The organism is Pseudarthrobacter linnaei, from assembly GCF_055412825.1.
The window spans coordinates 1-56,610 of sequence record NZ_JBVAYX010000009.1 but is presented as its reverse complement, the minus strand read 5'-3'; the positions used below and the strand labels follow the sequence as shown (position 1 = coordinate 56,610).

Here is a 56,610-nt window from a genome sequence, read left to right as displayed (position 1 = left end):
GTGACCGGGAAGCGGCTGTCCTCCTCCCGCCCTGGCCAGGGGATTGTGACCATGAAACACACCGGCCGGAACCAGCACGGCGAGGTCGTGGCCCTCGCCACCCGCAGCTGCCTGATGTGGACACGGGACGCGCACACCGCCGCGCAGCAGGCACACCCGCCAGGAAAGAACCTGCAGCAGGCAAAAACACCCCGGAAAGAACCCGTCGCAAAGGGCAGAATAGACTCATGAGCTTCCTGATGGGCCCCGCCCTGCTGTTTTGCCCCGCCGACCGCCCCGAGCGGTACCAGAAGGCCGCCGAGCGCGCCGACGCCGTGATCGTGGACCTGGAGGACGCCGTCGCTCCCGCGGACAAGCAGCGTGCCCGCGGCGCCATCCTCGCCCAGCTCGGCGCCACCGGGGACGTCCCCGAGCTGGACCCCAGCCGCACGATCATCAGGATCAACCCGGCCGGTACGGAGGAGTTCGAGAAGGACCTGCACTGCCTCAAGCACACCCCTTACCGGCACATCATGCTCGCGAAGGCCGAGAGCGCGGAGCAGCTCAGGGAGCTGAAGGGCTACAGCGTGCTCGCGCTCTGCGAGACGGCGCTGGGGGTAGTCAACGCCGCCGCCATCGCGGCCGAACCCAACGTGGTCGGGCTGATGTGGGGCGCCGAGGACCTGTTGGCCTCCCTCGGCGGCACCTCGAGCAGGACGGACGACGGCGCTTACCGCGCGGTTGCGCTGCACGCCCGCTCCACCGTCCTGCTGGCCGCCCGGGCCCTCGGCAAGGAAGCCGTCGACTCGGTCTACGTCAACATCCCTGACCTGGCGGGGCTCGCTGTCGAAGCCCGCGACGCCGTCGCCTCAGGTTTCGGGTCCAAGGCCTGTATCCACCCGAGCCAGGTGGCCGTGGTGCGCGGGGCCTACGCGCCGTCCGAGTCCGAGGTCGCGGCAGCCACCGACCTGCTGGCGGCCGCCGCCGCGTCCGGCTCGGGGGTGTTCCAGCACCAGGGCAAGATGATCGACGGGCCCATCCTCAAGCACGCCGAATCCACGCTGCGGCGGGCCGGGCGCTAGCCTCGGGAGGTACCGGCCCGAACCGCGGCGGGGCATGCTCAGCGCTCGCCATGAAAACGGGACATGCTCAGCGTTTCCACAGGTACCTGTTCTCCGGCCGCCCTGCAGCACCGTAGCGGGGCGTGAGCCGGGCGAAGCCATGGATGACCAGATACTCGAGATAGCGGCGTGCACTGACCCGCGAGAGCCCGAGCTGAAGGGCCATCCCGGCCGCCGAGACGTCCTCCCGGCTGGACTTGAGCGCCTCGATGACGGCATCCAGCGTGGGCCGGGACAGTCCCTTGGGCAGCCTTGCCGGGGGCCCCGCCGGAGACCCGCTCAGGGGATCCGCAGCCGCGGCCCGGCGCGATGGGGCCACGAGACGGTCAATGCTGTCCTGGTCCAGCTGCCCGCCCGCCCCGCCCGCGGCGAGTTCGCGGCGCAGGAGCAGGTACTCGTCCAGACGTTCGTTCAGGGCCCGGGACGTGAAGGGCTTCACCAGATAGTGCAGCACCCCGCCGGCCATGGCGCCGCGGACCGTGTCCAGCTCCCTCGACGCCGTGATCACCAGAACGTCCAGGGCCTGCTGGCGGCCGCGGAGTTGCTGGAGCACGTCCAGGCCGGACATGTCCGGAAGGTGGATGTCCAGCAGGATCAGTTCCGGCCGCAGCTCCGCCGCCAGGTCGAGGCCCTGCTGCCCGGTGTGGGCCAGGCTGACGACGTCGAAGCCGCCGCGGGCCAGCAGGAACCCGTGGTGGATCCCGGCCACGGCCACGTCATCGTCGATGATGAGGGTTCGTATGGAGCTCATTGATTTAGTAGTTCCGCCTCTTTTGTCTTCAGGACTACGGTGAAACAGGCGCCGCCCAACGCGGAGGACGACACCGTAGCCGCGCCGCCCCGGCGCCTGGCCACGCGCCGGACCAGGGCCAGCCCGAAGCCGCGGCTATTGATGCCTTCCGCCAGTTTGGTGGTGACGCCGGCCTCGAACACGGACGCGCGTTCCGACTCGGGGACGCCCGGTCCGTCGTCCTCGACCGTGATGGTGCGTTCGCCGTCGGGTGTCTCATCCAGCCGGACGGCGACGGTGCTGTCGTAGCCCGCGGCGTCCACCGCGTTGTCGATAAGGTTCCCGAGGACCGTGATGACGTCACCGGTACCGTCCGGGGTGCACACTGAATCCTGGCTCACGAGGATCTCGACGCCGCGCTCGGCGCACACGGTGGACTTGGCAATCAGCAGCGCCCGGACGTCGTGATCGGTGATTCCTGCCGCCAGCGGGCGGTGGACGAAGGCGGCGTCGCTGTGGCTGCGGCCCAGGTACTCCACGGCCTTTGCCTGCTCGCCAAGCTCCAGGAGACCGGAGATGACGTGCAGTTTGTTGGCGAATTCGTGGGCCTGGGCCCGCAGCGCCTGCGTCACGTCGAGTGCGCCGTCGCGGTCGCGGAGGATCGAGTGGAGCTCGGTGCGGTCACGCAGGATGAGGACCTTGCCCACCTCCCGGCCGTCCACCGTGGCGGCGTTGACCTTGCCGAGCAGGATCCGTTCCCCGGAGAGCACCAGTTCCTCGGTGGCCGATCCGGCGGCGAGCAACCGGCGAATCCCGGGTTCCAGGGATTCGCCGGCGGGTTTTCCGGTGATCTCCTCGCCCACGCCCAGGAGCCGGCGGGCCTCGTCGTTGACCAGCGCGACTTTCCCCTCGGCGTCGACGGCGACCAGTCCCTCGCCCAGGCCATGGAGCATCGCATCGCGGGTCTCGAGCAGGGCCGCAATGTCCTCGGGTTCCAGCTTGTAGATCCGCCGCCACACGAGCTTGGAGATGTACATCGCGCCCAGTGACCCCAGCAGCGCGGCCCCGAGGAGCCAGCCGAACAGCTGCGGCAGGTCCTCGTACAGGTCCTCAGCCAGGGTGCTTTCCAGCACGCCCACCGAGGCCGAGCCGATGACAGTGCCGGCACTGTCAAAAATGGGAACCTTGACCCGCCAGGACTCACCCAGGGTGCCCGTCTGGGTGCCGACATAAATCTCGCCGGACAACGGCACGGACGGGTCGGTGGACACGGGCCGGCCGATTTCCGCGGGGTTCGGGTGGGACTGGCGGACACCGTTGCGGTCCGTCACCACCACATAGGTGACATTCGAGGCCTGCCGGATGACTTCGGCGATGGGCTGGATGGTCTGGGCCGGTTGCGGTGACCCGAAGGCATTCACCACGGAGGGCAGCCGGGCCACGCTTTCGGCGACGCCGATCAGCCTGCCCTTGTACGCGTCCCTGAGCTGCTGCTCCTGCATCCGGATGGTCACGGCCCCCACCGCCGTCAGGACAGCCAGGACGATGCCGAGCTGCAGCGCGACCAGCTGGAAGCGCAAGGGGATCCTGTGAACCATGTCACAAGCTTCCCATCCTCGCCGCGCCCGCCACAGCCAATCCCGGACTCAGGGCCGTGACCAATATGACCACTACTACCTCTACGGCCAAATTCTGGTCCACGGCCCGGCCGGCTCCTAGTCTCTGGGAAGTGATTCCGATGACGTGCGTCACATTCCTACAGGAGAAACCATGACTACCCACTCCACTTTCACCCGGCCCACCTTCACCCGCCGGGCTGCGCTCGCTGCCGGGGCGGCCGGCGTCGTCCTCGCCATGTCGGCCTGTGCCGGGGGTGCCACCGGCGCGACAGCGGGCCAGAGCCCGGCCGCGGAGCCGATCAAAAAGCTGAGCATCATTGTTCCGGCGAACCCCGGCGGCGGCTGGGACCAGACGGGCCGGGCGATGCAGCAGGACCTGCAGTCCAACAAACTCGTCACCTCCGCGCAGGTCAGCAACATCGGCGGCGGCGGCGGCACCAACGGTCTGGCCAAGCTCGCCACCGAAAAGGACGCCAACACGCTCATGGTGATGGGCTACGTCATGGTGGGTGCGGTGGAAACCAACGCCGCCAAGACCCGGCTGGAGGACACTACCCCCATTGCGCGCCTGACCGAAGAGCCGCTGGTCCTGGTCGTCCCGGCGTCGTCCAAGTACCAGTCCGTCCAGGATCTTGTGGCTGACATCAAGGCCAACGGCAAGGGCGTGGCGATTACCGGCGGCTCAGCCGGCGGCGCGGACCACATCCTGGCCGGCCAGATCCTGAAGTCCCAGGGCGTCGAATCCGACAAGCTGAACTACATCGGCTACTCCGGCGGCGGGGAATCGATCGCCGCCCTGCTCGGGAACAAGGTCCAGGCCGGCATCTCCGGCGTGGGCGAGTACGCCGAGCAGGTCAAGGCCGGCAAGGTCCGGGCGCTCGCCGTCTCCGGCACCTCCGAGGCACCGGCCCTGCCCGGCGTCAAGCCGCTGAAGGACCAGGGCATCGACGTCGTCCTGACCAACTGGCGCGGCGTTGTGGCCCCGGGCTCCATCGACGAGGCGCAGAAGGCGAAGCTGACCGAGGTCGTCACCAAGCTGCACGCCACGGAAGCCTGGAAGGCCACCCTAGCCAAGAACAACTGGGATGACGCCTTCCTCGCCGGCGACGAGTTCAAGACCTTCCTGACCGAGGACATCACCAAAGTCAAGACCACGCTGACTGAGATCGGCCTGGTCAAGTAACAATGTCCACCCAAGTCAGCACGCCCGCCAAGCGGCCCACGGGGGAGATCCTCTTCGCCCTGGTGTTCGTGAGCGTGGGCGCAGCGGGCCTCCTGGCGGCGGGGTCTATTCCGATCCCGCCGTCGGAGACCGGCATCGGCCCGCGGGCCTTCCCCTACATCGTGTGCACCATGCTGGTGCTCGTTGGCACCGGCATCGTCGCCCAGGTGTTCCGCGGCAAGGTGGGCCAGGCCGAGGAAAGCGAAGACCTCGACGTTGACGCCAAGACCGACTGGATGGCCCTCGCGAAACTTGCGGGCTTTGTGGTGCTCCACATCTTCCTGATCGAACCGGCCGGCTGGCCCGTTGCCGCGGCCGTGCTGTTCAGCGGGGCGGCCTGGACCCTTGAGGCCAAGCCGCTCTGGAAGGCGGTCATCATTTCCGTGGTGCTGGCGCTCGTGCTGCAGTACGTCTTCGGCGGGCTGCTGGGTGTCTCCCTGCCGCCGGGCCCGTTGCTTGAGGGGGTGCCGTTCTTCAATGGATAGCTTCATGATGCTCCTCGAGGGTTTCTCGACGGCGCTGCAGCCGGTCTACCTGCTGTACGCCCTGGGCGGCGTCTTCGTCGGCACCGCCGTCGGCGTGCTTCCCGGCATCGGTCCGGCGATGACGGTGGCGCTGCTGATGCCCATCACCTACGCGCTGGATCCCGCGGCCGCCCTGATTGTGTTCGCCGGCATCTACTACGGCGGCATGTACGGCGGCTCCACCACCTCCATCCTGCTCAACACGCCGGGCGAGTCATCCTCGATCGTCACGGCGCTGGAGGGCAACAAGATGGCCAAGGCCGGCCGTGGCGCGGCGGCCCTGGCGACGGCGGCGATCGGCTCGTTCGTCGCCGGCACCATCGCCACGGTGCTGCTGACCTTCCTGGCGCCGGTCGTCGCGGAACTTGCCGTGGGCCTGGGACCCGTGGACTACGTGGCACTCATGATCGTGGCGTTCCTCACCGTCGGTGCCCTGCTGGGCGCCTCCGTGCTGCGCGGCCTCGCGTCACTGGGCCTGGGGCTGTTCATCGGGATGATCGGCATCGATGACAGCACCGCGCAACAGCGCTTCACGTTCGACAACCCCACCCTGGTCGACGGCGTCGATATGGTCCTGGTGGCCGTGGGCCTCTTCGCCCTCGGGGAGGCCCTGTACGTGGCCTCAAAGCTGCGGCACGGGCCGGTCGAGGTCATCCCGGTCAGCAAGGGCAAGAACGCCTGGCTGTCCAAGGAGGACTGGAAACGGTCCTGGAAGCCGTGGCTGCGGGGCACCTTCATCGGCTTCCCCATCGGCACGGTCCCGGCGGGCGGGGCGGACGTGTCCACCTTCCTGTCCTACGCCGCGGAGCGGAAACTGGCCAAGGGCCAGAACAAGGCACAGTTCGGCAAGGGCGCCATCGAGGGCGTGGCCGGTCCGGAAGCGGCGAACAACGCCGCCGCCGCCGGCGTCCTGGTGCCGCTACTGACGCTCGGAATTCCGACGACGGCGACCGCGGCCATGATGCTCACCGCGTTCCAGCGTTACCAGATCCAGCCGGGGCCCCTGCTCTTTGAGAACCAGGGCGCGCTGGTGTGGACCCTGATCGCCTCCCTGTACGTCGGGAACCTGATGCTGCTGGTGCTGAACCTGCCGCTGGTGGGCCTATGGGTGAAGATCCTGCAGATTCCGCGGCCCTACCTCTACGCGGGCATCCTGGTCTTCGCGGCACTGGGCGCCTTCTCGGTGAACTTTGCCGCGGCCGACGTCGGGGTCCTGCTGATGGTGGGCATCCTGGGCTACTTCATGCGCCGCTACGGCTACCCTGTGGCGCCTCTGGTGGTCGCGATGATCCTCGGGCCGATGTTCGAAGTGCAGCTGCGGCGCTCGCTGCAGCTCTCCCAGAACGATCCCACGGCGCTGTTCTCCTCGCCGTTCGCGGTGGTTGTGTACGTCTCCATGGCCCTGATCTTCGTGGGCTCCTGGTGGCTTCGCCGCCGTCAGGCCGCGTTGGAGGCCGCGCCGGTGAAGGACGAGCTGTCCGTGTAGGCAGAATGCCCCACTGATTCGATCCGGATGGCCGGAATGGTGACAACCATTCCGGCCATCCGCGTCCGACGGCTCTCAGGCATCCGGCGGCCGGGACAGCGGCGGAATCGAATCGTGCAGCGGGATCCGGACCCAGCGTTGGCCGGTGGCGCGGAATTCCTTCCGGGTGGCGAAACGGTACAGGTAGCTGCGCGCCCGCACCCAGCGGGGCCGTGCGCCGTCGAACGGATCATGCCGCAACAGGCGCAGGGTGGGACGGTCGGCCTCCAGGAGCTTGGCCAGGAAGGCGTAGAACCACTTCTCGTGCACAGTGCGCAGCGGCAGAAACCACATCAGCCAGTCGAGGCGGAGGTGGTAGGGCGCCCACTGGCGCGGGATCCGGCGGACGTCGCCGGGCTTTCCGCGGAAGCCGTATTCCCGCCAGTCCGCAGTGTCGTCCGGCTCAGCGGCGAGCGTGCCTTCCACGGCGATTTCGATCCGCTGCTTCGTGACCGTGCCGAAGGCGCCATAGGTGTTCCCCAGCTGCCAGCGGTTGAAGGCCGCGTTCATCAGCTGGTAGTGGGAGAACAGGTTCTCGATCGGGCGGTAGCTGAGCACCACGAGCAGCACGGTGGCGACCAGGACCACCACAAGCCACGCGACCGGCGCCTGGCTGCCGGCCGCGCCGGTGGCGCCTCCAGCGGCGGCTTCCGCAGCGGTGCCCGCCGAAGGGTGCCAGTCGAGCGGGATCGCCGGGACCAAGGCATGCGCCACCGGGTCGCTGACGGCGGCGAAGGCGAGCAGGATCGCCATCCAGTTGAGCCACGCGAAGTTCCCGCTCGCCACCAGCCAGAGCTGGGTGAAGATGATGATCCCCGCAGCCACGCTGGCCAGCGGCTGCGGGGCGAAAAGGAAGAACGGCACCACCAGCTGGGCGAAGTGGTTGCCCAGGACCTCCATCCGGTGCCACGCCTTGGGCAGCAGGTGCGCCAGCCGGCTGAGCGGCCCCGGCATCGGCTGGGTCTCGTGGTGGTAGTACAGGGCTGTCAGGTCCCGCCACTCCCGGCCGCCGCGGATCTTGATCATGCCCGCGCCGAACTCAAGGCGGAACACCAGCCAGGCCAGCAGGATCAGGATGGTCCGCGGCGGGGGAGTCTGGTTGGAGCCCAGGAACGCCACAATGAACCCGGCCTCGAGCAACAGCATTTCCCAGCCGAAGCCGTAGAACGTCTGCCCCACGTTGACGATCGACATGTACAGAAGCCACAAGGCCAGGAACGCCAGCATGGGGACCCACGGCGGGCCGAGTTGCGGCAGGCCCAGCACGAGCGTGGCGGCAATCGTCAGGCCGCCCCAGCAGACGGCCCGCAGCAGCCGGTCCGAGTAGCGCCAGCTGAACAGGGTGGGCCGGCGCAGGCGGCTGGAGCGTGCCAGGAACTCCGGCACCGGCAACAGCCCGCGCTCGCCGAGGAGGGCCGGAAACTGGTTGAGCGAGGACAGGAAGGCCACGAAGTAGAGGGCGGCGATGCCGCGCTGCATCACCTGCCGGGCGAACTCGTACTCCGGCGCGTCAAACCAGGCCGTCCACTCCACGTTCCCCACGTTACGCCCGCGCGTCGCGGCGTCAATGCGCGGCGGCATCCGTAACCGGTCCGGCGTCCGTCCGGGGCGGCTTTAAGGCGCCAGCGAGGGCCTTCCGGCCATCCGGCGGCGTGTCCGGGCGCAACGGGCCCTGAATGGCCGGGCCGGGCGGCCTGCGGGGAACCCGGGCACGGCGCGCGGTGCGGGATAATGGAACCATGCAGCCGCGCAAGATCGTCCTCCTCGGGTCCACCGGTTCCATCGGCACGCAGGCGATTGACGTCGTCGACGGCGCCCCGCACCTTTTCGAGGTCGTGGCGCTCAGCGCGGGCGGCGGCAACCTCGAACTCCTCGCCCAGCAGGCCGTCCACACCCGGGCCCGGGCCATCGGTGTGGCATCCGGCGACCCGGGAGCCCTCCAGGTGCTGATCGACGACGCCGCCGGCGCGGCCGGGGTGACCGGTTACCGTCCGGAGATCATCACCGGCCCGGACGCGTCCACCCGGATCGCGGAGATCAAGGCGGACGTGGTGCTCAACGGCATCACCGGCTCCATTGGCCTGGCGCCCACCCTGGCCGCGCTCAAATCCGGGGCGACCCTGGCCCTGGCCAACAAGGAATCGCTGATTGTGGGAGGCGCCCTGGTCAAAGCCGCGGCCCGCGAAGGCCAGATCGTCCCGGTCGACTCCGAACACTCCGCCATCGCCCAGTGCCTGCGCTCGGGCACCGCGGCCGAGGTGGACCGGCTGATCCTCACCGCCTCCGGCGGCCCCTTCCGCGGCAAGACCCGGGACGAGCTGCACCATGTGACCCCGCAGGCCGCCCTCGCCCACCCCACCTGGGACATGGGCCTGATGGTCACCACCAACTCCGCCAGCCTGGTCAACAAGGGCCTGGAAGTGATCGAGGCGCACCTGCTCTTCGACATCCCGCTGGAGCGGATCGACGTCGTGGTCCACCCGCAGTCCGTGGTCCACTCGATGGTCCAGTTCATCGACGGCTCCACGATCGCCCAGGCCTCGCCGCCGGACATGCGCCTGCCCATCGCCCTCGGGCTCGGATGGCCGGACCGCGTCCCCGGTCCGGCCCGGCCGTGCGACTGGACCCAGGCCACCAGCTGGACCTTCGAGCCGCTGGACACCGCGGCGTTCCCCGCCGTCGGACTGGCGAAGGACGCCGCCCGGCAGGGGAGTACCTACCCGGCTGTCTTCAACGCCGCCAACGAGGAGGCCGTCATGGCCTTCCACGCCAGCCGGATCCGGTTCACCGACATCGTCGATACCATCGAAGCAGTACTCAGCGAACACACAGGCTCCTCCGGGCTGACGGTGGAGTCCGTGCTGGATGCTGAAAGATGGGCACGCGCCCGCACCCACGAACGTTTAGCCGTCAGAAGCGTCTAGGAAGCAGCAGATCGAAGCATGAGTCCCGTCCTCCTCTTTATCCTCGGTGTCGTCTTTGTGGCGATCGGCATCGCCGTGTCCATTGCCCTCCACGAGGTGGGCCACCTGCTGCCGGCCAAGCTGTTCAAGGTCCGGGTCACCAAGTACATGATCGGCTTCGGGCCCACCCTCTGGTCCCGCAAGAAGGGCGAGACCGAATACGGGTTCAAGGCCATCCCGCTGGGCGGGTTCGTGTCCATGATCGGCATGTACCCGCCGAACAAGGACGACGGCACCGTGCGCACCTCCAGCACCGGGATGTTCCAGTCCCTGGCCTCGGATGCCCGCTCGCAGGCGCACGAGGAAGTCGGTCCCGCCGACGCGAACCGGGTGTTCTACAAGCTGCCGGTCTGGCAGAAGATCGTGGTGATGCTCGGCGGCCCGGCCATGAACATGCTGATCGGGCTCGGGCTGACGGCCGTACTGCTGATGGGCTTCGGCATCGCCACCCAGACCACCACCATCGCCGACGTCTCCAAATGCCAGGTCAAGGCCGGCGAAACCGTGGACCCGGACTCCGCCGACTGCCGGCTCACGCCCGCCGCCGCCGCAGGCCTGTTACCCAACGACGTCATCACCTCCTTCGACGGCAAAGCCGTGACCAGCTGGGATGAACTCACCGGCTGGATCCGTGCGTCCGCGGACCGGCAGGTCAGCATCACGGTGGAGCGCGACGGCGTCCCGGTCACCACCACCGTCACCCCGGTCCTCTCCGCACGTCCCGTGGTGGGCGACGACGGCCGCCAGGCCAAGAGCGCCGACGGCACCCTCCAGTACCAGGACGTCGGCTTCCTGGGCATCGGGGCGCAGACCGCGCTGGTGCCGCAGCCGGCGTCGACCGTCCTGCCGATGGCGGGCGAGAACATCAGGCAGATCGCCGGCGTCGTCCTGAACCTGCCGGCCCGGGTGGCCGGCGTGGCGGAGGCCGCGTTCAGCGAGGCGCCGCGCGACCCCAACGGACCCATCAGCGTGGTCGGCGTGGGGCGGGTGGCCGGGGAGGTCGCCGCGATGGAGCAGGTGCCGATGCAGTCCCGGGTGGCCACCCTGGTGGGGCTGCTGGCCGGACTCAACTTCGCCCTGGCCGTCTTCAACCTCATTCCGCTGCTGCCGCTCGACGGCGGCCACGTGGCCGGCGCGCTCTACGAAGGGGCCCGCCGCAGGATCGCCAAGCTCTTCGGCCAACCGGACCCCGGCGCGTTCGATATCGCCAAGATGCTCCCGGTCACCTACGTGGTGGCGGTGCTGCTGATGGGCATGGGCGCCCTGCTGATCTACGCGGACATCGTCAAGCCGGTCAACCTCTTCGGCTGACGCCGGGGAAACTCGAGATCGCCGGAAAGCTGCCCGGTCGCCGGCAGCGTACGGCGACCGGGCAGCTTTCCGGCGATTTCGCCGGAGCCNTCGCCGGAGCCCGGGCGCTGGGTTCTTCGTTATCAGCTTATTTCGGCTTATTTGAGATACTCAGTTGAAAATGATTGATTCTGAAAGATCAGCCCCTTAAGGTGGGGCTATGTACGTGATGACCATCGACCAGCGCGGCAGCAGCGCCGATGTCGACCGTGTCCCGGAACTCCTGGCGGAGCTGGCGGGGCTCTCCTCTGCCGGGCGCTTCGAGCGGTCGGTCGGTGACGAAGTCCAGGGGGTTGTGGAACGCCCGGACGAAGTCGTCGCCATCGCGCTGCACGCCCTGCGCAGCGGACGCTGGTACGTGGGAATCGGAGCGGGGGCGGTGGACCAGCCGCTGCCTGCCAGCCCGCGGGAAGGATCCGGCCCCGCCTTCGTGGCGGCGCGCGTGGCGGTCGAGAAAGCCAAGTCCGGCGCCGCGCACGTACCCATCGCCGTCGTCTCCGGAGGCCTGCGCAGAGGAGAGGCTGCTCCCTCGCCCGCGGGATCCGCCGGCGTGCGCGCCTGCGCCAACGCCGAGGCGGTGCTGCGGCTGATTGGACGGCTGGTCCAGGACCGGACGGCCGCCCAGTGGAAGGTCGTGGATGTACTGCGCTCGGTGCAGCATGGCCACGCCGGCACGCATGGCACCCAGAAAATTGCTGCCCAGAAACTGGGAATCACGGAACAGTCGGTGAGCCGTGCGCTGCTGCGCTCCGGCTGGCAGGAAGAATGGGCCGCGAGGCCTGCGGCGGAAATGCTGCTGGCCTTCGCCCACGGAGTCATCGCCGCCAACGACGACGCCCGCGGGCAGCCCGCAGACCGAACCCCGGACGCGGGCGGGCCCCAGCACCCGGATACCCGCCCCCGGGACAGCACGGAAGGAGACCGGTGAACGCGCTCTGGATCACCCTGACCCTGCTCACGGCCGGCTTCGTCGGATGGCCCGTGACGGCCCTGGTCTTCCGGCTCGCCCGGACCATCGATGACCGGCAGGACGCAGGCGCCGGAGCCGCCGACCCGGCAAACGACCCCGCGGCGGATGTCACCGTTGATCCCGGTGCCATCACCGGAACCGCATCCGCCGCGGCCGGCGTGGCCGTCCCGGCGGAGGGCTCCGCGGCCCTTTCGGTCAGCAGTGTCAGGATCCTGCGCGGCGGCGCGATCATCGGGGTGCTGGAGCGCCTGGCGGTCTGCCTCGCGATCCTCGCCGGCCAACCGGTCGCCATCGCCTACGTCGTCGCAATCAAGGGCCTTGGCCGCTTCGCGGAGCTGAAAGAGACACCGGTCGCCGCGGAGCGGTTCATCATCGGCACTCTCACCTCCCTGTTGTGGGCGGCCGGCGTCGCCGCCCTGGCCAAAGTATTCTTCCTCGGCTGATGCCGCCCGGCTGATGCCGCCCGGATGGGTACCTGGCCGGCGGGGCGATAGTGTATCCGTATGACTGTTTTTGCTGTTGAGTACGTATACGATGCCGAATCCTCCGAAGCCCGCGACGCCGCCCGCCCGGCGCACCGCGAATGGACCGCGGGACTTGCCCAGGACGGAACGCTGCTCGCCAGCGGCCCTTACGGTGACGGCGCCGGCGCCCTGCTAATCTTCAAGGCTGCCGACGAGCTGGCCCTGAACGAGGTCCTCAAGCAGGATCCCTTCGCCGCTGCCGGTGCCATCTCCGGTATCCGCACGACGGTCTGGGCTCCCCTGACCGGCCTCCTGGCCGGCCACGCAGCCTAGCCGTCCCCGCCAGACCTACTTCAATACAAGGAGTCCATGTGACCTCGGTCAGCCTGGGAATGCCGTCAGCACCGCCACCCGTCCTCGCCCCGCGCCGCAAGACCCGCCAGATCAAGGTTGGTTCGGTCGGCGTCGGCTCCGATTCGCCGATCAGCGTGCAGTCGATGACCACGACGCCCACCACGGACATCAACGCCACCCTGCAGCAGATCGCCGAACTCACGGCCTCCGGCTGCGACATTGTGCGGGTCGCCTGCCCGTCCGCGGACGACGCCGAGGCCCTGCCGATCATCGCCCGAAAGTCCCAGATCCCCGTGATCGCGGACATTCACTTCCAGCCGAAGTACGTCTTCGCCGCGATCGAGGCAGGCTGTGCGGCGGTCCGGGTGAACCCCGGCAACATCCGCAAGTTCGATGACCAGGTGAAGGAAATCGCCCGCGCGGCGAAGGACCACGGCACCTCCATCCGGATCGGTATCAACGCCGGATCGCTGGAACCCGGAATCCTGAAGAAGTATGGCAAGGCCACCCCGGAAGCCCTCGTGGAGTCCGCGGTCTGGGAAGCGTCGCTGTTCGAAGAGCACGGCTTCTACGACTTCAAGATCTCGGTCAAGCACAATGACCCGGTAATCATGGTCGCCGCCTACGAAATGCTCGCTGAACAGGGCGACTGGCCGCTGCACCTCGGCGTCACCGAGGCCGGCCCCGCCTTCCAGGGCACCATCAAGTCGGCCACGGCCTTCGGCGCCCTGCTGTCCCGCGGCATCGGTGACACCATCCGCGTCTCCCTCTCCGCCCCGCCGGTGGAGGAGATCAAGGTCGGCAACCAGATCCTGCAGTCGCTCAACCTGCGACCGCGCAAACTCGAGATCGTCTCCTGCCCGTCCTGCGGCCGCGCCCAGGTGGACGTCTACACGCTGGCCGAGCAGGTCACGGCAGGGCTGGAAGGCATGGAGATCCCGCTGCGTGTTGCCGTGATGGGCTGCGTCGTCAACGGACCGGGCGAAGCGCGCGAAGCCGACCTCGGCGTTGCCTCGGGCAACGGCAAGGGACAGATCTTTGTGCGGGGCGAGGTCATCAAGACTGTGCCCGAGGACCAGATTGTTGAGACACTGATCGAAGAGGCCATGCGTATCGCTGAAGAGATGGGGGAGGCCGATGGCGAAGATGCTGTCAAGGGTAGCCCCGTGGTTAGCGTCTCGTAAGGACGGCGCCGCTCCCGGCGTCGCAGTCCGGACCCTGGGGGGCTCGGACACATCCCAGCTGGTGGATCTGGCGCGGCAGGACGACGTCGCAAACGTCTTCATCCTGTCCCATCTGGCCGCGGCCGGTTCGGCCGCCCCCACCACCGGCGGCGCCACCATCCTCGGCGTGTTCGACGGCGGCACCCTTCTCGGCGCCTGCTGGGCCGGCGCGAACCTGGTTCCGGTCCAGCTGGACCCCGGGCTTGCCGGCGCGGTGGCCGCAGCCGCGCACCGCTCCGGACGCCGGTATGCCTCAATCTTCGGCCCGGCCGAGACGGTCATGGCCCTGTACTCCGGGCTGGAACAGCTCGGCCTGACGGCCCATGAGATCCGCGGCGACCAGCCGCTGATGACCATCTCCGGGCCCCCCGCCGTGGCCCACAATCCGCAGCTGGGCTTTGGTCAGCTGGCTGACTTCGACAAGATCCTTCCCGCGTGCGCGGCGATGTTCGAAGAGGAAGTGGGATATTCGCCGTACCTTGGCGGCCGGGAGTACTACAGCCGCCGGGTCAAGGGCCTCATCCGCGAGGGCCATTCGATGGTCCATCTGAACCCCGCGCGCGAGGTGGTCTTCAAGGCCGAGCTCGGTGCGGTTACCCCGGAGGTGACGCAGGTCCAGGGGGTCTGGATGAACCCGGAGTTCCGCGGCCAGGGGCTCAGCGCCGGGTACATGGCCGCCGCCGTCGTCCTGGCCCAAACCCTCGCACCGGTCACGAGCCTCTACGTGAACAACTTCAACACCCGGGCCCGCGCCACCTACGAGCGGGTCGGCTTCCGCCAGGTCGGCACCTTTGCCACCGTGCTCTTTTAGACCCCTTCAGCGGCGCAACCCCTCATTTCACGGCAAAGCTCCTGAACCAGCAGCAACACCGGCATCCAGAAAAATATCTGAATGCGGACTCTTGTTTTCGTGCGCTGGGTCACATAGGTTCGATCTAGCCGTGTCGCATGGGCACGTGTATCCCCGGGAGCAGCAGCCGGGAATGCAGACGCCCTGGAGGGCAACACAACGGAACTCACAGCCAATTTTTGGCGGTGCTGGGGCCGCAGAGCCACGCCATGACAGGATGACCAGCCGGGAACGGCCAGGGGCTTCCGTCAGTCATGGCGTGGCTCTTCCGTGTCCGGGCTGAAGGTAGATTAGTACCTAGACGCGTGTGCCGGTTTCTCCGGTTCCGCTGATTCACAGTTTTGCTGCTTTGCCCTGCACCTTCCCAGAAACGGATAGATACCCAGTGGTCCTTCGACTCTCCAAGCTGTTCCTGCGCACCCTGCGTGAAGATCCCGCCGACGCCGAGGTGGCCAGCCACCGGCTTTTGGTCCGCGCAGGCTACATCCGCCGGGCCGCCCCGGGCATCTACACCTGGCTTCCGTTGGGGCTGAGCGTTCTGCGCAAGGTGGAGACGGTGATCCGTGAGGAGATGGCAGCGATCGGCGCCCAGGAAGTGCACTTCCCGGCCCTGCTGCCCAAGGAACCCTACGAGGTCACCAACCGCTGGACCGAGTACGGCGAGGGCATCTTCCGGCTCAAGGACCGCAAGGGCAACGACTACCTGCTGGCGCCCACCCACGAGGAAATGTTCACCCTGCTGGTCAAGGACCTGTACTCCTCGTACAAGGACCTGCCGCTGAGCATCTACCAGATCCAGAACAAGTACCGCGACGAGGCACGTCCCCGGGCAGGCCTGCTGCGCGGGCGCGAGTTCATCATGAAGGATTCCTACTCCTTCGACGTCGACGACGCCGGCCTGGACGCCAGCTACGCCGCGCACCGCGGCGCCTACCTGAAGATCTTCGAGCGCCTCGGCCTCGAAGTCATCCCGGTTGCCGCGACCGCCGGCGCCATGGGCGGGTCCAAGAGCGAGGAATTCCTGCACCCCACCGAGATCGGCGAGGACACCTTCGTGCGCTCCGCCGGCGGCTACGCAGCCAACGTCGAGGCGGTCACCACCGTGGTCCCGGCGGACATCGACTTTTCCAACGCCCCGGCCGCCGAGGTCCGGGACACCCCGGACACCCCCACCATCGAGACCCTGGTGGACGCCGCCAACGTCCTGGTGCCCCGCGTCGAGGCCGACGGCGGCGCCTGGACGGCCGCTGACACGCTCAAGAACGTCGTTCTCGCCGTCACCCTGCCGACCGGCGAACGCCAGATCGTCGTCATCGGCCTTCCGGGCGACCGCGGCGTGGACCTCAAGCGCGTGGAAGCGAACATCGGGTCCTTCCTGCCGATCGCCGGCGAAATCACGCTCGAGGCCGCCAACGAGGAGGACCTCAAGAAGCAGCCCCTCATCGTTAAGGGCTACCTCGGCCCCGGACTGTCCCTGGACGCGCCCCTGCTGGGCACCGGGGGCGCCGCCAAGCTCCTCTACCTTGTGGACCCGCGCGTGGTCAGCGGCTCCGCCTGGGTCACCGGCGCCAACGAGGCCGGCAAGCACGTCTTCGGCCTGGTCGCCGGACGCGACTTCGGCTGGGACGGCGTCATCGAGTGCACGGAGGTGCGTGCCGGCGACGAAGCCCCCGACGGGTCCGGTCCGCTGGAAACCGCCCGCGGCATCGAAATGGGCCACATCTTCCAGCTCGGCCGCAAATACGCCGAAGCCCTGGAACTTAAGGTACTGGACCAGAACGGCAAGCAGGTCGTGGTCACCATGGGTTCCTACGGCGTCGGGGTCACCCGCGCCGTCGCGGCCCTGGCCGAATCCAACCACGACGACAAGGGCCTGATCTGGCCGCGCGCCGTCGCCCCGGCCGATGTCCACGTGGTGGCCGTCGGCCGCGGCGAGGAGATCTTCGCTGCCGCGGAGAAGCTGGCCTTCGACCTGGAAGCCGCCGGCCTCGACGTGATCTACGATGACCGTCCCAAGGTGTCCCCGGGCGTGAAGTTCGGTGACGCCGAACTCGTCGGCGTGCCGACCATCCTCGCTGTCGGCCGCGGGCTCGTGGACGGTGTCGTCGAGATCAAAGACCGCCGCAGCGGCAACGCCGAAAACATTGCCGTTGACAAGGCCGTCGACTTTTGTGTCGACGCCGTCCGCAACAGCTAACCCGCAGACCGTCCAGGCGTGGTTTCCGGACTCGAGTCGATCGAGCTCAGCACCCTCATCCTGATCGTGGTCGCCGGCTTCGCCGCGGGCTGGGTCGATGCCGTCGTCGGCGGCGGGGGACTGATCCAGCTCCCGGCGATGCTGCTGGTGCCGGGCATCAGCCCGGTGCAGGCGCTGGCGACGAACAAGATGGGGTCGATCTTCGGCACCACGACCAGCGCCGTCACCTACTACGGCCGGGTCCGGCCGGATCTGCGGACCGCGCTGCCCATGGCGGTGATTGCCATGGCCGGCAGTTTTGGCGGGGCGGTGCTCGCCGCGAACCTCCCGGCGAGCGTGTTCAAGCCCATCATCGTGGTGGCCCTTGTCGCCGTCGCGCTGTTCACGGCCTTCCGCCCGAACGTCGGGGAGCTGACCCGGCTGCGGCACAACGGCCACCGGCACTACATGCTGGCGTGCCTGATCGGCGGCGTGATCGGGTTCTATGACGGACTGATCGGCCCCGGCACCGGGTCCTTCCTGATCATCGCGCTCGTCTCGGCGATGGGCTACGCCTTTCTCGAAGCAAGCGCCAAGGCCAAGATCGTGAACATGGCCACCAACGCCGGGGCCCTGCTGTTCTTTGTGCCGCATGGTGCCGTCCTGTGGGGTCTCGGGCTGGTTCTGGGCCTGGCGAACATGGCCGGCGGCTACCTCGGGGCCCGGACCGCCGTCAAGCAAGGGAACAAGTTCATCCGCGTCGTGTTCCTGGCCGTGGTGGGTGCTCTGATCATCAAGCTCGGCTCGGACATCTGGCAGGAGAACTTCGCCTGACACCCCCGGCCGCCGGAAGCCCACCCCCGCCGGCCTTCCGGGAACGCTGCCCCTCCGGGAACGCTGCCCTCCGGGAACGCTGCCCTCCGGGAACGCTGCCCTCCTTTTAGGGACTGCCCGCCTTCTTGCCGCGGGCGTAGCATGCAGCTATGTCAGTTCCTGTTGAACGCTACAGCGATGCCCTGGAGGCTGCGGCCCGGCACGCCCGCCAGTGGCTGGAGAGCCAGGCAACACGGCATGTGGGCCCGCGGGCGACCGCGACGGACCTCGCGGCCGACTTCGGTGGTCCCTTGCCACGGGAAGGAACGCCGGCGGCGGAAGTGGTGGACTATCTCGCCACAAAGGCCGAACCCGGGCTGATGGCCATGCCCTCCGGACGGTTCTTCGGCTGGGTCATCGGCGGCACGCTGCCGGCAGCTCTGGCCGCGGACTGGCTGGTCAGCGCCTGGGACCAGAACGCCGGACTGCGTTTCGCCACCCCCGCGACGGCGGCCATCGAAGAGGCCGCCGGCACCTGGCTGCTGGAGCTGCTGGGTCTGCCCGAAGAGTCCGACGTCGGTTTCGCCACCGGCGCCACGATGTCCAACTTCACCGGGCTGGCCGCCGCCCGCTGGCGCCTGATGGCCGACGCCGGCTGGGACCTCGACGGCGACGGCCTCTTCGGCGGCCCGCGGATCCACAGCTTCGTGGGCCAGGAACGGCACGACACCATCGACCTCGGCCTCAGGTATCTGGGGCTGGGGCGGCCCACGGTGGTCCCGGCGGACCGGCAGGGCCGCATCAACCCGCGGGAGCTGGACCGGGCCCTGGCCGGGGCCGTCGACCGGGCGTCAGCCGCTGGATCGGGCCCGCCCCCGCTGCTGGTCTGCCTGCAGGCCGGGAACCTGCACTCCGGAGCCTTTGATCCGTTCGTGGAGGCAATAGCCGTCGCCAAGGCACACGGCGCCTGGGTCCATGTGGACGGCGCGTTCGGGCTCTGGGCCGCCGCCGTCCCGGAGCTCGCCGCGCTGACCGCCGGGCTGCAGGGCGCCGACTCCTGGGGCACCGACGCGCACAAAACCCTCAACGTCCCCTACGACTGCGGCATTGCGGTGGTCCGTGATGCCCGGGCGCTGCGGTCGGCCATGGGCCTGCACACCAGCTACCTGATCCAGGACGCCGACGGCGCGGCTGACCCCTTCGAGTCGGTGCCGGAACTGTCCCGCCGGGCCCGCGGGGTGCCGGTGTGGGCCGCGCTGAAATCGCTGGGCCGGGAGGGCGTCGCCGCCCAGATCCGCGGGCTGGTACTGCACGCCCGGCAACTGGCGGAGCAGCTCTCCGCGCTGGACGGCGTTGAGGTGCTCAACGACGTCGACTACACCCAGGTCTCGCTGGCCTTCGGCGACGACGCAACGACCCGTGCGGTGACGGCGCGGATCATCGACGACGGCCGGGTCTGGATGTCCGGCTCGCGCTGGCAGGACCGCGACATCCTCAGGATCTCCGTCAGCAACTGGAGCACGGACGACGCCGACGTGGCAGTCGCCGTCGCCACCGTCCGGGACGCCGTGGCGGCGGTCCGCGGCTGACCGCGCCGCGATGTCCGGCCCCTGTTTCCTGGCCGCCGCTGTTTCCGGCCGACTCAGGGGCGGACGGCAACGCGGACGGCCGTCACCTTGTATTCCGGGCAGCCAGTGGCTTCATCCGCCAGGGAAGAGGTAAGGCTGTTGACCGTGGCCCCGGGGAAGTGGAATCCGGCAAACACCTGCCCGGGTTCCACCTCGTCCGTGATCCTGACCCGCAGGACCGCCGTTCCGTGCCGGCTGTCCAGCTGGACGTAATCCCCCTCGCTGAGGCCCAGCGCGGACGCGTCGCCGGGTTCGACGTCGACCGTCTCTTCGGTGAGCAGGTGCAGGTTGTCGGTGCGTCGGGTCATGCTGCCGGAGTTGTAATGCTCTCCCCGGCGGCCGGTGATCAGCAGGAAAGGGAATTCCGCGTCGCATTGCTCGCCCGGAGGCAGGTAGGGCCGCGCTGCCAGATGCGCCAGGCCGTCGGGGGTGGCAAAGCGGTCCTGGTAAAGCCGCGGCGTTCCGGGGGATGCGGCAGATACGCACGGCCAGTGCAGCGGACCGTCTTTATCCAGGCGAGGGTGCGAGATTCCACCGAACAGCGGCGCGACAATGGCGCATTCCGCCATGGCCTCGGCCGGTGTCGCGCAGCCGAGATCCGCTCCCATGCGGGCCGCGACGTCGACCAGGACCGCGAAGTCGGTGCGGGCTCCGCCCGGGGGAGCCACTGCCTCGCGGACCCGCTGGAAGCGCCGGTCGAAGTTGACGAAAGTGCCGTCCTTCTCGAGCCAGGCAGCGACCGGGAAGACGACGTCGGCGGCGGCCGCAGTGGGGGAGAGGAACAGATCGTTGCAGATCACCAGCGGGCAGGCCGCCAGGGCGGCCCGCACCGCGGTGCTGTTGGGGTCGGTGGTGAGCACGTCCTCGCCGATCACCCAGAGGGCCTTCAACGACCCGCCCCGGGCGGCCGCGAACATCTGCGGGATCCGAAGTCCCGGCCGCGGCGGGATGCTGGTCCGCCATGCAACGGCGAAGCGGGACCGCGCTTTGGGATCAGAGACCTTCTGGTATCCGGGCAGCAGATCGGGGAGGGCCCCCATGTCCGATGCTCCCTGGACGTTGTTTTGTCCGCGCAGCGGGTTCACCCCTCCGCCGGATCCGGGTCCCACGGCGCCGCGCAGGAGGGCCAGGTTGGAGAGGGTCCGGACACCGTCCGTGCCGTGCAGGTGTTCGGTCACCCCGAGTCCATAGAAGATCGCCGGAGCCAGCGCCTGCCCGTACATCAAAGCCGCGCGCACCAGGTCCTCCGCGGGGACGCCGGAGATTTCAGCCACGCGGTCCGGTGGATAGTCGCCGAGTAACCCGAGCAGTTCCTCGTAGCCGCTGGTGTGGGTGTTGAGGAAGTCATCGTCCACCAGCCCCTCGCGGACCAGGAGGTGCGCGAGTCCGTTGAACACGGCGACGTTGGTTCCCGGCTGCGGCCGAAGGTGGACGTCGGCGTGCCGGGCCAGTGAGGTGCGCCGGGGATCCACCACCACCAGACGCGCGCCCTCCATGACCCGCTGGAAGATCCGGGAGCCGACGACCGGGTGGGCCGCCGTCGGGTTGGCGCCGACCAGGAGGATGGCGTCGCACCGATCAAGATCATCGAACGGGTTCGTCCCGCCGCCCAGGCCGAACGTGGCGGCCAGCCCCGCAGCGGAGGGGGCGTGGCAGAGCCGGGCACAGTTGTCGACGTTGTTCGTGCCCATGACGGCCCGGGCGAACTTCTGGGCCAGATAGTTCTCCTCGTTCGTGGCCCGGGCCGACGAAATGAGGGCGAATCCATCCGGCTCTTCGGCCCGGACTTCGCCCAGCTTGGCGGCCACGTAGGAGGTGGCCTCCTCCCATGACGCGGGCGTCAGTGTCCCGTCCTTGCGGATCAGCGGTCCGGTAGGACGGTCCGAAGAACCAAGGAACCCATGGGCGAACCGGCCTTTGACACACGCGTGGCCGCGGTTCACCGAGAGGTCAGTGGCCGGGCGGACGGTCATGATCGCGTTGTCGCGGGTTGAGACCTCCAGGCTGCAGCCGACGCCGCAATACCCGCACGTGGTGAGGGTCTGCCGTTCGATCGGCAGCAGATTGAGCAGCAGCCCGGGCTCGGAAAGCGCCCCGGTGGGGCACGTGTCGACGCACGCCCCGCACGAGACGCAATCGGACTCCGCCCAGGGGCCGCCGGTTCCCGGCGCCACCACAGTGGCGGATCCTCGGCCCACCAGGGTCAGGGCGAACGTGCCCTGGATTTCGGCGCAAGCGCGGACGCAGCGCCCGCAGGCAATGCAGAGATCGCGGTCCAGCTTCACGTACGGGTGGGAGTGGTCAACTCCGCGCTCCGGTGGTCTGGGAGAGCCCGCCGGGGCGACCACCCCATAGTCGGCGCACTGCCGGGCCAGTTCGCTGCGGTCAACCGGGACATCCAGCGCCCGGGGCGGCAGCCCTGCGACGATGGCCTGCAGTGCCTCCCGCCGCAGCCCTCGTGAATCCGCGACGGCGATGTGCACTCCGTCCACCGCCGGGGTGCTGCAGGCGGCGGCCGGATCCCGGCCGGCGACGTCGACCAGGCAGGTCCGGCACGAAGCCACAGTCGTGAGCCGGTCATCGTGGCAGAGCGTGGGGAGGGCCAGGCCGGCGGCCCGCACCGCGTCGAGGAGCGTGGCGCCCGCGGCGACCTCGACCTGGCGGCCGTCGACAAAGACCCTCACGATTGCCATCCGTCCAGGCTGTAGACGCGGGCGAGGCTTCGCACCGCGGCCGGCACCCGGCGGCCGAAGGCGCACAGGCTGCCCGCCGCCATCGTGCGCAGCACCTCACCGCGTTCGCGGCGGATCTCGGGATCATCAGGCCGTTCCGACAGGGCGCTGCCGCGCCACGTCCCCACCCGGCAGGGCGAACATTGGCCGCAACTTTCCGCCGCCGCAAAGTCCCACAGGTTCCCCAGCACCTGCCGGCCGGACAGCCGGTCATCGAAGGCGACGATCCCTGCGTGACCAAGGGCTGCGTTGCGTCTGGAGAGGGCGGCGTTGCTCAGGGGGACGTCGAGGTCATCGGGCCCGACGAACCCGCCCAGCGGTCCACCGATCTGGAGGGACCGCAACGTGGCACCGCCTCGAAGTCCGCCACCGAGTTCCTCCACGATCCGTCTCAGCGGTGTGCCGATCTGCACCTCGTAGGCTCCGGGCCGGCGGAAGCGTTCGGACAGGCAGACGAGCACGGTGCCGGTTTCCTCCGGGGTCCCCAGCGCGGCGTACGCGGCACCCCCGTGCTGGACGATCCACGGGAGTGCACTGAGCGTTTCTACGTTATTGACTACCGTGGGCCGGCCGTGCAGGCCCCTCCCGGTCGGAAATGGCGGACGGGGCCGCACGACGCCGCGCAGGCCTTCAAGCCCGTTCAGTAGTGCCGTTTCCTCGCCGGAGACATAAGAGCCGGCACCTTCCACCACCTGGATCTCCAGGCTGAAACCTTTGCCCCCTGTCTCGGGGCCGAGAAATCCGGCGGCGCGCGCCTCGAGCAGGGCCTCCCGCAGCCGGGCGGCGGCGCGGGGGTACTCCGAGCGGACGAACACGATTCCAGTGGCCGCACCGACAGCGAAACAGGCCAGGGCGAGTCCCTCCAGCACCCGGTGCGGGTCCTGTTCCATCAGCAGGCGGTCCGCATAGGACCCGGGGTCACCCTCATCACCGTTGGCCACCACCACCCTCGGCCCGGGGTGCTCAAGGGCGGCACGCCATTTGGCAGCAGCGCTAAACCCGGCCCCGCCACGTCCCCGCAAACGCGCTGACTCCACCTGGCCGAGGATCTCGTGGGGTGCGCCTGAGGCGAGAACGCCAGGCCACACCGACCACGGCTGCGCCGTACCCACCAGTCCGGCAGTCACCACAGGGACCGGACTGTCGTTGTGAACGGGGATGGGTGGCGCCTCAGGTCGGGATTCCCCACGCAATTGCGATGCCAGATCGGCACCGGCGCAGGCCTGGTCGCCGTCGAGGGCCGCGGGACCGGCGAAGCAGTAGCCGAGGCAGCGCACCGCCTGGATCGAAACGGAGCCGTCCGCGGTCCGTCTCCCCGTCTCTACCCCAAGAGCCGCCTCGACCTCGGCAACGTGAGCTCCGGCGGTCGCCGCGAAGCACGCGGCGGCGGTGCAAACGCGGACATGCCGGGCCCCGCGCTGCGCGGAGAAATCGCTGAAGAACGACGCCGGTCCCTGGACCGCCGCCGCGGGCAAACCGAGCGCACGGGCAATCGCGGCGGGTACAGCGCCCGGGGGGCGGAGCATGTTCCTGACGTCCCCGATCGGCCGGTCGAAGCGGGCTGCATACCGGAGAAACGGATCGTCGTTGGTCCGCTCCGCATGCCCTTCGGACACGGAGTCCGAGCGCCCCTCGCAGGGTTCGTGCATGCATTCCACCCTCGTCCGGGGCCAGGGGAGGGGCTAGAGCCGAAGGTCCCGGGACACCGGGACACCCGAGTGCCGGACTCTGGGGCGCCGGGACTCTTGGGCACCGGGACGCCGGACTCCGGGTGCACCTTCACTCACGGCCGGACCTGGCTCCGATCCACTGCCTGCTGGGCCGTTCATTTGCCCGGCACCGGCAGCGCGTGGGGCGCGGGGAGCTCCGGGAGCGTGCGGTCGGCGAGCGTGCTGGCCACCCAGAGCGATCGGGCGAGGTCGCCGTCGTGCCGTGGCTTCGATGCGTACCAGAGTGCGTTGTCGACCTCGCGGGCCAGGCTCCACTGCCGGGCCACCTCGGCGTCGAGCCCGGCGGCCATGCTGAAGTCGCGGCAGCGCTCCCGCAGGCCCCGTTCCGGATCCGCCCGCGACAGCTCACGGATCCGGTTCCACAACAACGGTGCCACCGCGAATTCCGCCTCGCCGATCATGGGCTGCGGATCGATGGCGGCCCAGCGATCGGCTGGTTCACCGCCGCCGCTCTCCGGTTCCTCCCCGGGGAGCCGGGCCAGGATGTTCAGATAGTGCAGGTCGGTATGGACCAGCACATCCTGCCCGGAGCGGCGCCCGACGGCCCCGCGGGTCTGGCAGACCTCGAGCGCGGCTTCCAGCAGCCAGCGCGGGAAGGGCCGTCCCAGCCGTTCCCAGCTCTCCGGCAGCTCATCACTCCACTGCTCGGCCCGGGCCGCCACGTGGCCGAAATCCCGCCATTGGGGCCGTCCGTCCGGGACCAGGCTCAGCCGGCGGACCAGTGCGCCCCACACGGGGACGGCCTCGTCCAGGGGCGCGTCCTGGAGGGAGCGGCCAGCGCCCAGTCGCTCCAGCAGCAGCGCACCGGCCCCGGCGTCGCTGGCCAGCAGCCGGACCGCCCCGTGCCCGTCCCAGAGGGCGAGGGCCTGCGGTTCCACGAGCGCCTCGTCGTGCGGATAGGCGATCTTCAGGACGGCGGCCGGGCGCGCAGCACCGAGGGTCCCATCGCCGAACTCGCTGCTGGTGCCGGTCTCCGTAATTTGGGCGCCGCCCCCGGTGCTGCCGGTCGTTCCGGTGCCTGTCCCGGTGCTGGCGTTGGCGCGAAGGCGCACCGGGATCACGATGGCACCGTGGCCGTTCCACGGCAGCGCGCCGGGGGCGAGGTCCAGCTCGAGCTGCCACTGGTCCAGGCAGTGCCGGACCAGGCGGGGCAGAGAGGCAAGCCAGCCGCGGCCGGGTGAGCTGGCGCCGTAGCGGCGGCTGAGGTCGGGCGGGATAGGGATGTCTGCTGGCTGACTCATCGGATCCAGCGTAGTTGCTGGGGCCGACCTGGAACCGCCGGGTCCGGCGGGCGACCGGTCAGCGGGCGGGCGCGTGGAAGGCCAGGTCGCGGGTCCCGCAGGCGGCGCCATATGGTCAGCGGGGCACCATCCTGCCGGCGAAGCAGGCCCGTTAGACGGTGATGCCGCTGGCTCCGAGCCAGCTGCCGATCAGGAAGGTCGCGACGAGCGCCGCGGCGCCGCCGATCACCACCCGCACGGCGGCCTTCATCTTCGAGCCGCCGCCGATCCATGCGCCGACCGCCCCGGTCAGTGCCAGGGCGACCAGCACGGCCACGAAAGTCAGCGGAACACGGATGTTCTCCGGCGGAAGCAGGATGGCAAGCATCGGGAGGATCGCGCCGACCAGGAACGCCGCGGCCGAGGCGAACGCGGCGTGCCACGGACTGACAATGTCCGTCTCGTCGATGTGCAGTTCCGCGGACAGATGGGCGCCGAGGGCATCGTGGGCGGTGAGTTCCTTGGCCACGGTCCGGGCGGTGTCCGCGCTGAGGCCCTTGCCCTGGTAGATCGCGGCGAGTTCCTCGAGCTCCTCTTCGGGCTGTTCTTCCAGCTCCCGGCGTTCCTTCTCGATCAGGGCCCGCTGGCTGTCCTTCTGGCTGCTCACCGAGACGTATTCGCCCAGGGCCATCGAGATTGCTCCACCGACCACGCCAGCGGTGCCGGCGACAAGGATGGGGCCGGAATCCGTGGTGACGCCGGCGACGCCGACCACAATCGCTGCGACGGAGACGATGCCGTCGTTAGCGCCCAGCACACCCGCGCGCAGCCAGTTGAGGCGGTGCGCCATGTCAGTGTGGTGGGGCTCGTTCTCATGCTGGATGGGGGCGGCTTGACTGTCCATGAGTACAGCAAAGCACCGACGCCCACAGCTGGCCAGTATGACGAGCCTAAGTAGGCACTTCCTCCCCGCAGCAGTACCAGTTACGCAGCAATACCAGTCACGCAGCAACCCCAGTCCGGCCGCAATCCGACACGCGGCATAAACGGAGCCACCCCGCCGCCCAGCTCAAAAGCATGCCGGAGGCTACGGGCTGGGTAACGGCAACTCGGGGAAGCCCGCCGGGTCCACTGCCAGGCCGGGGAGGGCGCCCGTCTCCGCACCCCAGGCGGCGGAGCGGCGTGCGGCACCGACCAGGCCGGCGATCGCCCATTGACGGGTCTGGCCCTCGCTCAAGGCCACCAGATCCCCGTAGACCGGAAGCGCCGAGGCCTCCAATCCTCCAAGACCGGCGGAGGGGTCGGTCAGGAAGTCCTGCTCCATGCTGTACCCGGCTTCGCGCTGTGGCACGGGGGCGCAATGCACCCGGCTCAGCGCTTCCGCGCCAGCGGCGAGGGCCTCATGCAGGGCGAGCTGTTCTGACGCCCGGCCGGCCGCCGCGCCACCCAGCCGGGTCAGGGCCACCTGGTAGCCGTACACGGCCTCGTGTTCGGTCCTGACGGTCGCCGCCAGCGCTCCGGGCAGTGTGGGGGTAGCGGCGCCTGCTCCCGCCGAAGCCGCCGAAGCGCCGGCAGGGGAGGACGACGGCGACGCCGCGGGGCTCGGGCACGTGCCGGAGAGCGGAGGTACGGCAGGGTCGGGCACCGCCGGGGCCGGCGCACCGGCAGCCGCGGCGAGGGAGGATGCCTGGAGCAGCTGGGCGGTGCCGACGGCGGCGAGCAGGCGGGCCATCCCGCCGTCGGCCACGGCAGCGTCGGCGAGCCTCTGGGCGGCGCTGTCCGCCAGGGCGGCTGCCAGCGCGTCCGCCGACGGGGGCAGCGCAGCTGCAGACTCAGCGCCAGTCGCCGCACCAGACGGGGCGGCGGACCGGGCACCGGACTGGGCACCAGACGGGGCAGCCGGCGGAGCGTCCGGCCCCGCCGAGACAGCAGTCTCCGGTTCCTCCCGGCCCGGCAGCAGGAGGGCCCGTGCCTGGCTTGTCAGCAAACTCACAGTCTGCGCCACGGCGGGCGCCGCGTCGCCGGACGTGGACCCTGCCAGTTCCTCGCCGGCGGCCCGCAGCCGCATGGAATCCGCCAGCGCCGCGGACCTTGCCTGCTCGGAAAACGGCGGTTCGGCGGGCTCCTTGGGACTTCCGGGACTCAAAGCGATCCCGAGGCTCACGACCACGAGGGCGAGGCAGGCCAGGAGCGCGATGCGGGGTATGTGCTTCCGCCGCCGCTTTTCCCCGCTGTCATGTTTCACAACAGACCATGTTGTCATGCCGGCCGGGAACTGAAGTGCACCATGGCGCCCGGAAAATCGCTAGGCTAGTAGACACAACATCATCTAACGGGAGGCGGCCGGCATCATGACCAACGCAGAAGCCACGACTTCAGCAGACCGGACCGGGACGGGCAAGGCTGAAGCCGCACCCGCTCACAACTTCGAGGCCGAGCGGCTGCATGCCCTCCTGGAACCCGAGGTCCTGGCAAACCGGCTGTACCTGGAGGACGTTTCCATTCACGTCGCCGGAGCCAACCGCGTCGTCCACGTTGTGGTGGACCTGCCGCAGGAGGAAGCGGGCGGCGTCGGTCTCGACGTCATCGCGGAGATCTCCAAGACCCTCTCCGACATCCTGGACAACGATCCCAGCACCGACGCGCGCCCTTACGAGCTTGAGGTTTCCTCGCCCGGCGTCGGCCGTCCCCTCACTGAGGAGCGGCACTGGCACCGTGCCCGCGGCCGGATGGTCAAGGTCAATGTCCTGCAGGGCGAGAACGTCACTGGCCGGGTTCAGTCCGTCGACGACGACGGCGTCACCCTGGTCCCGGAAATTGCCGTGAAGAAGGGCATGAAGCCCAAGCAGGGCGAGCCCATCAAGCTTCCTTTCGACAAGATTCGTAGCGGAAAAGTCGAAATAGAGTTCAGCCACCTCGAAGAGGCAGGGCTGGAGAACGCAAACAATGGACCTTCTGAGGAGGCCTAATGGACATAGACATGAGCGCACTGAGACTCCTGGAGCGTGAGCGTGAAATCCCGCTGGATCTCCTGATTCCGACGATCGAGCAGGCCCTGCTGGTGGCCTACCACAAGACGCCGGGAGCCTTCGAGAAGGCCCGGGCCGAACTGGACCGCAAGAGCGGGCACGTGACCATCTGGGCCACGGAGATCGACGACGACGGCGCCCCCATCGGCGAATTCGAGGACACCCCCGCCGGCTTCGGCCGCATCGCCGCCAGCACCGCACGGCAGATCATCCTGCAGCGCCTGCGCGATGTTGAGGACGACAACGTCCTCGGCGAGTTCAAGGGCCGCGAGGGCGAGCTGGTGGCCGGAACCATCCAGCAGGGCAACAACCCGCACATGATCCAGGTCAACCTGGGCTCGGTGGAGGCGCTGCTGCCGCCGCCCGAGCAGGTGCCGGGGGAGAAGTACCTCCACGGCAACCGGCTCCGCGCCTTCGTGGTCGACGTCCACCGCGGCACCAAGGGACCGTCCATTACCCTGTCCCGGTCACACCCGGGCCTCGTGCGGAAGCTCTTCGAAATGGAAGTTCCGGAAATTGCGGACCGCTCGGTGGAGATCGTCGCCCTAGCGCGTGAAGCAGGGCACCGCACGAAGATGGCGGTCAAGGCCAACAACCCCGGCATCAACGCCAAGGGCGCCTGCATCGGGGAAATGGGTTCCCGTGTCCGTGCGGTCATGAACGAGCTGAACGACGAAAAGATCGACATTGTCGATTACAGCGATGATCCGGCGACGTTCATCGCCAGCGCGCTCTCCCCGTCACGGGTGAATTCGGTCACCATCACGGACGAGGCAACCCGCTCGGCCCGCGTCGTGGTCCCGGATTACCAGCTCTCCCTCGCCATCGGCAAGGAAGGCCAGAACGCCCGCCTCGCCGCCAAGCTCACCGGCTGGCGGATCGACATCGTCTCGGACGCCGCGGGCAGCCGCGACAAATAGGTTCCAAATCCGTGGCCCCCGTCAGGGACCCACAACTCAAGGGTCCTCGTTCCGGCCCGCCCGTCAGTGTCCGTGTCCGTGCAAGTTCGGGGCCCGGTCGATTGAGGGGCTAGAATAGACATGACCGCGCCTGACGGCCGGTATCCGCGTGTCCCATACGTGTCCGGGTTTTGCGTCCGGCGAAGGTGTTGATCACAACCCTTGGCCAGACCGCTTCCGGAAGCCCGGGACCGGCAGATATGTACTGGCAGGAAGATACTCGTAAGTGGCACACGTGCAACACCTCGAGAATCAGCCGCAGCGTACCTGTATCGGATGCCGGAAAAAAGGGTCGCGGTCGGAGCTACTCCGGCTCGTCGCCAACGGCAGCGGTTCATCCGCCGTCGTGGTGGATGAACGACGCCGGATGGCTGGCCGGGGTGCATGGCTGCATCCCAGCGAGAAGTGCCTGGCACTGGCGGTCAAACGTCGAGCGTTCGGACGCGCCCTCAACGGCGCTGTCGGAACAGCCGACGTCGAACGCCGGATTCTGGCGGGCACGCAAGCCGTGGACACCCCGGTGGCCGCGGCAACAACCGTCCAACCTGAAAGCGGGTCAGAAAACTGATGGAAACCCGATGAGTTCCCAGCGATGAGTGCGCAACGATGACAACTTTGTTGCGCTCTGCAATGGACCTTTCAGCTGCACTCGCGGCGGAGGTCCGCATTAAGAAGTAGACGGTTCGTGCCTGGCTCGGTGCGGACCGAGACAGGAGAAATGTGGCCAAGGTCCGCGTACATGAGCTTGCTAAAGAGCTCGGTATTACTTCCAAAGATGCAGTAACCAAACTGCAGGAACTGGGCGAATTCGTTCGCTCTGCCTCTTCCACCATTGAGGCCCCCGTTGTGAGGAAACTCCGCAACGCGTTCCCCGACGCAGCAGCAGCTTCGAAGTCTGAAGCGCCTGCGTCCGCCCCCAAGGCACCCGCCAGCCCCTCGGCAAACCGTCCGGCGCCCGCGCCGGCCCCGGCTGCACCCACAGCGCCGGCGGCTGCAGTAACCAAGACAGAAGCTCCGGCTCCGGCTCCGGCAGCAGCTGCTCCGGCAGCCAGCGCCGCCCCGGCAGCTGCACCGGCGGCTCCGGCCGCTCCGGCGGCTCCCGCCGCCCAGGCTCCGGCTGCGCCCTCGACGGGCGCCAAGCCCGGCGCACGTCCGGCCCCCAAAGCTGAAGCCCCGGCTGCTCCGGCACGCCAGGGTGGCTCGGCAGCCCGCCCGGGCGGTCCCCGTCCCGGCAACAACCCGTTCGCTACGTCCCAGGGCATGCCCCGGGGCCGCGGCGGCGACACCGAACGTCCCTCGCGTCCGGGTAACAACCCGTTCGCTCCTTCCCAGGGCATGCCGCGTCCGGGCGGAAGCCGCACCGAGGGCGAACGCCCCGGCGGCCCCCGTCCCGCAGCAGGCGCCGGTGGACCCCGTCCGGGTGCTCCCCGCACCGGCGGCGCTCCGGGTGCACGTCCGGGCGCACCGCGTCCGGCCGGCGCAGCCGGCGCAGGCCGCCCGGCAGGGGCCGGCGGAAACCGTCCGACTCCCGGCATGATGCCGAACCGCACCGAACGTCCCGCACCCGCTGGTGCAGGCCGTCCCGGCGGCGGAGCCCGTGGCCCCGGCCGTCCGGGTGGCGCTCCAGGTACCGGTGCTCCCGGTGCCGGTGGCGGAGCTCCGGCCGGCGGTGGCTTCGGCAAGGGTGGCCGCGGTCGCGGTGGCACCCAGGGTGCCTTCGGCAAGGGCGGCGCAGGCCGTGGCAAGCAGCGCAAGTCGAAGCGTGCCAAGCGCCAGGAACTCGAGCAGATGAGTGCCCCGTCGCTGGGTGGCGTCAGTGTGCCCCGCGGCGATGGCAACACCGTTGTCCGGCTTCGCCGTGGCTCGTCCATCACGGACTTTGCCGACAAGATCGAGGCGAACCCCGCCGCGCTGGTGACCGTGCTCTTCCACCTCGGCGAAATGGCTACCGCCACGCAGTCGCTGGATGAAGAGACCTTCGCCCTGCTCGGCGAGGAGCTTGGCTACAAGCTCCAGGTCGTCTCCCCGGAGGACGAGGAGCGCGACCTGCTCTCCGGCTTCGACATCGACTTCGACGCCGAGCTGGAAGCCGAAGGCGACGAGGAACTTGAGGCACGTCCTCCGGTTGTCACCGTCATGGGTCACGTTGACCACGGTAAGACCCGCCTGCTCGATGCCATCCGCAAGTCCGACGTTATGGCGGGCGAGCACGGCGGCATCACGCAGCACATCGGTGCTTACCAGGTCACGCACGCTCACGAAGGTATTGATCGCAAGATCACCTTCATCGATACTCCGGGCCACGAGGCGTTCACCGCCATGCGTGCCCGTGGTGCGAAGGTCACCGACATCGCCATCCTCGTGGTCGCAGCGGACGACGGCGTGATGCCGCAGACCGTTGAAGCCCTTAACCACGCGCAGGCGGCCAACGTGCCGATCGTCGTGGCCGTGAACAAGATCGACAAGGAAGGCGCCAACCCGGAAAAGGTCCGCGGCCAGCTGACCGAGTACGGACTGGTTCCGGAAGAGTACGGTGGCGACACCATGTTCGTGGAGGTCTCTGCCCGCCAGAACCTGAACATCGACGAGCTGCTTGAGGCCGTCCTGCTCACCGCAGACGCTGCCCTGGACATGCGCGCCAACCCGAACAAGGACGCCCGCGGTATCGCGATTGAAGCCAACCTGGACAAGGGCCGCGGCGCGGTCGCTACCGTCCTGGTTCAGTCCGGCACCCTGCACATCGGCGACACCATCGTGGCAGGCACGGCCCACGGCCGTGTCCGTGCGATGTTCGACGACGACGGCAGTGCCCTGACCGAGGCCGGCCCGTCCCGCCCTGTGCAGGTTCTTGGTCTGTCCAACGTCCCGCGCGCCGGCGACACGTTCTTCGTGACCGCCGACGAGCGCACCGCCCGCCAGATCGCCGAGAAGCGTGAAGCTGCGGACCGCAACGCCGCACTGGCCAAGCGCCGCAAGCGCATCAGCCTGGAAGACTTCGACCAGGCCGTCGCCGATGGCAAGATCGACACCCTCAACCTCATCCTCAAGGGTGACGTGTCCGGTGCCGTGGAAGCCCTCGAAGACGCGCTGCTCAAGATCGATGTCGGCGAGGGTGTCCAGCTCCGCGTCATCCACCGCGGTGTCGGTGCGATCACGCAGAACGACGTCAACCTGGCTACGGTCGACAGCGCCGTCATCATCGGCTTCAACGTCAAGCCCGCCGAGCGTGTTGCCGAACTGGCAGACCGCGAAGGCGTGGACATGCGCTTCTACTCCGTCATCTACGCAGCAATTGATGACATTGAGGCGGCCCTCAAGGGCATGCTCAAGCCGGAGTACGAAGAGGTCCAGCTTGGCACCGCCGAGGTCCGCGAAGTGTTCCGTTCCTCCAAGTTCGGCAACATTGCAGGCTCGATCGTCCGCTCGGGTGTTATCCGACGCAACGCGAAGGCCCGTGTCAGCCGCGACGGCAAGGTCATCGGTGACAACCTCACGGTTGAGACGCTCAAGCGCTTCAAGGACGACGCCACCGAGGTCCGCACGGACTTCGAGTGTGGTATCGGCCTTGGCTCGTTCAACGACATCAACGAAGGCGACACCATCGAGACCTTCGAGATGCGCGAAAAGCCGCGCGTCTAAGTCGGTTCAGCGTTACAGGTGTGGGGTCGTTGGATTTTTCCGGCGGCCCCGCCCCCTGCGCTGGGCGGCCAATGTCTGACGACGTCGGCCGCCCGGCTCCGGCAGCGGCGTCAGCCTTGCCAATGCTCGCAAGCTCGCATCGGGGCCCTCGGCTGCCGCCTTGGATGCCACTCCCGGGCCGCCGGAAAAACCCCAGCGGGTCCGTCGTAGGCTTGCCTTAGGCGCGTGGCATCAAAACCCACCAGGTGTACGTCAGCTGCCATCGCGCCGTCGTACATCCAAATTTTTAGGAGTGAAAATGGCTGATCCCGCACGGGCTGCCAAGTTGGCGCAGCGGATTAAGGTTGTTGTTGCTGAGGCGCTGGGCCGGAGGGTCAAGGATCCCCGGCTTGAGGGCGTCACTGTTACCGATGCGCGTGTGACGAATGATCTGCAGCACGCCACGGTTTACTACACCGTGTTCGGTGACCAGCTGGTCCAGGCCGAGGCTGCCAAAGGGCTTGAGAAAGCCAAGGGCGTGCTCCGGCAGGAAGTCGGCCGGAACGTCACCGTCCGGCTGACCCCGACCCTGGAATTCGTGGCGGACCAGATCCCGGTCAACGCCTCCAACCTGGAGGAGCTGCTCCGGGCTGCGAAGAAGCGCGACGCAGAAGTGGCCGCTCTGGCTGCCAGCGCCAAGCACGCGGGCGACGCCGACCCGTACAAGAGTGATACGCCGCAGGACGTGGAACTCGACGAGGACGACTTCGACGAAGAGGGCCTGGACCTTACCGACGAGGACGACGTCGACGAGGACAGCAACAAGTAGCCGCGCAACAGCGCAGTTCCGAAGCAATGGAGTTCTGCACGGAGATGGCCGGCCCCGGTGAGGGACCGGCCATTTCTGTGTGCCCGCTCCGCTGTCCTGTCAGGAGCCGGTGGCCCCGTCATGTCGTCCGTCCCGCAGATTCAGGTACATCACTTGGCCGTCCGGCTCGCCGTCGGGTCCGGGCAGGGCGTTGACGGTGGCATACAGGGTGCCACCGCGGAGGTCCACGTCGGCGGCGAATCCGGCCTCAAGCACCACCGTCCTCTCGTCCGAGTCAGGGTCGATCCTGAGCACACCCCCGCCGAACAGGGAGGCGACATACAGCTCCCCCTTCTCGCCCAGGGCGAGTCCGGTGGGCGTCATGATGTCATCCGCCACGAGCTTCACCTTCTCGCCGTCGGGGTCCACTTTGAAGACCGCCCCGCGGGCACCCAGCGCCGGATCCTCCGGCCCGCCGGGGAGCGAGGTGATGTACAGCCAGCCATCCGGCCCGACGGCGACATCGGTCGGAACGGCCTCGAAGTCATAGGTCGTTCCCACGACGCAGCCGGGCAGCCCGTTGGAGGCCGCGGCTGCCGGGGTGATCTTGTAGGGCCGCGGCGGCAGCACGGCGACCGTCTTGGTCTCGCCGCTGCGGGTATCAACCGACACCACACTGTTTGCCCCCGCATCGGCGACGTAGATGGTCTCCTCGGTGACGGCGATCCCGTACGGGTGTGAATCAACTTCACCTTTGTAGCTGGCGGGCATGTTGGCCGGCAGCTTGGCTTCGCAGCCCTCCGGCAGGTGACGGAAGCCGTAACGGGTCTCGCCGTCAGAGTTCTCCTTCGTTTCCAGGGTGGCGAAGTCACCCAGGGTCCGCTGGCGCCCGTCGTCGTCGTCGATGATGCGGACATGGCCGGCCAGCTCGGCCGGATGGGGCCCGGCGCCCTGGCTCTCCAGGAAATACGTCCTATCATCCCGCCGGTCGTTGCCCGCAACGTTCCAGTCAGGGGATTCGTAGAGGACGTCCTTGTTCCCCTTGGGGTCGACCCTGGTCAGCCGGCCGGCAAAGGATTCGCTCACCGTGACGGAGCCGTCGCGGTCGGCGCTGACATGCAGCGGACCCACCAGTCCGGCGGTGAGGAGAACCGGTGCCGCGTCCCCTGCGTCCCGTCCCGATGGACCGTCCGGGGCTGCGCCGGCAGCTGACCCGGTCGAAAGGCACACCGCGGCCGTGGCCGCCGTGGCGAGCAGTGAAAATTTCGTTCTCATGGTTGGCTCCCGGGGCGAGTGATGAGGAATCGACATCGTTGAGACCCTTGAGACCGGTGTTAAGGCAGCTGGCGCATTCACGGCCCCCAAGCGGATATTAGGCCTTCGGCGACGCAAAGTCGATGCCTGCGCGGCGGCCCCGGATCTGCCATTGCGGGCGGGGTTGCTGGCTATGATCGGACCATGGTCACGGCACCCTCAGCTTCGGACATCCACCGCTTCCTGGATCAGGCCATCCGGCTCGCGGCCGCCAATGTGGCCGCGGGCGGTGGACCGTTCGGGGCGCTGGTGGTGACTCCTGACGGGCGGATCCATGAGGGCGTTAACCGCGTCACGCGCGACAATGATCCCACAGCCCATGCCGAGGTGGTGGCCATCCGCAAGGCCGCCGCCGCGTCCGCCACGTTCGATCTCAGCGGCGCGGTGCTCTACGCCAGCTGCGAACCATGCCCGCTGTGCGTCGCCGCCGCGCTCTGGGCCCGCGTTGACCAGGTCCACTTCGCCGCGGACCGTCAGACGGCTGCGGGCGCCGGTTTCGACGATGCGCTGTTCTATGAGTACTTCGACGGCACCCGGCGGGAGTTGATGCCGGTCCGCCAGACGGCCGTCCCGGCGTCGGACGTCCCCTTCCGGCCCTGGCACGACAACCCGGACCGCGTTGAATACTGACGCCGGCCACTCCGACGGGCACGGCCGCCACGGCCTGGCCGGGGACTTTGGACTCTATGCCCGCTCCGGGCGGGGGGCGTCCCATGGAACCATGACTGCGGGGACTCAGGAAGGCGGCGGTCCGTGGGCTCCAGCCTGATCACATGCCCCCAATGCGGGAAAACCAACCGGATACCGACGGCGGCAGCCGGCCATCCGCGCTGCGGCAACTGCCGCACGGACCTGCCCTGGATTGTCGAGGCTGGCGACGCCGACTTCGCTGTCATCGCCGAACAGTCCTCGACGCCCGCCCTGATCGATTTTTGGGCAGCCTGGTGCGGCCCCTGCCGCATGGTCAGCCCCGTGCTGGACAAACTGGCCCAGGAGCGGGCCGGGCGGGTCAAGCTCGTCAAGGTAGACGTCGACAAGTCACCGGCGCTCTCACGGCGCTTCGACATCCAGGCCATACCGACCATGCTGCTCATCAGGGGCGGCAAAGTGGTCGCCCGGCAGGCGGGTGCCCCGCCTGCGGCGGCCCTGCGCCAATGGCTCGACGGTGCCCTGGCGGCGGGAAAACCCTGACCGTCCAGCGGGCGAAATGGAGGAAGCAATGACCGAGATACTGCGCTACGAAGTGGGTTCCGGGACGGTGCTGGTTGAGGTCGCGGATGACAGCTTCGGCGTCGAACGCCCGGCGCGGAACGAGCAGGGAATTACCAACGCCGGGCGGCGGCTGGAGGATGCTCTCGCCGCCATCCGGCCGGCGGCCAACGCGGCGGCGGAGGTCCTGAAGGAAGTCGGCGCGGAGCATCTGGAGCTTCAGTTCGGCGTGAAGCTGGCCGGTGAGTCGGGGGCCATCATCGCGCAGAACTGCTCCGAGGGCCACTTCATCGTCAGGCTGTCGTTCGCCCACACGCCCCCGGCGCCATTGTCGCCGGAGGACGAGATCATGCTGTGAGGTGGTCCGGCCCGGCGCAGTGAGCGGCGGCGCGGGGAGGTTTCCCCGGCGCCGTCAGCGGCGCCGGCTCCGCGCGCCCCGGGCGCCCAGGCCTCCCAGGAGGGGTGAGCCGACCCCCAGCAGGAAGCCGAAGTCGTACCAGTTTCCGGCGCGTGCCGTGTTGTAGAACGGGAATTCACTCCACTGGCCGAAGACGTGGACGATCAGCACGATCCACGCCGTGAGCCCGTTCCAGATGCCCCATAACAAGTCCTGCCACCACATGTGAACCTCCCTGACGGAAGCCGACACCAGTCCCGGAACGGTACGCCCCGCGACGCACGCGAAGACCGCGCACTGCGCTCAGGTTAGGCGCTGCAGTGCCACCGCGGTAGGGGACAGGGACCCTATGCCCGGGCTGTCAGCCCTGGGCCGCGACCCGCGCCGGGAGCCGGCCGAGGCCTTCGACGAGATCAGCCTGGCTGCTGCAGAGGGCAATCCGGATCCAGCCCTCGCCGATCGAGCCGAACGCGGTGCCGGGGGCAAAGGACACCCGGGAATCGGCGAGGAAGCGCCGGACCCAGGACCGCACGTCCCCGCCGCTGGCGTGGGACACGTCCGCCCAGAGGTAAAAGGCCCCCTGCGCGGTGAGGAACGGGATCCCTTTGGCGGCCAACACGGCCGAGGCGGCGTCCCGGTTGGCCCGGTAGTGCGCGTGGGCGTGACGGACATAGTCCTGCGGGCCCGTCAGCGCGGCCAGCGCCGCATACTGCGAGGGCGAGGCGACACAGGAGACGATTGACTCCATCACGTTGCTCATCTTCTGCTCCAGGCCGGGCGGGCAGATGAGGGCGCCGATCCGCAGCCCGGTCAGGCCATAGGTCTTGGAGAGCGTGAGCGAGGTGAACACGCGGGCTTCTCCCGGGACGTCGCTGTCGAAGCGGGCCGGGCTGACATGCGGGACGTCGTACGTGAACGCCTCGTAGCATTCGTCGGAGATGATCCACAGATCGTGCCGGACGGCCATCGCCACAAGGCTGCGGGTGAGCTCCTCGCCCAGGACGGCGCCCAGCGGATTGGACGGCGAATTAAGGATCAGCACCCTGGTCCGCGGCGTGATGAGTTCCTCGATGTCCGCGATCCGGGGCTGGAAGTCGTGCTCGGGATACAGCGGGTACTGCACCGGAACGGCGTGCAGCAGGCTGGACGTCATGGCGAAGGTCGGGTAGCCCGGGTTGGGGATCAGGATTTCGTCACCGGGGGAGAGCAGCAGGCTCATCGCGAAGTGCAGGCCCTGCTGGGCGCCGTCAACGACGTAGACGCGGTCCGCGCCGACCGGCGTCGCGTTGTGTTCCCGGAACCTGGCCGCGAAAGCTTCGCGCAGGGCCGGGATGCCGGCGTTCGGGGTGTAGTTCGTTTCGTCGCGGTCCAGGCAGGCCATTCCGGCGTCGAGGATATGGCGGGGGACCGCGAAGCCCGGTTCGCCGATGCTCAGCACGATCGCGCCGGGGGTGCCCCAGGCGGCTTCGGTGATTTCTCGGATCTGGTTGATGGGGACGTCTCGGACGTGGGGGGCAAGCTCGGGCATGTCTGCCATCCTAACCGGCGCAGATATACTGGGGAGCGTGCTTTCTGGACTGGTAATAGTGGACAAGCCGCAAGGCTGGACCAGCCACGATGTGGTTGGACGGATGCGGCGGCTCGCCGGTACCCGAAAAGTGGGCCACGCCGGAACGCTGGATCCGATGGCCACGGGCGTTCTCGTGGTTGGCATTAACAAGGCCACCCGGCTGCTCACCTACATTGTGGGCACCTCCAAGACGTATACGGCCACCATCCGCCTGGGCGAATCAACGGTCACCGACGACGCCGAGGGCGAGGTCACCGCGACGCACAGCGCCGCCGCCGTCACCGAGGAAGCCGTCCGGGCCGGCGTCGCCGCGCTGACCGGTGAGATCCAGCAGGTTCCCAGCAGCGTCAGCGCCATCAAGGTCAACGGGGAGCGCGCGTACGCCCGGGTCCGCTCCGGCGAAGAGGTCAAGCTGGCCGCACGGCCGGTCACCATCCACCGCTTCGAGGTCCACGGATTCCGTCCGGTGCGCGACGGCGAGGCCCTGGACGTGGACGTCACCGTCGAGTGCTCCTCCGGCACCTACATCCGGGCCCTGGCCCGCGACCTCGGCGACGCGCTCGGCGTCGGCGGTCACCTGACGGCGCTGCGCCGCACCCAGGTCGGCCCCTACACGCTGGACCAGGCCCATACCCTCGAACAGCTCGCCGAAGAGCTGGATGTGCTGGAAATGTCCCAGGCCGCCCGGGCGCTCATGCCCAACCGTGAACTCAGCAACGAGGAAACCACCGAGATTTCCTTCGGCCGCAGGATCGCCGCGGGGGCGGGGGCTGGCACAGCGGGCGCAGCCACACCGGAGAATCCGGCCGCCGGATTCGCCCCGGACGGGACTCTTGTGGCCCTGCTCGCTGACAAGGGCAGCTACGCCAAACCGGTGCTGGTCTTCGCGCCGGACAATGAGAAGCGGGCGCCCAAGCCGCCGACGGCGGAACAGCAGGCCGGTCAGTAGTGGACGCGTATTTCTACATCATCCTGGTGGTCGGCCTGGTCTCGACCGTCATCTGCCTGGCCGCCGGCATCCTCAAGAAGGCCCCGAACGACACGACGATCCTCTCGGTGGCCGCCGTCGAACTGTCCCTGCTGGTTTACCTCGTCGGGTCGATCGTCCGGGTCGCGGGCGGGGAACAGATGGCGGGGGAGCCGTGGGAGTTCTGGGGTTACCTGCTGACGGCACTCCTGCTGCCGGTCGGCGCGGTGTACTGGGCCATCCTGGAACGCACCCGCTGGAGCAACTTCGTGCTCGCCGCCGTGGGGGTCACCGCCGTGGTGATGGCGGCCCGAATGAATCAGATCTGGTACTGACGTGGAAGAGGCAGAGAACGTGAGCGCGAAACCAACGCGTGAGGACATTGCAGCGGCGCCGGCCCTGGCTGATCCTGCGGAACCGGGTCCGGCCCCGGCGGCAACAGACACCCGAAACACCGGCCCCGGCCGGTTGCTGATCGCCGTTTATGCCGTGTTCGCGATTTCCGCAACGGCCCGGGCGGGATACCAGATCCTCACCAAGTTCTCCGAAGCCCCCCTGGCGTATCTGCTCTCGGCGTTCGCCGCCGTCGTCTACCTGGTGGCGACAGTGTCCCTCGCGAAGTCCGGCCGCGCCTGGTTCAAGGTCTCCGTTGCGGCGGTGCTCGTGGAACTGGTGGGTGTGCTGGTGGTCGGGGCGCTCAGCCTGTTCGACTCGGTTAACTTCCCGCATGAGACGGTCTGGTCCCTGTTTGGCCGCGGTTACGCGTTTATCCCGCTGCTGCTGCCCGTCCTGGGCCTCGTCTGGCTGTACCGTCGCCGTCCGGCCCCGAAGCAGGCCTGAGCGCCCTAGTCCTCGGGCCGGTCCAGTTCCTGGAACAGCGTGATCTGGAGCCCGGCCGGGCCGTTGAGCCGTGAGTTCACCGAGCGCCACGGCGTTTCCCGAGGTGCCGCGATGAGCGTGCCGCCGGCCCCCATGAGGTCCCGTCTGGCTTCTTCCGTATCGTCAACCTCGAAGGCGACCCGGATCCGGGCGCTCGGCCGCCCGTCGGCCTCCACCCGGTCGATGTACTTGACCTGCGCCGGGTTGGAGAGCTCCAGGGTGGCGCGGCCTGCTTCCAGGATCGTGATGCGTGCGTCGCCCTCGCTGGGAACCACCTCACGTTCCACGAGTCCCAGGACATCCCGGTAGAAGATCAGGGCGGCGTCGTAATCCTCCGTCTCGACGACGAGGCGCAGCTGCCGGACAGGAGGCGGGGTGTGATTTTCGGTCGTCATAACCGAACCTTAGGACGGACTGCTCCAGAGCGGAATGCCGCTGTTGCTGCCGGCCGCTGGTGCTGACCTCCGCCCGGCCGGCGTCGAGGTCTCAGTCCGTTCCGGCCTCGGGCCCCGACAGTCTGCGGCGAAGGTCCGGCCAGGCTGATCCGAAGCCGGGATGCAGTTCCTTTTCGCCGACGAGCTCGACCGGCACCCACTGCAGCTCCAGGCTCTCCGGGTCGCTGATTTTCGGTTCGAACGCGTCCACGACCTCGACGGCGACCGTGGTGTAGGTCCAGTAGCCGACATCGAAGACCGTTGTGAACAGCACACGGACGTTCTCCGGCGGAACGGCCGCTTCTTCCTTGGCCTCGCGCAGAGCGCCGTGGACCGCTTCTTCGCCCTGGTGCAGGGCTCCGCCCGGGAGTCCCCAGGTGCCGCCCTGATCGCTCCACAGGGCTCGGTGCTGGAGCAGGATGCCCTTGGCGGGGTCGTGCACGAGGAGACCCGCCGACCCAAAGCGCCCCCAAAACCGTCCGCGGTCGCCTTCAACCCAGGCGTCACCGGGATCACGGGGTCCGTGAGGGCGGCGCAGCTCGATGGGGAGCTCGGTTTGTGCGGCGTGCGGCTGTGTCTGGCCGGGCCTTGCGTCCTGGGGCTTTGCGTCGTGGGGGAGGGCCGGGCTGGAGGTAGGGGCAACAGGGCTGTCCATGCCCCCAGTTTCCCACGGCACTGCCGGTGCCGGCCGGAGTGTGACTCCGAGGGGCCAGCGGGGCGGATCTTCTGGGCCGACGGCTTTGCCGTTCACATCATGTAGTAGACAAATAAGACAAGAAGGAAGGCCCCAGCGGCGATTAGGGCGGATGCGAAGATATGGGCCTCCCACCAAGGCACAGCGCGCGGGTAGCGCTTACGCAGAGCACCTGCCGCGATCGGTTCCTTGATTCTCTCCGGAGTGCGTCCAATCGAGCCAACCAATCTGCCGACTTCTCCATCCGTCCACATTTGACTGGTCGGGCGGAGGATGCATCTGCCTTCGGTGTCAAGAACGAAGGTGTTGGGGGTTGGAGGCTGCCCGAACGCCGTTAGCTGCTCCACGACCACCACCGCACCGATTTGGTCGGCCGGCCAGTCCTGCCTCACCCCGAAAAGATTGGTCCGTGAGAGGTATTCATCCCCAAACTCGATACGCGTATTGCGGAAGTAGAGCCACAGGAAAACGGCGACCGCGGCAAGAAGCAGGGCAAGAAGGCTGATCAACTGACTACGAAGGATGAACCGCGGACGGCCGCGGCCAGGACCTTGGGTTCCCGGGTATACGCACCCCAGCCCACAGATTCGTACAGCGCGAGTACCTCGGGATCGGAAACGGGGCCCCGGCCAGGACGGTGAACGTCGACATCGGATCAGTGTCGCACACCGGTATGCCCCGCGGTCCGGCGGGAGGTGCTAGCGTATCGCCGATGCGCTCATGGGGCCGGGCCCAGCGCGGTGACACATCCGGGGGGACAAACCATGAACACATCCGTGAGCATCCGAAGGTGCACGGCGGGCGACCTCCCCGCCCTGCGCTTGCACGAGCCTCCGGGGGCAAACATCGCAGAGGGTTTCCTGGAACGCCAGGCAGCCGGGGACCTGATCTATGCCACGGCATGGTCCGGGGACACGGGTCGAACCCGGCAACACCGCAGCACGAAATCTCTACGAAGGCCTCGGCTACCGGCCCACCCGCGGCACCTCGACATACTCCTACGAATATCTGGACAGGGCCGGCAACCGAACCGTTGCCACGGAAAAAGCTGCCGAGTTCCACAAATCACTTGCGCAGCCCGCAGCCGTCCAAGCCCGCACGGCCCCCGGATCATCTCCGGCCGCACCTTCCCGTGTCCTCTTCTACGGGGTAACCGGCAGCGGCAAGTCGTCCGCCGCCCGGGCCTATGCTCACGCCACGGGGCTGCCCGAGTTCTCGGCGGACGATGACATTGGCTGGCTGCCCGGATGGCAACAGCGGACCGTCGAGGAGCAGCGGGACATCGCCGCAGCGATTGCGGCCCAGGACCGCTGGGTGCTGGACAGTGCGTATGGGGTGTGGCGGGACGTAGTCCTTCCGCGGGCGGAGCTCGTCGTCGGCCTGGACTATCCGCGCTGGCTTTCGCTGGCCCGGCTGGTGCGCCGCACGCTGCGGCGGTCCGTGACCCGCGAACCGGTCTGCAACGGCAATCAGGAGACCCTTGCCCGGCTCTTCATCCAGGACTCGATCATCCGGTGGCATTTCCGGTCGTTCACACGGAAACGGCAGGTGATGCGCAGTATCCGTTCGGATCCAGCGATGCCGCCTTCGGTGCTGTTCCGCCACCCCCGCGAGCTCGACGCCTGGCTCGCGGACCTGTCCGCCACGGGCGCTGGGTCCGGGCGGGCCGAAAGCCTCTGACCCGATGGCGGCGGACGGCGGCTAGGCTGGTCGCATGGCTGCACTCAAGGCCCCAGGGGAGCTGGCGGAAGCGGAGCGTGCTTCCCTGCTGCGGGCCGTGAAAGCATTCCACACCTTCGCCTGGTTCACGATCGAGGCCTGCATGGTCTACGTCCTGTATGCCGGCGCCAGAGGCCGTACTGACCGCAGGGTGGGCCTGGCTGCGGGCGTCGTCACCGCCGAGACCCTGGTCTTTACCGCGAACGGCTTCCACTGCCCGCTCACCGCTGTGGCCAGGGACCTGGGCGACGAGACGGGCTCCGTTACCGATATCTACCTGCCGCGGTGGTTCGCTCGGAACCTCCCGGCCATCCACATTCCGCTGATCCTGGCCGCTGGGCTGCTGCACTGGCGGAACCACCGCGCCGCTGGAAACACCACTGCGCACTTCGGCCCCGGCACGTTGGCAGGCGCCCCGCCGAACGCCGTCGGCCGCGCTAGCGGATCGGGTTGCCGCTGAGGTCCACGCGGAAGCTCGCGATCACCTTGTTGGTCACGGTGTCGATGATGATCACGGAGTCTGCCGGCCAGGACGGGTCGGGAACAACGGTGTAAGGAACATCGGTGTAAGGAACATCGGCGATCAAGGTTGGCCGCCCGGCGTCGTTGATCTTCCGGCTGAACGCATCGACCACAGTCTTGGTCCTGGTGTTGATGGCCACCGTTTCCTGGGGGAGCCCGGCGGTGCTGCCGCTGGCCGGTGTAGCGTTCCACCAGCCCTCGTAGCCGCCCACGGGCGGTTCCACCGGCGGTTCCGCTGACGTTGACCTGGACATCGGGGGTGTCCCGGCACTCCCGGCAGTCCCGGCCGCTTTGGCCGCGCCGCCGCAGGCGCTCGACGACACTCCCACAGCGAGCAGCAGACAAACAGTGGCAAGGTGTGGCGCCCGGACGGTCAAACCCATGATGATGTCCCCCATATTGTCCCTGTCCGGCGGTCTCCGGCGCGGATGGGATGACCCTGCCAGTTGCGCCCCCTCCCGTCCGGAGTGCGGCAACCCGCCAGTTTCCAGGCCGACTTCTTCCCGGGCAGGCCACCCAGGATCCCCCCGCGCCCGCCGTCTTCATTTGTCCGTTCCACCGGCTGGCTCTGCGGTCGCTCGGCGTCGATCACCTCACCGGTGCCCGCACAGGCGCCGCCGGACGGTTACCCGCGCAGCGCGGTCCCGGTGTCCTGAGCGCGAACGGGCGCTGCCCGGGGCCAGGCAGCGCCCGTCGGAGGCGTGCCGCGTTTGCGGGTAATCTAGGAGAGTTCCGGAGCAGGCAGGATTCTCCGGAGGCGCACATGGCAGGCAGCAAAAGGCGAGGGTGATGGTTCACATCTGGAACGATCCGTCCGAAGTCCCGGCGGACTTTGGTCCTTCCGTCGTTACCTTCGGCAACTTCGACGGTGTGCACCGCGGCCACCAGCAGGTGCTCTCACAGCTCATCCGCATCGCCCGCCTGAACCACGCCCGGGCCGTCGCCATCACCTTCGACCCGCATCCGGCGCAGGTCCACCGCCCCGAATCCGCCCCGGAACTGATCATGGGCCTGGAAGACAAGTTGGTCGCGCTCGGCGAACTCGGCCTCGACGCAGTACTCGTCATGAAGTACTCCCTCGAACTGGCCAGCCTCACCCCCGAAGAATTCGTCGCCGACGTCCTGGTCGGCAGCCTTAAGGCCAGCCACGTCGTGATCGGCCACGACGCCCGGTTTGGCCGGGGCAACTCCGGTGACCTGGACACCATGCAGGAACTCGGCAGGAAGCTCGGGTTCGAGGTCCTGGTCATCAGCGAGTTTGGCTCCGAAGGCTTCCCGCTGCACGGTGATCCACACGAAGGCTCGGACGACGACGGCGGCACGGACCGCCGCTGTTCCTCCACCTGGGTGCGCGAGGCACTGCGCGAGGGCGACGTCGCCACGGCCGCCGCCGTCCTGGGCAGGCCCCACCGGATGCGCGGCGAGGTGGTCCACGGGGCGGCGCGGGGCCGTGACCTTGGCTTCCCGACCGCCAACCTCGCCGCCAACGCCAGCGGCTACATCCCGGCAGACGGCATCTACGCCGGCTGGCTCGTCGACCAGGCCGGTACGCGCTGGCCCGCCGCCATCTCCGTGGGCTCCAACCCCACCTTCGACGGCGTCAGCCGGCAGGTGGAGGCGCACGTGATCGACCGCCCCGAAGAGGCTGTCGAGGACTTCGATCTGTACGGCCAGACAGTAGTAGTGGAATTCGTCGCCCGGCTGCGGGGGATGGTGGCGTACCGTGGCCCTGAGGCGCTGGTGGACCAGATGCGCCTGGACGTGGTCCAGGCCCACAACATTCTGTTCGCGCGCTAAACCGCTGCGCTAAACCGCTGCGCTAAACCGCTGCGCTAAACCGCTGCGCCAAACCGCCGCGCTGAACCGCTCGGCAGATTCGCGGGTCCGTGCGGGCGGTTTCGCCGGCGGGTCCGCGCAGTGATGCACCGCCATAGGGCAAGGAAGGCAAGAAACGTGACGATTGAGAAAAATACCAGGGAGCTGGACAAGGATATTGTCCGGGACTTCAGCTCAAAGATGAGCTACGCGTCCTACCTTCAGCTGCCGACGCTCCTGAGCGCCCAGCAGCCGGTCAGCGCCCCGGAGCACCACGACGAGATGCTGTTCATCATCCAGCACCAGACCACGGAACTGTGGCTCAAGCTGGTCCTGCATGAGCTCCGCAGCGCCGCCGCCTGGCTACGCTCGGACGATCTCGGCTCGGCCCTGAAAGCCATTGCCAGGGTCAAGCACATCCAGAAAACGCTGACCGAGCAGTGGTCCGTGCTGGCCACCCTCACCCCCACCGAGTACTCGCAGTTCCGCGGTTTCCTGGGCAACTCCTCCGGATTCCAGTCCAGCCAGTACCGCGCGGTCGAGTTCCTGCTTGGCAACAAGAACCGCAAGATGCTGCCGGTGTTCGAATCAGACCCCGAGGCCCACGCGATGCTCCTGGAGCTCCTCGAATCCCCGAGCATTTATGACGACTTCCTCGCCTACCTCAAGCGGCAGGGCTTCGACGTTCCCGCCTCGCTGCTCGAGCGGGACGTCACCCGGGCGCACGAGTTCTGCGCCGAGCTGGTCCCGGTCTTCAAGTACATCTACGAAAACGCCGCGGACAACTGGGGCGCCTACGAGGCCTGTGAGGAACTCGTGGACCTCGAGGACAACTTCCAGCTCTGGCGCTTCCGGCACCTGCGCACGGTGCAGCGCACCATCGGCATGAAGTCCGGCACCGGCGGCTCCAGCGGCGCCGCCTTCCTGCAGAAAGCGCTCGAACTGACCTTCTTCCCGGAGCTCTTCGCCGTCCGGACGGAGATCGGCCAGTGAGCGCCCTTCAGCCGGACACGGCGGGCCCCGCGGCGCAGGCCGCCGCCGGCTACGACACAGCCCTCCTCCAGCGCGCCCGCGAACTGGATGCCGCCGACCCGCTGGCTGCCTACCGCGATCACTTCATCGGCACCGACACTGCCCTGTCCTACCTCGACGGCAATTCCTTGGGCCGCCCGCTCAAGCGCACCGTCACCGATATCGGCAGCTTCATCCAGGACAGCTGGGGCGGCCGGCTGATCCGCGGCTGGGACGAGGAATGGCTCGAGCTCCCGCAGGCCATCGGCGACCAGCTCGGCCGGGCCGTCCTCGGCGCCGCTGAAGGGCAGACCATCATCGCCGACTCCACCACGGTGGTTCTGTACAAGCTGATCCGGGCCGCGCTGGCCGCTGTGACCGACCCGGCGCGCACCGAAATCGTGCTGGACACGGACAACTTCCCCACCGACCGCTACCTCGTCGAGGGCATCGCCCGCGAAGAGGGCCTCACGCTGCGCTGGATCGACGCCGAGCCCTCCGCCGGCGTGAGCGTCGAGCAGGTGCGGGCCGCCACCGGCCCGGCCACCGCCGTCGTGGTCCTGAGCCAGATCGCCTACCGCTCCGGGTTCCTCGCGGACCTGCCGGGCATCACCGCGGCCGTGCACGACGCCGGCGCGCTAGTGGTGTGGGACCTGTGCCATTCCGCGGGGTCCGTGGAGATCGCCCTGGACGGCGCCGACGTCGATTTCGCCGCCGGCTGCACCTACAAGTACCTCAACGGGGGACCGGGTTCACCCGCGTTCGCCTACGTCAACGCCCGGCACCTGCCGGGACTGCAGCAGCCGATCTGGGGTTGGATGGGCCGCAAGGACGCCTTCGAAATGGGCCCCGGCTATGAGGCCGCCGCAGGAATCCGCGGGTTCCTCAGCGGTACCCCCGCGGTCTTCGGGATGCTCGCCATGCGCGGCACCCTGGACCTGCTGGAGGAGGTGGGCATGGAAGCCGTCCGGGAGAAATCACGGCTGCTGACCGCGTACGCCGTCGAACTTCATGACGCCTGGCTCGCCCCGGCGGGCGTGGAACTCTCGACGCCGCGGGATCCGGAACTGCGCGGCAGCCACATCACGGTGGACCACCCGGCATTCCGGGAGATGACCGCGGCGCTGTGGGAGCAGGACGTCATTCCGGACTTCCGGGCGCCGCACGGCATCCGGATCGGGCTGTCCCCGCTGAGCACGTCCTTCACGGAGTTGTACCGCGGGATGGCCGCCATCCGCGACCGGCTGGCGCAGGGCACTTCCGGGCAGCAGGACGGGCCGTTTCGACAAGATTAGCGGCGTGCCGGTAAACTAAACGTTGGATCCGGCTGCAGTCCGTGGCGGCTGGCTCTTGTTGTGTACGGTCGATCCTCCCTTCGGAGGGGAATTACCGGCCCAGCACCCCCGGCAGTGAGTTACTGATTCGGGCCTCACGGCACATCTCTAGGAGTTATCGTGGCACTTGAAGCCGCTGTAAAGCAGTCCATCATCAAGGATTTCGCAACGTCCGAGGGCGACACCGGTTCGCCGGAGGTCCAGGTTGCAGTCCTGACTCAGCGGATCAAGGATCTCACTGAGCACATGAAGGTGCACAAGCACGATTACCACACCCAGCGCGGTCTGCTGGCCATGGTCGGTCGTCGCAAGCGCATGCTGACCTACCTCAAGAACACTGACATCACCCGCTACCGTGCGCTCATCGAGCGTCTCGGCCTGCGCCGCTAGTCAGCTTTAAGGGGCGGCCCCTTCCGGAACGGAAAGGGCCGCCTTCTTCACACAAAACTCAACAGGAGGATCAACCGCATCACGCATTCGCGGTCTTCGGTAGTGATCTCCGGGAACGGCTTCAAGGAAATGTTGCCTTAGCCCGTGGGTCTCGATCGATGACCGGGTGCAGTGCAGGCCAGCCGACAGATGCTGGCCTGGGTTGATGCGGCTGGACTCCGTGAACCATGAAACGGAGGTGACTCTCTATGGAGGGTCCCGAAATCCAGTTCTCAGAAGCAGTCATTGACAATGGCCGCTTCGGCAAGCGTGTAATCCGCTTTGAAACCGGCCGTCTTGCCAAGCAGGCAGCCGGCGCAGCGATGGTCTACCTCGACGAAGAGACCGCACTGCTGTCCGCCACCACAGCCGGCAAGCACCCGCGTGAAGGGTTCGACTTCTTCCCGCTGACCGTCGACGTCGAAGAGCGTATGTACGCCGCCGGCCGTATCCCGGGCTCGTTCTTCCGCCGCGAAGGCCGCCCGTCCACGGAAGCCATCCTGGCCTGCCGCCTGATGGACCGCCCGCTGCGTCCGACCTTCGTCAAGGGCCTGCGCAACGAAGTCCAGATCGTCGTCACCGTGCTCTCCATCAACCCGGACGAGCTCTACGACGTCGTGGCGATCAACGCTTCCTCGATGTCCACCCAGCTCTCCGGCCTGCCGTTCTCCGGCCCGATCGGCGGCGTCCGCGTTGCCCTGATCGCCGACGAGCACGGTTCGCAGTGGGTTGCGTTCCCGAAGCACTCCCAGCTCGAGAACGCCGTCTTCAACATGGTCGTTGCCGGCCGCGTTAAGGACGACGACGTCGCCATCATGATGGTTGAAGCCGAAGCCACCGACAACTCCTGGAACCTCATCAAGGAACAGGGCGCCACCGCCCCGACCGAAGAAGTTGTTTCGGAAGGCCTCGAGGCCGCCAAGCCGTTCATCAAGGCCCTCTGCGACGCCCAGTCGGACCTCGCCGCACGCGCCGCCAAGCCGACCGTCGAGTTCCCGGTCTTCCTGGACTACCAGGACGACGTCTACGCCGCTGTGGAGTCCGCTGCCGCCGAGAAGCTGGCCGCTGTCTTCCAGATCGGCGACAAGCAGGAACGCGACACCGCATCGGATTCGCTCAAGGACGAGGTCACCTCTTCCCTGGCCGGTCAGTTCGAAGGCCGCGAGAAGGAGCTGTCCGCAGCCTTCCGCTCCGTCACCAAGCACGTTGTCCGCCAGCGCATCCTCACGGACCAGATCCGCATCGACGGCCGCGGCCTGACGGACATCCGCCAGCTCACCGCCGAGGTTGAGGTTCTGCCCCGCGTCCACGGCTCGGCCATCTTCGAACGCGGCGAGACCCAGATCATGGGTGTCACCACGCTGAACATGCTCAAGATGGAACAGCAGATTGACTCGCTGTCTCCCGTGACGCGCAAGCGCTACATGCACAACTACAACTTCCCGCCGTACTCCACCGGCGAGACCGGCCGCGTCGGTTCCCCGAAGCGCCGCGAAATCGGCCACGGTGCCCTTGCAGAGCGCGCCATCATGCCGGTGCTGCCGTCCCGCGAGGAATTCCCCTACGCCATCCGCCAGGTGTCTGAGGCTCTCAGCTCCAACGGTTCGACGTCGATGGGTTCCGTCTGCGCCTCCACGCTGTCCCTGCTCAACGCAGGTGTGCCGCTGAAGGCCGCCGTTGCCGGTATCGCCATGGGCCTGGTCTCCGACCAGGTTGACGGCCAGACCCGCTACGCCGCCCTGACCGATATCCTCGGCGCCGAAGATGCTTTCGGTGACATGGACTTCAAGGTCGCCGGCACCGCTGAGTTCGTTACGGCCATCCAGCTGGACACGAAGCTCGACGGCATCCCGGCCTCCGTCCTGGCGGCCGCCCTGAAGCAGGCCCGCGAAGCCCGTCTGCACATCCTGGATGTCCTGAACTCCGCGATCGACACCCCGGATGAGCTCTCCGAGTTCGCTCCGCGCGTCATTGCGGTGAAGATCCCGGTAGACAAGATCGGCGAGGTCATCGGGCCGAAGGGCAAGATGATCAACCAGATCCAGGAAGACACCGGAGCCGACATCTCGATCGAGGACGACGGAACTGTCTACATCGGCGCCACGAACGGCCCGTCTGCCGACGCAGCACGGTCCGCGATCAACGCCATCGCGAACCCGCAGATCCCGGAAATCGGCGAGCGGTACCTGGGCACGGTCGTCAAGACCACGACCTTCGGCGCCTTCGTTTCCCTGACTCCGGGCAAGGACGGTCTGCTGCACATCTCCGAGCTGCGCAAGATCGCCGGCGGCAAGCGCGTGGACAACGTCGATGACGTCGTCTCCGTCGGCCAGAAGATCCAGGTGGAAATCACCAAGATCGATGACCGCGGCAAGCTCTCCCTGTCACCCGTTGTGGCCGGCGAGGCCGGCTCCGAGGACGCCGACAACGCTGAGGTCGCCCTGGAGTCCGCAGAGTAGTCTGAGCTGAATCAAGTGGCGGGGCCGGTGGATCATCCACCGGCCCCGCTGCCGTTAACGGCGGCGGGGATGCCGGCCGACGTCGTCAGTGGCTCTCCGGTGCCGCGGCCGGACCGTTGGAACGGTATGCCGCTGGTACGATTGCAGGCAGATTTGGCATGTGTTTACCGAAAGGCCTTGATGACTGTCGTCCCCCTGCCGCTTGAGCAGAACCAGCACGCTGACACCCTGATCCACGGCGCCGACGGCGGTTCCGAGGTGCGCCGTTCGGTCCTGCCCGGCGGCGTCCGCGTGCTTACTGAAGCGATGCCGGGCCAGCGCTCGGCCACCATCGGTTTCTGGGTCGGCGTCGGCTCCCGCGACGAGGCCCCCGGGCAGCACGGCTCCACGCACTTCCTGGAGCACCTGCTGTTCAAAGGCACCAAGCGGCGCACCGCCCTCGAGATCGCCTCGGCCTTCGACGAGGTCGGCGGCGAATCCAACGCCGCCACGGCGAAGGAAAGCACCTGCTACTTCGCCCGGGTGCTGGATACCGACCTCCCCATGGCAATCGACGTCATCGCGGACATGATCACCGGCGCCGTGCTGGACCCGCAGGAGATGGAGCAGGAACGCGACGTCATCCTCGAGGAGATCGCGATGGACAGCGACGACCCCACTGACGTCGCCCACGAACACTTCGTCGCCGCCGTGCTGGGCACCCACCCGCTGGGCCGGCCGATCGGCGGCACCCCGGACGCCATCCGGGCCGTGGCCCGCGACTCCGTGTGGGACCACTACCGCCGCTACTACCGCCCGGACGAGCTCGTCATTACCGCCGCCGGGGGACTGGACCACGACGTCGTCTGCGGCCTCGTCGTCGATGCCCTGAACTCCGCCGGCTGGAGCCTTGAACCCGACGCAGCGCCCGTGCAGCGCCGCTCCACCGACCGCGCCTCCATCACCGGCACCGCCGGCCTGCACGTGGTCAAGCGCCCGGTGGAGCAGGCCAACATCATCATGGGCTGCCCCACCATCGTTGCCACCGACGTCCGCCGCTTCGTCATGAGCGTGCTCAATGCCGTGCTCGGCGGCGGCATGTCCTCCCGGCTGTTCCAGGAGGTCCGCGAGAAGCGCGGACTGGTGTACTCGACCTACTCCTTCGCCTCCTCCTATGCCGACGCCGGCTACTTCGGCATGTACGCCGGCTGCACGCCGTCGAAAGTCCGGCAGGTCCTCGAACTGCTCGGCGCCGAACTCGACAAGCTGGCCGGGGGCGGTATTTCCGAGGAGGAACTCCGCAAGGCCGTCGGGCAGCTGTGCGGCGGAATCGTACTGGCCCTGGAGGACACCGGCTCCCGGATGTCCCGGCTGGGCCGGGCCGAACTCGTCTCCGGTGAATACCAGGACATCGACGAGACCCTGCGCCAGATCAAGGCCGTCACCGCCGCCGACGTCCAGGAGCTCGCCCGCGAACTCGCCGCCGCCCCGCGGACCATCACGGTGGTGGGTCCCTTTGAGGAAGCCGAGACCTTCGGCCTCTGAGGACCGGCCCCGCAGGCCGCTGAGCTGGGCCTGCACTGGGCCGGGTGGCGTGCCCGCACCCTAGACAGGGCAGGCGGCGCCGCGTGATGATGGGGACGGGGCCGCTGGGAGGAACCCCCACCTGGAAGGAAATCATGGACCGGCCGCTGCCAGGCAGTGCACACGAGGCGCTTGAGGCGTTCCTCGGGCATTGGACCGGCACCACGCGATGGGAGGCGACGCCGTGGGGGCCGGCGCGTGCTGCTGCCATCAAACTCACGTTCGCCCGCGCCGCCGCCGGACTGGCCGTGACGCACAGCTACCGGCATACGGAAGCCGACGGCACCCGCTTCGAGGGCCACGGCGTGTTCACCGTAGACCCGGACCGCCCGGATACCCTTTGGTACCACGTCAACAGCATGGGCCTGCCCCCGGAAGCGCCCGCGCGCGCCAGCTGGCAGGAGGGCACGCTCACCATGGAACGGCGCAGCGAGCGCGGCACGTCCCGGCATACATTCCGGGTCGACGACGGCGTGCTGACGCACACTGCCGGACTCCGGCTGGGTTCCGCGAGCGAATTCACGCCGTTTATGACTACGGTCTGCCGGCGCGTGGCCCAGGATACCGCCGTCCCCGCCTGACCCGCCTGACCCTGCTCCGCCTTGCGCCGGATGCTCCCTCACCTGCTCCGGCGCAGCCATGGCCTGCCACATGTGACGCCCAAACCGTTGCCATAACGTTGCAAAGCCGCACTGGAAATCCGTTGACACACTGTGACCTGCACCATAGGTTTGCCGTAATCTGAATCACCTTTCAGGTTCAGCGCAGTTCCAGTCAGCTCTCCTGCTCAGATTCCGCGGATTCTCAACGAAAGGCATCCCGTGAAGGATACAAAGAAGTTCCTGATGGCCGCCGTTATGGCCACCGGGCTCGCCCTCAGCGCCTGTGCCCCCACTGCCGGCACCGCAGCGCCGGCCCCGTCGGGCAGCACCACGGCCGCCGAGCCGGTCGACGTCGGCATCATCTACTCCAAGACCGGACCGCTGGCGGCCTACGGGGCCACCTACTACGAGGGCCTGCAGGCCGGCATCGACCACGCCACCGGCGGGACCGGCGCCGTGAACGGGGCCAAGATCAACCTCACATACGCCGACGACGGCGGGGATCCGGACAAGGCCGTGACGGCCGCCAAGGACATGATCGGCAAGGGCTACAAGATCATCGGCGGCACGGTCAGCTCCGGCATCGCGCTCAAGCTGGCGGAACAGGCCGCGCAGAACAAGGTCCTTTACATCTCCGGGCCGGCTGCCACCGACGCGATCCAGGGCATCAACAAGTACACGTTCCGTTCGGGCCGCCAGAGCCTGCAGGACGTCGCTACCGCAGGTTCGTTCATCGACACCAACGGCAAGAAGGTCGTCGTCTTCGCGCAGGACAATGCCTTCGGCCAGGGCAACGTCGCCGCCGTCAAGGCCGTCCTAGGAGCCAAGGGCGCCACCGTGGAGGCTGTGCTGGTGCCGGACGGACAGGAGCTCACCCCCTTCGCCCGCCAGCTCATCGATGCGAAGCCGGACATGGTTTTCGTGGCGTGGGCCGGGGCCACGTCCGGCACCATGTGGCAGACCCTGAGCCAGCAGGGCGCCTTCGACGCCGCCCCGGTCGTCACCGGGCTCGGCGACGCCGCCACCTTCGGGGCCTACGGTGAGGCGACCGCCAAGATCAGCTTCCTGAACCACTACTTCCCGGGCGCCGCGGGCAGCGAGGTGGAGAAGAAGATGATCGCCGCGGTCGAGAAGGCCGGCAAGAAGGCGGACCTGTTCACCCCCGACGGCTTCGTTGCCGGCCAGATGATCGTCCAGGCCATCAAGGGAGGCGGCTCGGACACCGACGCCATGGTCAAGGCCCTCGAGGGATTCAGCTTCGACGGCCCCAAGGGCAAGGAAACTGTCCGCGCCTCGGACCACGCCCTGGTCCAGGACATGTACCAGGTCAAGCTCGTCCAGACGGGCGGCAGCTGGGCCCCCGAGCTCATCAAGGTGGTTGCGGGCGACACCGTCGCCCCGCCGGAAAAGAAGTAGCCCGGCGCGGCGCTGTGCCCGAACGCCGGATAACTTCCGGACAATACAGCACAGCGCCGGGCACCACCCTCACAACCCAGCGAGATACAAAGGATCCCAATGAATTCCCCAGCCCTGCCCGCCCTTGCGGTGGACGGCCTTGGTCTGCAGATCGGCGGCGCCCGCATCCTCCAGGATGTGAGCTTCGCGGTCGGCACCGGCGAAATGGTCGGCGTCATCGGCCCCAACGGTGCCGGAAAGACCACCTTGTTCAACCTGATTTCCGGAGTGATGCGGCCCACCACGGGCAGCATCACGCTTAACGGCAGGGAGATCACGTCCGCGCCCGTCCACCGCCGGGCCAAGGCAGGGCTGGGACGGACCTTCCAGACCTCCAACCTGTTTCCCCGGCTCAGCGTGCTGGAAAATGTCCGGCTCGCCGCCCAGGCGAAACTCGGCGGCAGCAACAGCATCCTGCGCTTCCCCTCCGCCTCCGACGAGGCCACGGGGATTGCCCGCGGCACCATCGGGGAGGTCGGGCTCACCGGCCAGCTCACGACGGCGGCCGGGGACCTCTCGCACGGAGAGAAGCGCAAGGTGGAGATCGCCGTCCTGCTGGCGACGGACCCGGCCGTCGTCCTCCTGGACGAGCCCATGGCCGGGGTGGCGTCGGGGGACGTCCCGTCCCTCACCGCGATCATCCGGGGAATGCACCGGGACCGCGGCTGCACCGTGATGATGGTGGAGCACCACATGGACGTGGTCCTGGGCCTCGTGGACCGGGTGGCCGTGATGCACCACGGCAGCCTGCTCGCCCTGGACAGCCCGGAGGCCGTGATGTCGGACCCGACCGTACAGAGTGCCTACCTTGGAGAACCCGTATGACCGCCGCAGGGGAAGCCCGACCCATCCTCAGGATTGAGGGACTCAACGCCCATATCGCCGGTCAGCAGGTCGTGGAGGATGTCTCCTTCAGCGTCCCGGCCACCGGCATCACCGCGCTGCTGGGCCGCAACGGCGTCGGAAAGACCAGCACCATCAAGGCCATCATCGGCCTGATCGACCGGACCGGAGCCGTGGAGCTCGGCGGCGTGCGGATCGAGAAGGATCCGACGTTCAAGATCATCCGCAGCGGGGTGGGCTACGTGCCGGAGGACCGCGAGGTGTTCTCCAAGCTAACCGTGGCGGAAAACCTCCGGCTCGCCGAACGCGACGACGCCCCCCGGCGCCAGCTCGTCGAGGACCTCTTCCCCGATTTGCTGGCCCGGTCCGCCCAGATGGCCGGTACCCTCTCCGGCGGCCAGCAGCAGATGGTCTCGCTGGCCCGCGCGCTGCTGAACACGAACAAGATCCTCCTCGTCGACGAACCGACCAAGGGCCTGGCCCCGAAGATCGTCGCCGAGGTCGCCGAGACTCTCGCCGAGGCAGCGAAGACCGTCCCCATTCTGTTGGTTGAGCAGAACCTGCACGTTGTGCGCCAGCTCGCCGAAGGCTCCGTCGTCCTCTCCGGCGGCCGGGTGGTCCACACCGGCAGCGCCCTGGCATTCCTCGACGACGCCGAACTGACCCAGCGGCTGCTGGGTGTCTCCGCTGAGGGCTCCGCACGGGAAAACCCAGCCCGGGAAAACTCACGGAAAGGCGCCGCTTTGTGAGTACCGTCGTCCTGCTCCTCTTCACCGGCCTGGGCCTTGGCGCCCTGTATTTCCTCGTCGCCGCCGGACTGTCCCTGATCTACGGGCTGATGGGTGTGCTGAACTTCGCGCATGGCGCGTTCCTGACCCTCGGAGCCTTCGCCGGATGGGAAGTTGCCCGCCGAGCCGGCTCGGATGACTGGGGGACGTTCCTGCTCTCCCTGCTGGTCGGTGCCGCGGCCGGGGCCGCCTTTGCCGCCTTCACCGAGTTCGTGCTGATCCGCCGCCTGTACCAGCGGCACATCGAGCAGCTCCTCATCACCCTGGGCCTCTCGCTCGCCGCGGTGGCCCTCTTCGACGGCATCTGGGGCACCGACCCGGTGTTCATCCAGGGACCTGCCTGGTTCAAGGACACCACCGAGATCCTGGGCGCCCGCGTCCCCAACGACCGGTTTGTCTGCATCATCGCGGCCGTCCTGGTGCTGCTCGCCATGGTGTTCTTCCTGAAGAACACCCGCTACGGCATGATCATCCGGGCCGGCGTCGAGAACCGCTCCATGGTGACGGCCCTTGGCATCGACGTCCGGAAAGCCTTCACCCTCGTCTTCACGATCGGCGGTGCCGCCGCGGGCCTCGGCGGGGTGCTGGCCTCGCACTACTTCGGCTACGTCTCGCCGATGCTGGGCGGTTCGCTGCTGATCTTCGCCTTCATCGTCACCGTGATCGGCGGACTGGGCTCGCTGACCGGTGCGGCCATTGCCGCCGTCGCCGTCGCCGTCCTGCAGCAGTTCGCCAACTTCTACCTCGGCGGTACCGGCGACTTCGTCGTCGTGCTGGCCCTGGCGCTTGTGCTGCTGTTCCGTCCCTCCGGCCTGCTCGGGAGAACCTCATGACCACCGATACCGACGCCGCCGACACCAACGGCGCCGCCGCCGGCACTGACAGCAGCGGCCCCAGCGGCACCAGCGGCGCCAGCGGCACCAGCGGCACCAGCGGCGCCAGCGGCACCAGCGGCACCAGCGGCGCCAGCGGCACAGCCGCCGCCGGCGGGGACCCCGC

Annotated in this window: 54 protein-coding genes (1 of these 54 only partly in view); 39 read left to right on the top strand and 15 right to left on the bottom strand. The window is 68.2% G+C overall.

Features of this window, described 5'->3' with window-relative positions; genetic code table 11:
- Together ACZYZ3_RS10485 and ACZYZ3_RS10480 are read left to right on the top strand one after the other, a co-directional pair.
- Positions 1–231: the end of a MaoC family dehydratase gene (locus tag ACZYZ3_RS10485; RefSeq protein ID WP_463963765.1), read on the top strand. Its footprint begins 369 nt before the window's first position; only the last 231 of its 600 coding nucleotides appear in the window; its start codon lies off the left edge, out of view; its stop codon occupies positions 229–231.
- The gene (locus tag ACZYZ3_RS10480; protein ID WP_463963764.1) at positions 228–1,061 is read left to right on the top strand and encodes an HpcH/HpaI aldolase/citrate lyase family protein; all 834 of its coding nucleotides are present in this window, start codon (positions 228–230) and stop codon (positions 1,059–1,061) included. Before ACZYZ3_RS10485 ends, ACZYZ3_RS10480 begins: the two co-directional genes overlap by 4 nt.
- A 67-nt stretch (positions 1,062–1,128) precedes the next feature.
- On the opposite strand, the gene ACZYZ3_RS10475 is transcribed toward ACZYZ3_RS10480, so the two are convergent.
- Together ACZYZ3_RS10475 and ACZYZ3_RS10470 are read right to left on the bottom strand one after the other, a co-directional pair.
- A complete protein-coding gene (locus ACZYZ3_RS10475; RefSeq protein WP_463963763.1) occupies positions 1,129–1,851 on the bottom strand; it encodes a response regulator in 723 nt (240 codons plus the stop codon).
- Entirely contained in the window at positions 1,848–3,428 is a 1,581-nt protein-coding gene (locus tag ACZYZ3_RS10470) for an ATP-binding protein (protein ID WP_463963762.1), read from the bottom strand. The genes ACZYZ3_RS10475 and ACZYZ3_RS10470 overlap by 4 nt, the downstream gene beginning before the upstream one ends.
- A 172-nt stretch (positions 3,429–3,600) precedes the next feature.
- Here ACZYZ3_RS10470 and ACZYZ3_RS10465 point away from each other — a divergent pair, with 172 nt between their 5' ends.
- Genes ACZYZ3_RS10465 through ACZYZ3_RS10455 form a run of 3 tightly spaced genes read left to right on the top strand, consistent with a single transcriptional unit; the run spans position 3,601 to position 6,681 of the window.
- Positions 3,601–4,632, top strand: coding sequence for a Bug family tripartite tricarboxylate transporter substrate binding protein (locus tag ACZYZ3_RS10465; RefSeq protein ID WP_463963761.1), 1,032 nt, complete (start codon positions 3,601–3,603; stop codon positions 4,630–4,632).
- A 2-nt stretch (positions 4,633–4,634) separates the two neighbouring features.
- On the top strand, positions 4,635–5,156 hold the full coding sequence (locus ACZYZ3_RS10460; protein WP_463963760.1) for a tripartite tricarboxylate transporter TctB family protein: 522 nt from the start codon (positions 4,635–4,637) through the stop codon (positions 5,154–5,156).
- Complete coding sequence (locus tag ACZYZ3_RS10455) at positions 5,149–6,681, top strand: tripartite tricarboxylate transporter permease (protein WP_463963759.1); 1,533 nt, start codon at positions 5,149–5,151, stop codon at positions 6,679–6,681. The genes ACZYZ3_RS10460 and ACZYZ3_RS10455 overlap by 8 nt, the downstream gene beginning before the upstream one ends.
- A 75-nt stretch (positions 6,682–6,756) precedes the next feature.
- On the opposite strand, the gene ACZYZ3_RS10450 is transcribed toward ACZYZ3_RS10455, so the two are convergent.
- Positions 6,757–8,253 (bottom strand): lipase maturation factor family protein, encoded by a 1,497-nt coding sequence (locus tag ACZYZ3_RS10450; protein ID WP_463963758.1) that lies wholly within the window; start codon positions 8,251–8,253, stop codon positions 6,757–6,759.
- 206 nt (positions 8,254–8,459) lie between these two features.
- On the opposite strand from ACZYZ3_RS10450, the gene dxr reads away from it, so the two are divergent.
- From dxr to ACZYZ3_RS10400, 10 genes are all read left to right on the top strand, one after another.
- Positions 8,460–9,644: a 1-deoxy-D-xylulose-5-phosphate reductoisomerase gene (gene dxr, locus ACZYZ3_RS10445; RefSeq protein ID WP_463963757.1), complete on the top strand. Its 1,185-nt coding sequence runs from the start codon at positions 8,460–8,462 to the stop codon at positions 9,642–9,644.
- Between the two features lie 18 nt (positions 9,645–9,662).
- On the top strand, positions 9,663–10,994 hold the full coding sequence (locus ACZYZ3_RS10440) for a M50 family metallopeptidase (protein WP_463963756.1): 1,332 nt from the start codon (positions 9,663–9,665) through the stop codon (positions 10,992–10,994).
- Between the two features lie 199 nt (positions 10,995–11,193).
- Positions 11,194–11,961: a MarR family transcriptional regulator gene (locus tag ACZYZ3_RS10435; RefSeq protein ID WP_463963755.1), complete on the top strand. Its 768-nt coding sequence runs from the start codon at positions 11,194–11,196 to the stop codon at positions 11,959–11,961.
- Complete coding sequence (locus tag ACZYZ3_RS10430; RefSeq protein WP_463963754.1) at positions 11,958–12,446, top strand: hypothetical protein; 489 nt, start codon at positions 11,958–11,960, stop codon at positions 12,444–12,446. Before ACZYZ3_RS10435 ends, ACZYZ3_RS10430 begins: the two co-directional genes overlap by 4 nt.
- A 60-nt stretch (positions 12,447–12,506) precedes the next feature.
- Entirely contained in the window at positions 12,507–12,800 is a 294-nt protein-coding gene (locus tag ACZYZ3_RS10425; protein ID WP_463963753.1) for a YciI family protein, read from the top strand.
- Between the two features lie 38 nt (positions 12,801–12,838).
- Positions 12,839–14,005, top strand: coding sequence for a flavodoxin-dependent (E)-4-hydroxy-3-methylbut-2-enyl-diphosphate synthase (ispG, locus tag ACZYZ3_RS10420; protein WP_426976729.1), 1,167 nt, complete (start codon positions 12,839–12,841; stop codon positions 14,003–14,005).
- The gene (locus tag ACZYZ3_RS10415; protein WP_463963844.1) at positions 13,968–14,855 is read left to right on the top strand and encodes a GNAT family N-acetyltransferase; all 888 of its coding nucleotides are present in this window, start codon (positions 13,968–13,970) and stop codon (positions 14,853–14,855) included. Before ispG ends, ACZYZ3_RS10415 begins: the two co-directional genes overlap by 38 nt.
- 424 nt (positions 14,856–15,279) lie before the next feature.
- On the top strand, positions 15,280–17,091 hold the full coding sequence (locus ACZYZ3_RS10410; protein ID WP_463963752.1) for a proline--tRNA ligase: 1,812 nt from the start codon (positions 15,280–15,282) through the stop codon (positions 17,089–17,091).
- Positions 17,092–17,109: 18 nt separating this feature from the next.
- Positions 17,110–17,904, top strand: a complete 795-nt coding sequence (locus tag ACZYZ3_RS10405; RefSeq protein WP_463963751.1) for a sulfite exporter TauE/SafE family protein — start codon at positions 17,110–17,112, stop codon at positions 17,902–17,904.
- A 149-nt stretch (positions 17,905–18,053) separates the two neighbouring features.
- A complete protein-coding gene (locus tag ACZYZ3_RS10400) occupies positions 18,054–19,472 on the top strand; it encodes a pyridoxal phosphate-dependent decarboxylase family protein (protein WP_463963750.1) in 1,419 nt (472 codons plus the stop codon).
- A 53-nt stretch (positions 19,473–19,525) separates the two neighbouring features.
- Here the strand turns inward: ACZYZ3_RS10400 and fdhF are convergent, their stop codons facing one another.
- From fdhF to ACZYZ3_RS10375, 5 genes are all read right to left on the bottom strand, one after another.
- Positions 19,526–22,204, bottom strand: a complete 2,679-nt coding sequence (gene fdhF / locus ACZYZ3_RS10395) for a formate dehydrogenase subunit alpha (RefSeq protein WP_463963749.1) — start codon at positions 22,202–22,204, stop codon at positions 19,526–19,528.
- Positions 22,192–23,892, bottom strand: coding sequence for an NAD(P)H-dependent oxidoreductase subunit E (locus ACZYZ3_RS10390; RefSeq protein WP_463963748.1), 1,701 nt, complete (start codon positions 23,890–23,892; stop codon positions 22,192–22,194). Before ACZYZ3_RS10390 ends, fdhF begins: the two co-directional genes overlap by 13 nt.
- A gap of 176 nt (positions 23,893–24,068) precedes the next feature.
- The gene (locus ACZYZ3_RS10385; RefSeq protein ID WP_463963747.1) at positions 24,069–25,214 is read right to left on the bottom strand and encodes an aminoglycoside phosphotransferase family protein; all 1,146 of its coding nucleotides are present in this window, start codon (positions 25,212–25,214) and stop codon (positions 24,069–24,071) included.
- 151 nt (positions 25,215–25,365) lie between these two features.
- Positions 25,366–26,097: a VIT1/CCC1 transporter family protein gene (locus ACZYZ3_RS10380; RefSeq protein ID WP_463963746.1), complete on the bottom strand. Its 732-nt coding sequence runs from the start codon at positions 26,095–26,097 to the stop codon at positions 25,366–25,368.
- Between the two features lie 183 nt (positions 26,098–26,280).
- Positions 26,281–27,438 carry a ferritin-like domain-containing protein gene (locus tag ACZYZ3_RS10375; protein ID WP_463963745.1) on the bottom strand — a complete coding sequence of 386 codons (1,158 nt, stop codon included), beginning with the start codon at positions 27,436–27,438 and terminating at the stop codon, positions 26,281–26,283.
- Between the two features lie 106 nt (positions 27,439–27,544).
- Here ACZYZ3_RS10375 and rimP point away from each other — a divergent pair, with 106 nt between their 5' ends.
- From rimP to rbfA, 5 genes are all read left to right on the top strand, one after another.
- A complete protein-coding gene (gene rimP / locus ACZYZ3_RS10370; RefSeq protein WP_463963744.1) occupies positions 27,545–28,162 on the top strand; it encodes a ribosome maturation factor RimP in 618 nt (205 codons plus the stop codon).
- Positions 28,162–29,142, top strand: a complete 981-nt coding sequence (gene nusA, locus ACZYZ3_RS10365) for a transcription termination factor NusA (RefSeq protein WP_463963743.1) — start codon at positions 28,162–28,164, stop codon at positions 29,140–29,142. The genes rimP and nusA overlap by 1 nt, the downstream gene beginning before the upstream one ends.
- Before the next feature lie 274 nt (positions 29,143–29,416).
- Positions 29,417–29,749: a YlxR family protein gene (locus ACZYZ3_RS10360; protein ID WP_463963742.1), complete on the top strand. Its 333-nt coding sequence runs from the start codon at positions 29,417–29,419 to the stop codon at positions 29,747–29,749.
- Between the two features lie 152 nt (positions 29,750–29,901).
- Complete coding sequence (infB, locus tag ACZYZ3_RS10355) at positions 29,902–32,820, top strand: translation initiation factor IF-2 (RefSeq protein WP_463963741.1); 2,919 nt, start codon at positions 29,902–29,904, stop codon at positions 32,818–32,820.
- 298 nt (positions 32,821–33,118) lie between these two features.
- Positions 33,119–33,628 carry a 30S ribosome-binding factor RbfA gene (gene rbfA / locus ACZYZ3_RS10350; RefSeq protein WP_463963740.1) on the top strand — a complete coding sequence of 170 codons (510 nt, stop codon included), beginning with the start codon at positions 33,119–33,121 and terminating at the stop codon, positions 33,626–33,628.
- A gap of 99 nt (positions 33,629–33,727) precedes the next feature.
- Here the strand turns inward: rbfA and ACZYZ3_RS10345 are convergent, their stop codons facing one another.
- Positions 33,728–34,882 carry a ScyD/ScyE family protein gene (locus tag ACZYZ3_RS10345; protein WP_463963739.1) on the bottom strand — a complete coding sequence of 385 codons (1,155 nt, stop codon included), beginning with the start codon at positions 34,880–34,882 and terminating at the stop codon, positions 33,728–33,730.
- Between the two features lie 183 nt (positions 34,883–35,065).
- Here ACZYZ3_RS10345 and ACZYZ3_RS10340 point away from each other — a divergent pair, with 183 nt between their 5' ends.
- The 3 genes from ACZYZ3_RS10340 to ACZYZ3_RS10330 all read left to right on the top strand — a co-directional run bounded on the left by ACZYZ3_RS10340 (position 35,066) and on the right by ACZYZ3_RS10330 (position 36,488).
- The gene (locus ACZYZ3_RS10340) at positions 35,066–35,551 is read left to right on the top strand and encodes a nucleoside deaminase (protein WP_463963738.1); all 486 of its coding nucleotides are present in this window, start codon (positions 35,066–35,068) and stop codon (positions 35,549–35,551) included.
- 123 nt (positions 35,552–35,674) lie between these two features.
- Positions 35,675–36,112: a thioredoxin gene (trxA, locus tag ACZYZ3_RS10335; RefSeq protein WP_463963737.1), complete on the top strand. Its 438-nt coding sequence runs from the start codon at positions 35,675–35,677 to the stop codon at positions 36,110–36,112.
- A 28-nt stretch (positions 36,113–36,140) separates the two neighbouring features.
- Positions 36,141–36,488 carry a CU044_2847 family protein gene (locus ACZYZ3_RS10330; protein WP_463963736.1) on the top strand — a complete coding sequence of 116 codons (348 nt, stop codon included), beginning with the start codon at positions 36,141–36,143 and terminating at the stop codon, positions 36,486–36,488.
- A gap of 54 nt (positions 36,489–36,542) precedes the next feature.
- Here the strand turns inward: ACZYZ3_RS10330 and ACZYZ3_RS10325 are convergent, their stop codons facing one another.
- Together ACZYZ3_RS10325 and ACZYZ3_RS10320 are read right to left on the bottom strand one after the other, a co-directional pair.
- Positions 36,543–36,752, bottom strand: a complete 210-nt coding sequence (locus ACZYZ3_RS10325; protein WP_463963735.1) for a hypothetical protein — start codon at positions 36,750–36,752, stop codon at positions 36,543–36,545.
- Between the two features lie 136 nt (positions 36,753–36,888).
- A complete protein-coding gene (locus ACZYZ3_RS10320) occupies positions 36,889–38,055 on the bottom strand; it encodes a pyridoxal phosphate-dependent aminotransferase (RefSeq protein WP_463963734.1) in 1,167 nt (388 codons plus the stop codon).
- Between the two features lie 37 nt (positions 38,056–38,092).
- Between ACZYZ3_RS10320 and truB the strand changes: the two genes are divergently transcribed.
- Genes truB through ACZYZ3_RS10305 form a run of 3 tightly spaced genes read left to right on the top strand, consistent with a single transcriptional unit; the run spans position 38,093 to position 39,904 of the window.
- Complete coding sequence (truB, locus tag ACZYZ3_RS10315) at positions 38,093–39,046, top strand: tRNA pseudouridine(55) synthase TruB (RefSeq protein WP_463963733.1); 954 nt, start codon at positions 38,093–38,095, stop codon at positions 39,044–39,046.
- Complete coding sequence (locus ACZYZ3_RS10310) at positions 39,046–39,399, top strand: hypothetical protein (protein ID WP_463963732.1); 354 nt, start codon at positions 39,046–39,048, stop codon at positions 39,397–39,399. The genes truB and ACZYZ3_RS10310 overlap by 1 nt, the downstream gene beginning before the upstream one ends.
- A gap of 46 nt (positions 39,400–39,445) precedes the next feature.
- The gene (locus ACZYZ3_RS10305; RefSeq protein WP_463963843.1) at positions 39,446–39,904 is read left to right on the top strand and encodes a hypothetical protein; all 459 of its coding nucleotides are present in this window, start codon (positions 39,446–39,448) and stop codon (positions 39,902–39,904) included.
- A gap of 5 nt (positions 39,905–39,909) precedes the next feature.
- Here ACZYZ3_RS10305 and ACZYZ3_RS10300 read toward each other — a convergent pair whose 3' ends face one another.
- From ACZYZ3_RS10300 to ACZYZ3_RS10290, 3 genes are all read right to left on the bottom strand, one after another.
- A complete protein-coding gene (locus ACZYZ3_RS10300) occupies positions 39,910–40,338 on the bottom strand; it encodes a VOC family protein (RefSeq protein WP_463963731.1) in 429 nt (142 codons plus the stop codon).
- Between the two features lie 91 nt (positions 40,339–40,429).
- Positions 40,430–40,921 (bottom strand): NUDIX domain-containing protein, encoded by a 492-nt coding sequence (locus ACZYZ3_RS10295; RefSeq protein WP_463963842.1) that lies wholly within the window; start codon positions 40,919–40,921, stop codon positions 40,430–40,432.
- A gap of 203 nt (positions 40,922–41,124) precedes the next feature.
- Positions 41,125–41,580: a hypothetical protein gene (locus ACZYZ3_RS10290; protein ID WP_463963730.1), complete on the bottom strand. Its 456-nt coding sequence runs from the start codon at positions 41,578–41,580 to the stop codon at positions 41,125–41,127.
- A 382-nt stretch (positions 41,581–41,962) separates the two neighbouring features.
- Between ACZYZ3_RS10290 and ACZYZ3_RS10285 the strand changes: the two genes are divergently transcribed.
- Both ACZYZ3_RS10285 and ACZYZ3_RS10280 read left to right on the top strand, forming a co-directional pair.
- Positions 41,963–42,751, top strand: coding sequence for a P-loop NTPase family protein (locus ACZYZ3_RS10285; protein ID WP_463963729.1), 789 nt, complete (start codon positions 41,963–41,965; stop codon positions 42,749–42,751).
- A gap of 34 nt (positions 42,752–42,785) precedes the next feature.
- Positions 42,786–43,250 carry a hypothetical protein gene (locus ACZYZ3_RS10280; RefSeq protein ID WP_463963728.1) on the top strand — a complete coding sequence of 155 codons (465 nt, stop codon included), beginning with the start codon at positions 42,786–42,788 and terminating at the stop codon, positions 43,248–43,250.
- Here ACZYZ3_RS10280 and ACZYZ3_RS10275 read toward each other — a convergent pair.
- A complete protein-coding gene (locus ACZYZ3_RS10275; RefSeq protein WP_463963727.1) occupies positions 43,228–43,536 on the bottom strand; it encodes a hypothetical protein in 309 nt (102 codons plus the stop codon). The genes ACZYZ3_RS10280 and ACZYZ3_RS10275 overlap by 23 nt on opposite strands.
- Before the next feature lie 565 nt (positions 43,537–44,101).
- On the opposite strand from ACZYZ3_RS10275, the gene ACZYZ3_RS10270 reads away from it, so the two are divergent.
- From ACZYZ3_RS10270 to ACZYZ3_RS10220, 11 genes are all read left to right on the top strand, one after another.
- Positions 44,102–45,109 carry a bifunctional riboflavin kinase/FAD synthetase gene (locus tag ACZYZ3_RS10270; protein WP_463963726.1) on the top strand — a complete coding sequence of 336 codons (1,008 nt, stop codon included), beginning with the start codon at positions 44,102–44,104 and terminating at the stop codon, positions 45,107–45,109.
- 156 nt (positions 45,110–45,265) lie between these two features.
- Positions 45,266–46,120: a tryptophan 2,3-dioxygenase gene (gene kynA, locus ACZYZ3_RS10265; protein WP_463963725.1), complete on the top strand. Its 855-nt coding sequence runs from the start codon at positions 45,266–45,268 to the stop codon at positions 46,118–46,120.
- A gap of 83 nt (positions 46,121–46,203) precedes the next feature.
- Complete coding sequence (locus ACZYZ3_RS10260; RefSeq protein WP_463963841.1) at positions 46,204–47,433, top strand: kynureninase; 1,230 nt, start codon at positions 46,204–46,206, stop codon at positions 47,431–47,433.
- A 159-nt stretch (positions 47,434–47,592) separates the two neighbouring features.
- Positions 47,593–47,862 (top strand): 30S ribosomal protein S15, encoded by a 270-nt coding sequence (rpsO, locus tag ACZYZ3_RS10255; RefSeq protein WP_226760651.1) that lies wholly within the window; start codon positions 47,593–47,595, stop codon positions 47,860–47,862.
- A gap of 248 nt (positions 47,863–48,110) precedes the next feature.
- Positions 48,111–50,360: a polyribonucleotide nucleotidyltransferase gene (locus ACZYZ3_RS10250; RefSeq protein ID WP_463963724.1), complete on the top strand. Its 2,250-nt coding sequence runs from the start codon at positions 48,111–48,113 to the stop codon at positions 50,358–50,360.
- A gap of 180 nt (positions 50,361–50,540) precedes the next feature.
- Positions 50,541–51,884 carry a M16 family metallopeptidase gene (locus tag ACZYZ3_RS10245; protein ID WP_463963723.1) on the top strand — a complete coding sequence of 448 codons (1,344 nt, stop codon included), beginning with the start codon at positions 50,541–50,543 and terminating at the stop codon, positions 51,882–51,884.
- Positions 51,885–52,018: 134 nt separating this feature from the next.
- On the top strand, positions 52,019–52,504 hold the full coding sequence (locus ACZYZ3_RS10240; protein WP_463963722.1) for a DUF1579 domain-containing protein: 486 nt from the start codon (positions 52,019–52,021) through the stop codon (positions 52,502–52,504).
- 240 nt (positions 52,505–52,744) lie between these two features.
- Positions 52,745–53,941 carry a substrate-binding domain-containing protein gene (locus tag ACZYZ3_RS10235; protein WP_463963721.1) on the top strand — a complete coding sequence of 399 codons (1,197 nt, stop codon included), beginning with the start codon at positions 52,745–52,747 and terminating at the stop codon, positions 53,939–53,941.
- Between the two features lie 99 nt (positions 53,942–54,040).
- Positions 54,041–54,805, top strand: coding sequence for an ABC transporter ATP-binding protein (locus tag ACZYZ3_RS10230; RefSeq protein ID WP_463963720.1), 765 nt, complete (start codon positions 54,041–54,043; stop codon positions 54,803–54,805).
- Complete coding sequence (locus ACZYZ3_RS10225) at positions 54,802–55,572, top strand: ABC transporter ATP-binding protein (RefSeq protein WP_463963719.1); 771 nt, start codon at positions 54,802–54,804, stop codon at positions 55,570–55,572. The genes ACZYZ3_RS10230 and ACZYZ3_RS10225 overlap by 4 nt, the downstream gene beginning before the upstream one ends.
- Positions 55,569–56,444 carry a branched-chain amino acid ABC transporter permease gene (locus ACZYZ3_RS10220; protein ID WP_463901342.1) on the top strand — a complete coding sequence of 292 codons (876 nt, stop codon included), beginning with the start codon at positions 55,569–55,571 and terminating at the stop codon, positions 56,442–56,444. Before ACZYZ3_RS10225 ends, ACZYZ3_RS10220 begins: the two co-directional genes overlap by 4 nt.
- Positions 56,445–56,610: the final 166 nt, after the last annotated feature.

Excerpts from the sequence above, each read along its gene's own strand:
- ACZYZ3_RS10470 (WP_463963762.1), bottom strand. The coding sequence starts at position 3,428 with ATGGTTCACAGGATCCCCTTGCGCTTCCAGCTGGTCGCGCTGCAGCTC.
- ACZYZ3_RS10325 (WP_463963735.1), bottom strand. The coding sequence starts at position 36,752 with ATGTGGTGGCAGGACTTGTTATGGGGCATCTGGAACGGGCTCACGGCG.
- ACZYZ3_RS10230 (WP_463963720.1), top strand. The coding sequence starts at position 54,041 with ATGAATTCCCCAGCCCTGCCCGCCCTTGCGGTGGACGGCCTTGGTCTG.
- ACZYZ3_RS10330 (WP_463963736.1), top strand. The coding sequence starts at position 36,141 with ATGACCGAGATACTGCGCTACGAAGTGGGTTCCGGGACGGTGCTGGTT.
- ACZYZ3_RS10320 (WP_463963734.1), bottom strand. The coding sequence starts at position 38,055 with ATGCCCGAGCTTGCCCCCCACGTCCGAGACGTCCCCATCAACCAGATC.
- ACZYZ3_RS10435 (WP_463963755.1), top strand. The coding sequence starts at position 11,194 with ATGTACGTGATGACCATCGACCAGCGCGGCAGCAGCGCCGATGTCGAC.
- rimP (WP_463963744.1), top strand. The coding sequence starts at position 27,545 with ATGACCAACGCAGAAGCCACGACTTCAGCAGACCGGACCGGGACGGGC.
- ACZYZ3_RS10245 (WP_463963723.1), top strand. The coding sequence starts at position 50,541 with ATGACTGTCGTCCCCCTGCCGCTTGAGCAGAACCAGCACGCTGACACC.
- ACZYZ3_RS10285 (WP_463963729.1), top strand. The coding sequence starts at position 41,963 with ATGCCACGGCATGGTCCGGGGACACGGGTCGAACCCGGCAACACCGCA.
- ACZYZ3_RS10340 (WP_463963738.1), top strand. The coding sequence starts at position 35,066 with ATGGTCACGGCACCCTCAGCTTCGGACATCCACCGCTTCCTGGATCAG.
- ACZYZ3_RS10345 (WP_463963739.1), bottom strand. The coding sequence starts at position 34,882 with ATGAGAACGAAATTTTCACTGCTCGCCACGGCGGCCACGGCCGCGGTG.
- ACZYZ3_RS10280 (WP_463963728.1), top strand. The coding sequence starts at position 42,786 with ATGGCTGCACTCAAGGCCCCAGGGGAGCTGGCGGAAGCGGAGCGTGCT.
- ACZYZ3_RS10460 (WP_463963760.1), top strand. The coding sequence starts at position 4,635 with ATGTCCACCCAAGTCAGCACGCCCGCCAAGCGGCCCACGGGGGAGATC.
- ACZYZ3_RS10385 (WP_463963747.1), bottom strand. The coding sequence starts at position 25,214 with ATGAGTCAGCCAGCAGACATCCCTATCCCGCCCGACCTCAGCCGCCGC.
- ACZYZ3_RS10300 (WP_463963731.1), bottom strand. The coding sequence starts at position 40,338 with ATGACGACCGAAAATCACACCCCGCCTCCTGTCCGGCAGCTGCGCCTC.
- ACZYZ3_RS10390 (WP_463963748.1), bottom strand. The coding sequence starts at position 23,892 with ATGCACGAACCCTGCGAGGGGCGCTCGGACTCCGTGTCCGAAGGGCAT.
- ACZYZ3_RS10270 (WP_463963726.1), top strand. The coding sequence starts at position 44,102 with ATGGTTCACATCTGGAACGATCCGTCCGAAGTCCCGGCGGACTTTGGT.
- ACZYZ3_RS10415 (WP_463963844.1), top strand. The coding sequence starts at position 13,968 with ATGCTGTCAAGGGTAGCCCCGTGGTTAGCGTCTCGTAAGGACGGCGCC.
- nusA (WP_463963743.1), top strand. The coding sequence starts at position 28,162 with ATGGACATAGACATGAGCGCACTGAGACTCCTGGAGCGTGAGCGTGAA.
- ACZYZ3_RS10400 (WP_463963750.1), top strand. The coding sequence starts at position 18,054 with ATGTCAGTTCCTGTTGAACGCTACAGCGATGCCCTGGAGGCTGCGGCC.
- ACZYZ3_RS10465 (WP_463963761.1), top strand. The coding sequence starts at position 3,601 with ATGACTACCCACTCCACTTTCACCCGGCCCACCTTCACCCGCCGGGCT.
- ACZYZ3_RS10380 (WP_463963746.1), bottom strand. The coding sequence starts at position 26,097 with ATGGACAGTCAAGCCGCCCCCATCCAGCATGAGAACGAGCCCCACCAC.
- ACZYZ3_RS10455 (WP_463963759.1), top strand. The coding sequence starts at position 5,149 with ATGGATAGCTTCATGATGCTCCTCGAGGGTTTCTCGACGGCGCTGCAG.
- ACZYZ3_RS10250 (WP_463963724.1), top strand. The coding sequence starts at position 48,111 with ATGGAGGGTCCCGAAATCCAGTTCTCAGAAGCAGTCATTGACAATGGC.
- ACZYZ3_RS10425 (WP_463963753.1), top strand. The coding sequence starts at position 12,507 with ATGACTGTTTTTGCTGTTGAGTACGTATACGATGCCGAATCCTCCGAA.
- ACZYZ3_RS10440 (WP_463963756.1), top strand. The coding sequence starts at position 9,663 with ATGAGTCCCGTCCTCCTCTTTATCCTCGGTGTCGTCTTTGTGGCGATC.
- fdhF (WP_463963749.1), bottom strand. The coding sequence starts at position 22,204 with ATGGCAATCGTGAGGGTCTTTGTCGACGGCCGCCAGGTCGAGGTCGCC.
- ACZYZ3_RS10475 (WP_463963763.1), bottom strand. The coding sequence starts at position 1,851 with ATGAGCTCCATACGAACCCTCATCATCGACGATGACGTGGCCGTGGCC.
- ACZYZ3_RS10480 (WP_463963764.1), top strand. The coding sequence starts at position 228 with ATGAGCTTCCTGATGGGCCCCGCCCTGCTGTTTTGCCCCGCCGACCGC.
- rbfA (WP_463963740.1), top strand. The coding sequence starts at position 33,119 with ATGGCTGATCCCGCACGGGCTGCCAAGTTGGCGCAGCGGATTAAGGTT.
- dxr (WP_463963757.1), top strand. The coding sequence starts at position 8,460 with ATGCAGCCGCGCAAGATCGTCCTCCTCGGGTCCACCGGTTCCATCGGC.
- ACZYZ3_RS10240 (WP_463963722.1), top strand. The coding sequence starts at position 52,019 with ATGGACCGGCCGCTGCCAGGCAGTGCACACGAGGCGCTTGAGGCGTTC.
- ACZYZ3_RS10225 (WP_463963719.1), top strand. The coding sequence starts at position 54,802 with ATGACCGCCGCAGGGGAAGCCCGACCCATCCTCAGGATTGAGGGACTC.